This is a genomic window from Streptomyces sp. NPDC104831 (assembly GCF_055583025.1).
In genome coordinates this window covers 1-57,671 of record NZ_JBVJOT010000014.1, presented here as the reverse complement: position 1 = coordinate 57,671, position 57,671 = coordinate 1, and the positions used below count along the sequence as shown (strand labels likewise).

Sequence of the window (57,671 nt, the reverse complement as noted above, 5' to 3'; positions counted from 1 at the left end):
GTGCCGGAGGTGAACAGCTCCGCGCCGCAGGCCCGGCAGGAGTACACCCCCTCGGTCTTGGTGTCCGTGTACTCACCCGTGAAGGCCGGTTCGGTGCCGGACCGGCGCAGCACGGCGTACTCGGCCGGGGTCAGCTCCGCGCGCCACTGCTCGTCCGGCTTCTCGACGTCGTACGCCATCAGTTCTCAGCTCCTTCGCCTACCGCGCGAGGCGGTCCAGGATCAGCGGGCCCAGGTCGGTCACGTCGCCCGCGCCCATGGTGAGAACGAGATCACCGGGCTTCGCCATTCCCGCGATCACCGCCGGGATCTCCGTCCTGTCGTGGACGGCGGTCACATCGGCACCGGCCGCGCGCGCCGCCTCGATGATCAGCTCGCTGGTCACGCCCGGGACCGGGTCCTCGCGGGCCGGGTAGATGTCGAGCACCACCGAGGCGTCGGCGAGGGCCAGCGCCTGCCCCATCTCCTTGCCCAGCTCCTGGGTGCGGGAGAACAGGTGCGGCTGGAAGACGACGAGGATGCGGGCGTCCCCGGCGGCGCCGCGCATGGCCTCCAGGTCGGCGGTCATCTCGGTCGGGTGGTGGGCGTAGGAGTCGATCACCTGGACGCCGGCCGCCTCGCCCTTGAGCTGGAGGCGCCGCTTGACGCCGGTGTAGGCGGCGAGGGCGGGCGCCAGCTCGGCGGCCGGGACGCCGAGGGCGGCGCCGGCGGTGAGCGCGGCGACCGCGTTGAGCGCGTAGTGCCGGCCGGGCACGGAGACGGCGAAGGTCAGCTCCTGTCCGTCCAGCACCACCGTGACCCGGCTCCTGAGCCCCTGCGGGACGATGGACAGCACCCGCACGTCGGCGTCCTCGGCCTCGCCGTAGGTCACCACCCGCACCGCGCCCGCGCGCACCCGCCGGGTCAGCTCCCGGGCGCCCTCCTGGTCGGCGGAGACGACCAGGGTGCCGCCCTCGGTGATCCGGTCCACGAAGGTCTCGAAGGACTCGTGGATCTCGTCCATGGAGGCGTAGTTGGCGTGGTGGTCCAGCTCGACGTTGAGGATGATGGCGACCTCGGGCGCGTACTTGTGGAAGCTGCGGTCCGATTCGTCCGCCTCGGCGACGAAGATGTCGCCCTCGCCGTGCAGCGCGTTGGAGCCGGGCGCGTCCAGGTCGCCGCCGATGGCGTACGACGGCTTCAGGCCCAGCTCGGTCAGGGAGACCGCCAGCATGGAGGTGGTGGTGGTCTTGCCGTGGGTGCCGGCCACGGCGATCGGCCGCAGCCCCGTCATCAGCGCGGCCAGCGCGTCGGAGCGGTGCACCACCGGGATGCCCAGCTCGGCGGCGCGGACCAGCTCCGGGTTGTCCTCGCGGATCGCCGACGACACCACGACACAGCTCGCGTCGTCGGCGAGGTGCCCGGCCGCGTGCCCGATGTGCACGGTGGCACCGAGCGCCCGCAGCGCCTCGGCGGTCGCCGACTCCCTGGCGTCGCTGCCGGCCACCGCGGCCCCGCGCTGGGCGAGGATCTTGGCGATACCCGACATCCCGGCGCCGCCGATGCCGATGAAGTGCGGTCGGTCCATGGCGGTAGGAAGGCCGGGTGCCATGCGTTTCTCCCCAGAGACGGTACGAGCTGGAAGCACGCCTAGCCTATGCGCTGAAGCACCGCCGCCCCCGCAAGGGGCGCGGGGCGGCCCGCCCGGGGGCGCGCCGGCACCCCGGCCGGGCGCTCGGCCGCCGTCCCGGCGAAGCGCCTACGCCTTGCTGTGCGAGAACAGCTTCAGCACCGGCACCCCCACCTTGTGCCGCGCCCGCGAGGCCCAGTCCCGGTGGAAGAACTCCTCGACGTAGTGCGGATCGGTCAGCACGATCACCTCGTCGGCGCCCACCTCGGCCACCAGCGCCTTCAGCGCGTCCAGCGGGTGGTCCTCCACCAGCCGCCCCTGCGCCGCGCTCCCCGTGGAGCGCAGCGCCTGGAGCGACACGTCGAGCGCCTGCTGCCCCACGCCGCGCGCCTCGTGCCCTTCGGGGGTCTCCCCTTCCCGCACCGCCTCGTCGAGTTCGCCGAGCGCGATGTCGTCGATGGCCCGCAGCAACCGGTCCGCCTGCTCGCCGCGCGGCTGGAGCAGGACGTGGAAGGAGACGGGCTCGTCTCCGTGCAAGGTGGTGACGAACTCCACGTCGGCGGACGTCAGGGCCTTCTCGATCATCAGAACGCTTGTGAACACCAGGCGCCTCTTCTCCTTAGAGGGCCCGGCAGGGCCCCTGCGGAAACCATCCTTCCCCGTGATCGCACGGGTACTGCCGGATTAAGTCTGCCCTCCGGAAGCGAACCGGAACGGCTGATTCCGTTGATTTCAAGGCCGACGGTAGCGCCCGAAGAGGAAACCGTCCTCCTCCAGCAGGGACGCGAGGGCGAACCGGTGCGGGACGGCGACCGACGGTCCCCCGGCGATGCGCTGCGCACCCCCCGCCGTCAGCGTCGGCGAGACGGTCAGGCACAACTCGTCCAGCACCTGTGCGGCGATCAGCTGCCCGAGCAGCCGGGGGCCGCCCTCGGTGAGCAGCCGGGTGTGCCCGAGGCCGGCCAGGGTCTCGGGGGGGGGGGGGGGGGGGGGGGGGGGGGGGGGGGGGGGGGGGGGGCGGGGGGGGGGGGGGGCGGGGGGGGGGGGGGGGGAGATGGGGGGGGGGATGGTGGGAGGGAGGGGTGGTCCGTCGGGCCCGGCTGTTCGGGGGGGGGGGGGGCCGCCCCCCCCCCCCCCCCCGTCGCCGGCGACCAGCACCCGGGCCCCGGCCTTCTCCGCGGCGGCGACCCGGTCGGGGGCGGCGGCGGCCCCGGTGAGGATCAGCGTCGGGACCAGGGGCGAGGTGAACAGGGGCAGGGTGAGGTCCAGGTCCAGGCTCGCGGTGACGATCGCGATCGCCGGGACCGGCCCCTGCCCGGCGGCCGCGCGGGTCCCGGCGAACTCGGCGCGCACCCGGGCGGGGCGGTACCCCTCCTGCCGTACCGTTTCCGCACCGACCAGCACGACGTCCGCGAGCGCCCGCAGCGTGCCGAAGATCCGCATGTCGGCGGCGCTGGAGATGGGCTTGGAGTGGCCGTCGTGCTGGGCGGCGCCGTCGAGGGAGGAGACCATGTTGGCCCGCAGCCACGGCCGCGGGGCGCCCGGCGCGGGCTCCGGGTAGGCGTAGGCGGCGGCCAGTTCGGCGAGGCTCCACTCCCGGTCCGCGGCCGCGGCGGGGCCGGCCGGCCCCCCGGCGGCGGCGCCGGCCGCGCCGTCCGGCGCTCCTGTGGGGTCCTGGGCTGCTGTTTCTTCGGTCACAGGGAAGAGGCGTCGCATTCGTGCAGTGTGACACGGCGCTTAGCATGGATAACCGTGTCCTCCTCCAGCGCCACCCCCGGTTCCGGCCCCCTGACCGACGCGGGCCCCCTGTCCCTGTGCGCCCGCGAGCCGCACGTGCCCGCGGACCGGCTGGTCGCCGAGATGGTGCCGCCGCCGCGCTTCGACTCGGTCCGCTTCGCCACGTACATCCCGGACCCGAACCAGCCGAGCCAGACGGAGGCCGTCAAGGCCCTGGAGGGCTTCGCCGCCTCCCTGGGCGGGCCGCCCGCGTCCGGCGGCGGCCTGCGCGGCTTCTTCGGTTTCGGCCGGGCGAAGGCCCCCAAGGCGCCGGCCGGCCCGAGGGGGGTGTACCTGGACGGCGGCTACGGCGTCGGCAAGACCCATCTGCTGGCCTCGCTGTGGCACGCCGCCCCGGCCGACCCGTCCCGCAAGGCGTTCGGCACCTTCGTGGAGCTGACCAACCTGGTCGGCGCGCTCGGCTTCCAGCAGACGGTGCGCACGCTGTCCGGGCACAGCCTGCTGTGCATCGACGAGTTCGAGCTGGACGACCCCGGTGACACGGTGCTGGTGTCGACGCTGCTCGGCAAGCTGGTCGAGGCGGGCGTGGCGCTCGCCGCCACCTCCAACACGCTGCCCGGCAAGCTGGGCGAGGGACGCTTCGCCGCCGCCGACTTCCTGCGCGAGATCCAGGGCCTGTCGGCCCACTTCCGCGCGCTGCGCATCGACGGCGAGGACTACCGCCACCGCGGTCTGCCCGAGGCCCCGGCGCCCTTCTCCGACGAGGAGGTCATGAAGACGGCCTTCGCGACCGAGGGTGCCTCGCTGGACGACTTCCCGAGCCTGCTGGAGCACCTGGCCACGGTGCACCCGAGCCGGTACGGCGCGCTGACCGACGGGGTGCGGGCGGTGTGCCTGACCGGGGTGCGGCCCGTGCCGGACCAGTCGACGGCGCTGCGGCTGGTGGTCCTCGCCGACCGGCTCTACGACCGCGAGGTCCCGGTGCTGGCCTCGGGGCTGCCGTTCGACCGGCTGTTCGGCGAGGAGATGCTGAACGGCGGCTACCGCAAGAAGTACTTCCGCGCGATATCCCGGCTCACCGCGCTGGCCCGGGACGCGAAGGGACTGGTCGGCGCCTAGCCGACGCCCCCCAATAACGGATCAACCACTGCGGGTCAAGGGCCACTTCAGGCCACGTGACCCGCAGTTTTTACGCTCTCTCAGCCCGTTAACGTCCAGTTAACCCAGCAAAGGACTTTGCGAGGCTAAGGTGTTTCTTGACCATCCATTGACCAAGGCTTGGTCTGGACTAGAAACATGAACACGGGGAGAGGGGGGCTCATGTTCCGCGGTACAGCCGTGCGGAGCCTGCTCGCCGTCCTCGGCGTGGTGCTGCTCGCGCTCCAGCTCCGCACAGGCACAGGAGTCTTCGCACCCGCGCACACGATCGGCACGGCGCTGACCGAGGCGCAGACCGGAATCACCTCCTCCATGCCGCCGGCGCGCGCCGGGGCGGACACGATCCGCGCCCCCGGCTCCCCGGAACTGCCCGTGGGCATCCCGCACGCCCGTGACCGGCACCGCGGTCCGGCGGCCGGATGCCCCGGCGAGAGCGCCCCCGTGTCCGGCCGGGCGCCCGCCGCGGGCCCGCCGGAACCCTCCGGCGGGCCGCACCAGCCCGCCCCCGGAGCCCTCAGAGCCCGCACCCCGGCAGCGCTCCAGGTCTTCCGCTGCTGAGGCCGGGCCGCTCTCCCCCGCCCCCCACAACCGTCGTTCAAGTCCGACGCGCCGGGCAGGCGCGCCAGGAGGAACCCACACCCATGCAGCCCCTCATCGACAACGCCCGCACCTTCGGACAGCGCCCTGAGGAGTTCGCCAAACTCGCCGAAGGCCAGTCCCCGCAGGTGCTGTTCATCACCTGCTCCGACTCCCGGGTCGTCCCGGCCCTGATCACGGGCGCCCGCCCCGGCGAGCTGTTCGAACTGCGCACCGCCGGCAACATCGTCCCGCCTTACGCCTCCGAACGCCCGACCGGCGAGGCGGCCACCATCGAGTACGCCGTGGAAGTGCTCGGCGTCCGCGACATCGTCGTCTGCGGCCACTCGCACTGCGGCGCCGTCGGCGCCCTGGTGCGCGGCGACGACCTCACCTCCGTACCGGCCGTGCGCGACTGGCTGGCCTCCGCCACCCCGCGCCCGTCCGGCAAGGCCGAGGACCCGGAGGTCGCCGAGGGCGTGCAGAGCCACGTCCTGACCCAGCTGCTGCGGCTGCGCTCGTACCCCTGCATCGAGCGGCGGCTGGCCGAGGGCGGACTGAACCTGCACGCCTGGTACTACGAGGTGCACACCGGCGCCGTACGGACGCACCGCCGGCCGACCGACAGCTTCGAGGCCCTGTGAGTCCGCCGATGACCGACAACCGCACCCTCATATCCCGTTTCCCCCATCTGAAGGAGGACTTCGCCGCCTCGCTCGTCGTCTTCCTGGTCGCCGTTCCGCTGTGCGTGGGGGTCTCCGTCGCCTCCGGTGCACCGGCCGAACTCGGCCTCGTGACCGGCATCGTGGGCGGCCTCGTCACCGGATTTATGCGCGGCAGCAGCCTCCAGGTGTCGGGCCCGGCGGCCGGCATGACCGTGCTCGTCTACGAGGCGGTCAAGGAGTTCGGCCTGCCGGTGCTCGGCGTGATCGTGCTCGCCTGCGGCGTCCTCCAGGTCGCCATGGGGCTGCTGCGGCTGGGCCGCTACTTCCGCGCCATCTCCGTCTCCGTCGTCGAGGGGATGCTGGCCGGCATCGGCCTGGTGATCATCGCCGGGCAGCTGTACCCGGCGATGGCCGCGAAGGCCCCCGACTCCGGCCTGGACAAGATCGGCGAACTGCCCGGCACGCTCGTGGACGCCTTCGGCGACACCGGCGCCCTGTCCTCGCTGGCGGTGGCCGCGGGCACCATCGCGGTGCTGCTGCTGTGGAAGCACGCCCCGGAGAAGGCGCGCACGGTGCCCGGCCCGCTCGCCGCGGTCGGGCTCGCCACCCTGGCCGTGTTCGCGCTGGACCTGCCCGTGGCCACGGTCGAGGTGCAGGGCCTGCTCGGGTCCGTCCAGCCGCCGCCGCTGAGCGCCTTCGGCGAACTGGCCGGCGTAGGACTGCTCGGCACGGTCGTCGCGTTCACCCTGATCGCGTCCGCCGAGTCCCTGTTCAGCGCGGCGGCCGTGGACCGGCTGCACTCCGGGCCGCGCACCGAGTACAACAAGGAACTCATCGCCCAGGGCACCGGCAACATGGTGTGCGGGGCGCTCGGCGCGCTGCCGATGACCGCGGTGATCGTGCGCAGCGCGGCCAACGTGCAGGCGGGCGCCCGCACGAAGGCGTCCCGGGTGCTGCACGGCGTGTGGCTGCTGCTGTTCGCGGCGCTGCTGCCCGGTGTGCTCGGCTACATCCCGATCCCGGCCCTCGCGGGCATCCTGATCCACGCGGGCGCCAAGCTGATCCCGGTCCGCTCGCTGGGCACGCTGTGGCGCGAGCACCGGGGCGAGGCGGTGGTCCTCGCCGCCACCGCCGTCTCGATCGTCGCGGTCAGCATGTTCGAGGGCGTGCTCATCGGTCTGGCGCTGGCGGTGGTGAAGACCGCCTGGGAGGCCTCGCACGTCAGGCTGGAGGTCGTGGACGAGAGCGCGGACCGGGTGGAGGCGCGTCTGACGGGCAACGCGACCTTCCTGAAGCTGCCGAAGATCCTCGACAGCCTGGAGTCGCTGCCCCAGGACCGTCCGGTCCGGCTCGACGTGTCCGGGCTGCACCACCTGGACCATGCCTGCCGCATGGCCCTGGACAACTGGGCGGCGCGGCACAGCACGGCCGGGACCGATCCGGTGAAGCTGGTCACGGCGGCGTGAGGGCGGGCCCGTGGGGCCGGGACGCCGGTACCTCTCGGCATCCGGGCCCCACGGGCCTATCGTGGCAACAACAGACAAAACCGACCTCTGGGCGAGGAGGTCACCATGGTCGAGGACCTTCTGGTGGCCGTTGTGGCGGCGGGCTCCGCCGGTGCCGTCTATCTGGCGTCGGCGGCCCGGGTGGTCAAGCAGTACGAACGCGGGGTGCTGTTCCGGCTCGGCCGGGTCACCGGGGACGTACGCCCGCCGGGCCTGAACCTGATCATTCCCTTCGTCGACCGGCTGCAGAAGGTCAACATGCAGATCGTGACGCTGCCGGTCCCGGCGCAGGAGGGCATCACCCGCGACAACGTCACCGTCCGGGTGGACGCGGTGGTCTACTTCCGGGTGGTCGACGCGGCAAGCGCCCTGGTGAAGGTCGAGGACTACAAGTTCGCGGTGTCGCAGATGGCGCAGACCTCCCTGCGGTCGATCATCGGCAAGAGCGACCTGGACGATCTGCTGTCCAACCGCGAGAAGCTCAACCAGGGGCTGGAGCTGATGATCGACAGCCCGGCGGTGGGCTGGGGCATCCAGGTCGACCGGGTGGAGATCAAGGACGTGTCCCTGCCGGACACGATGAAGCGGTCGATGGCCCGCCAGGCCGAGGCGGACCGGGAACGCAGGGCCCGGATCATCAACGCCGACGCCGAGCTCCAGGCGTCCAGGAAGCTCGCCGAGGCCGCCCAGCAGATGTCCGACACGCCGACCGCGCTCCAGCTGCGGCTGCTGCAGACGGTGATGGCGGTGGCGGCCGAGAAGAACTCCACGCTGGTGCTGCCGATCCCGGTGGAGCTGCTGCACTTCCTGGAGCGCGGCAACCGGCCGGACCCGCCGGACCAGGACCGGGCCCCCGCGCCCAGGGCGGGACACACCGACGGCGACCCCGGGCGGCGGACCGGCGGCGGCCCGCCGGGGGCGGCACGCGCACCGGCGAGGGCGGCCCACGGCCCACCGGGGGCGCAAGGCAGCCCGCCGGCAGCGGCCCGCGGGCCACCGGCGACGAACCCCACCGCGCGGCCGGCGCACCGCCCCGGCTCCCCGTGACCGGCACCGCCGGCGGCCCGCGGCCCCGGTGAGGGGCCCGGCGGGAGCCGGACCACCGCCTGTCCGGAGAGGACGGTGGCGCCGGGAGCGGCCGGCGCGGCAGACGTGAGCCGGCCCGCCCGGGGTACCCGGCGGGCATGCACGAGCAGCGAAGGCTCACCGATTCGTACTGGCTGCACACCGCTCCGGGGCCGGACCACCCCGCCCTGGACGCGGATGCCGAGGTGGACGTGGCCGTGGTCGGCGCGGGCATCGCCGGGCTGAGCACCGCCCACGCGCTGGCCCGGGCCGGGCGGCGGGTGGCGGTGCTGGAGGCCGGCCGGGCGGCGGCCGGGGTCACCGGATACACCACCGCCAAGCTGACGGCGCAGCACACCCTGATCTACGACCGGCTGCGGCGCACCCGGGGCGCGGACGGGGCCCGGCTGTACGCCCGTTCGCAGTCGGAGGCGATCGAGCACGCGGCGGAGCTGGTGGCGGAGCTGGACATCGACTGCGAGTGGGAGACCCGGGACGCCTACACCTACGTCCGGGACGGATCGCGGGTGGCCGAGGTGCGGGCGGAGGCGGACGCCGCCCGGGAGGCGGGGCTGCCCGCCTCGTTCACCACGCGGACCGGGCTGCCGTTCCCGGTGGCGGGCGCGGTCCGGGTGACGGGGCAGGCGCAGTTCCATCCGGTCAAGTACCTGCGGGCGCTCACCGCCGACCTGCTGCGGCTCGGCGGCCGGGTGTACGAGCACACGCGGGTGACCGGGCTGACGGAGGGCGAGCCGTGCCGGCTGACGACCGCGGCGGGTCCCGTGGTGACCGCCCGGGACGTGGTGATCGCCACCCACTACCCGGTGTTCGACCGGGCCCTGCTGTTCACCCGCCTGTCCCCGCGCCGGGAGCTGGTCGTGGCCGGCCCGCTGGGCGACGGCCCGGATCCGGACGGCATGTACATCACCCCGGAGGAGAACACCCGCTCGGTGCGCACCGCCCCCTACGGCCCGGACGGGCGGCGGCTGCTCGTGGTGACCGGGGAGCACTTCACCCCGGGCACCGGTGATCCGCGGGCCGGGTTCGACCGGCTCGCCGCCTGGGCGCGGACCCACTTCCCGGGGGTGAGCCTGGACCACGCCTGGGCCACCCAGGACAACGAGTCCACCGACACCGTCCCGCTGGTCGGCCCGCTCCACCCGGCGGCCCGGCACGCCTATGTCGCCACCGGCTTCGGCGGCTGGGGCCTGAGCAACGGGATCATGGCCGGGCTGCTGCTGAAGGCGCTGATCACCGGCCGGGACTGCGTCTGGCGGGAGCTGTACGACCCGCGCCGGCTGAAGTCGGTGGTCCGTGAGGCGCCGTCGCTGCTGAAGACGCAGGCGGAGGTGGCCCGGCACTTCGTCGGCGACCGGCTGAAACCGCCGGGCTCGGTGGCGGACCTGGCACCGGGCGACGGCGCGCTGGTCCGCCACGACGGCGAGCGGCTCGCCGTGCACCGCGACGAGGAGGGCGCCCTGCACGCGGTGTCCGCCCGCTGCACCCATCTCGGCTGCCTGGTCTCCTTCAACCGGGCCGAGCGCGCCTGGGAGTGCCCGTGCCACGGCTCGCGGTTCGCGGTGGACGGCTCGGTGCTCCAGGGACCGGCGGTCAAGCCGCTGGAGCGGCGGGAACTGGACTGACCGCGGGGAAGCGGCCCCCGGACGGGTGAGGGCACCACCCTCCTGGACGTCAATTAAGCATATAAACCGACATTCAGACTTAAATGTCTACGGTGACCCCACTCGTACGTCGTCTCGCCGCCCTCTGTCTCCTGGGCGCCTCGCTCACCGCCTGCGGCACCGCCGGCGGGGGCCGCCCCGCCTCCTCCGTCTCCCCCGCCCCCGGCTCCCCCTCGCCCGCCGGTCCCCCGGTCCTCGCGCCGGGCCCCGGCGGGTTGACCCCGGTCTTCGAGCACGGCCCGCGCACCCGGGGCCGGACGGTCGCGCTCACCTTCGACGCCGACATGACCGCCGACCAGGGGCCCCGTGCGGCCTCCGGCGAGCGCTTCGACAACCCGGGCCTGATCCGGGCGCTGCGCGAACTGAAGGTGCCCGCCACAGTGTTCATGACCGGCCGCTGGGCCGAGCAGTACCCGGCCCAGGCCCGCGATCTGGGCCGCGACCCGCGGTTCGAGGTGGCCAACCACTCCTTCAGCCACTACGCCTTCACCGCCGACTGCTACGGCCTGCCCACGGTCGACGCCGGCCGGATGCGGGCGGACGTCGAGCAGGCGTACACCTCCCTGCGCGCGGCCGGCGTGTCCCATCCGATGCCGTACTTCCGCTTCCCCGGCGGCTGCTACGACCAGCGGGCGCTGCGCGCGCTCAGCGGGCTCGGGGTGACGGCGGTGCAGTGGGACGTGATCAGCGGCGACGCGTTCGCCACGGACGCCGACGCGGTGATCCGGCAGGTGCTCGACGGCGTGAAGCCGGGCTCGGTGGTCGTCCTGCACTGCACCCGCAGCGCCGCCCCGACCACCGAACGGGTCGTGCGCGCGGTCGTACCGGAGCTGCGCGAGCGCGGCTACCGGTTCGTGAAGGTCTCCGAGCTGATCGCCGAGGCGGGCCCCGGCCGTTGACCGTCCTACGCTGAAGACATGGACGACGAGGACTACTGCACGATCGCGGACGCGGCCCGGCCCCCGAAGGCCGGCGGCCCCCCGTACGCGGACTGTGTGCTGTGCCGGGAGCCGACCGAGTACCCGGAGTCGCACAAGGGCATCACGCTGTGCCCGGTGTGCGAGTGGCAGGAGGCCCAGCGCAGCGCCTGTTCAGGGTGACCGGCGGCCGGTGAGCCAGGCCGCGGCGGCACAGGCGGCCGCCGCGAGCAGGGCCGCGCCCGCCAGCGGCAGCAGCGCCAGCGGTGCCCGGCCGGTCGTCGAGCCGGTGACCAGGCCGCTGACGGCGGCCCGCGCCGGGGAGCCGGACGCCACCGCCGCGAGCAGCGTGCCGAGCAGCATGGCGGGCACCGCGCGCCCGGTGGAGCGCATAACCGGCGGACCGGTGAGCGCGCCGACGGCCGTGCCGAGCAGGGCGCAGGCGAGCGCGGCCGGCAGCCCGGCGGCCAGCGCCCGCGCCGGCGGGACGCGCACCCGGTGCCCGGTGCTCGCGGGATCGCTGATCAGGGTCACCACCACGGTGGCGGCCACACCCAGCAGCACGGCCGCGAGCAGCGCGGTCAGCAGGCAGGAGAGGTGCGCGCGGGCGGGGCCGCGCGCGGCGGCGACGCAGGCGCGGGCCGCGGGCGGCTCGCCGGTGACGCAGATCCGCGCCAGCCAGGCGGCCACCGGCAGCAGGGCGGCGGCGCCGTACCCGAGCGAGTCGAGGACCGGCTGGCCGCCGCGCACCCCGACGGCCAGGAAGGCGGCGTAGAGGATCACCGGGGGCAGCCAGCGCCGGGAGCGCAGCAGCAGGTCGGCCTGGTAGCGCAGGAGGGCGGTCATGGGCGGCCTTCGGGGTCGGGCGGGGTGCCGGCGGGGTCGACGCGCACCACGTGCCAGGGCGGGCGGGCCGTGAGCAGGGCGCGCAGCACGGCGTCGGAGTGGGAGGCGGGGACGGTCAGGCGGTGGCTGCCGCGGGCCCGCTCCTCGACGGCGACGGCGGCCCGTACCGCCTCCGGGGGCAGCCGTCCGCCCGGCGGCCCTTGGACGACGAGGGCGGTGACCGGCCCGTCCGCCACCGGACCACCGCTTTTGGCACGGCCGCGCAGGGCGCCGCCGGACACGGTGTACGTCGCGTCGGGCACCCCGGCGAGCCGGCCGGGGTCGTGGTCCACGAACACCACCGCTCCCCCGGCGGCCGTCCGTTCGGCCACCGCCCGGTCCAGCTCGGCCCGGGCCGCCGCGTCCAGCCCGGTCCACGCCTCGTCCAGCACCAGCAGCTCCGGATCGCCGAGCAGGGCCTGGGCGACGGCCACCTTCTGGCTGCCGCCCTTGGACAGCCGCGCCATCGGCGTACCGGCGTACGGGCCCGCGCCGAACCGCTCCAGCCAGGCGTGCGCGGCGCGGGCGGCGGCCCGGCGGCCGAGGCCGTGGAGGGCGCCGAGGTGGGTCAGGTAGCCGGCGGCGGTGAAGGGCAGCTCGGACGGGAACCGTTCGGGCACGTACGCCGTGCGCGGCCGGCCGGTGACGCGGCCCTCGGTGGGCGCGTCGAGCCGGGCGAGCAGCCGCAGCAGGGTGGACTTCCCGCTGCCGTTGGCCCCCTCGATCCGGACGAGGGTGCCGGGGGCGACGGCGAGGTCGACCCCGCGCAGCACCCAGGGCCCGCGCACGCCGTAGCGGCGGCCCACGGCGGTCAGGCACAGCTCACGGTCACGGCGCATGGAGGCCATTCTGACGCGGCGGCCCGGGCCGCGGTCCCGCTTCTCCGGCCGGGTCCCGGGCCGTCACGGGACCGCGCGTCGAGGGGCGCGCCGGCGGGTTCGTAGGCTGGGCTCCCGTGAGCCACGATTCCGCCCCCGCCACCCGCCCGTTCCGCGCCGAGCCCGGCCCCGGTGACGAGGCACCGCAGTACGTGCTGCCCCTCGTCGTGCGCATCGAGCGAAGCGCCCCGCCCGCCCGGACCGACGCGTTGGAGACGGCCGCGCGGGCCGTGCTCGTCCTGCTCGCCGACGAGCGCGCGCACGGCGACGGGGAGTGGGCGAAGGCGGTGCGGAACTGGGAGGACGCGCGCATCCGGAAGGTCGTCCGGCGGGCCCGGGGCGCCGAGTGGCGGCGCGCCGAGGCACTGCCCGGGACCACGCTGACCGGCCGGTCGGCGCAGGTGCGGGTTTTCCCGCCCGTCCCGCTGGACGGCTGGCCCAAGGACCTGGCCAAGCTCCAGGTGTCGGGCACCGAGCTGGACGACCCCGAGCCGCCCGGCGCCGCCGATCCGGCGCAGCCGGTGCTCTGGCTCAACCCGGAGCTGGAGATGTCGGCCGGCAAGGCGATGGCGCAGGCCGGGCACGGCGCCCAGCTGGCCTGGTGGGCGCTGTCCGGCGCGGAGCGCGCCGCGTGGCGGGACGCGGGCTTCCCGCTGGCCGTCCGCACGGCCGGCGCCGCCGAATGGGCCCGGCTGACCGCCGCCGGACTGCCCCTGGTCCGCGACGCCGGCTTCACGGAGATCGCCCCCGGCAGCTGCACGGTGGTGGCCGACCACCCGGCACTGCGCCGGCCCGGCGCCTGACCACCGGTCCCGTCCCGCCCGGGCCGGGTTGCCGGAACCTCAAATGTTGCTCTGAACGCGTCGGGGGCGGGATTCGCCGCCGCGCGGCGGGGCCATATCCCCCTCGCTCGGCGCACGGGCGCGGGCCGGGAGGGGGAGCACCATGCGGCTGGGGACCGGGATCGGATGGCGGCCGGAGATCGCGGACGCCGTGGAGGCGATGGCGGGCATCGACTGGGTGGAGGTCGTGGCGGAGAACGTGTGCCCCGGCCATCTCCCCCACTCGCTGCTGCGGCTTCGCGAGCGCGGTGTGACGGTGGTGCCGCACGGTGTCTCCCTCGGCCTCGGCGGCGCGGACCGCCCCGACGCGGGCCGGCTGACGGCGCTCGCCGAGCGGGCGCAGGCCCTCGGTTCCCCGCTGGTCACCGAGCACATCGCCTTCGTCCGGGCGGGCGGCGCGCTCACCGCGTCGCCCCGGCTGGAGGCCGGTCATCTGCTGCCGGTCCCGCGTACCCGGGACGCGCTGGACGTGCTGTGCGAGAACGTGCGCATCGCGCAGGAGGCGCTGCCGGTGCCGCTGGCCCTGGAGAACATCGCCGCGCTGTTCTCCTGGCCGGGCGAGGAGCTGACGGAGGGGCAGTTCCTGTCCGAGCTGGTCGAGCGGACCGGGGTCCGGCTGCTGATCGACGTGGCCAACCTGCACACCAACCACGTCAACCGGGGCGAGGACCCGGCGGAGGCGCTGGCCGCGCTGCCGGTGGAGGCGATCGCCTACGTCCATGTCGCGGGCGGCTTCGAGCGCGACGGCGTCTGGCACGACAGCCACGCGCACCCCGTGCCCCGCCCGGTGCTCGGCATCCTGACCGGCCTCGCCGCCCGGGTCGCACCGCCGGGAGTGCTGCTGGAGCGGGACGACAACTTCCCCGGACCGGCCGAGCTGGAGCGGGAGCTGGCCTCCGTCCGGGCGGCGGTGGCGGCCGGACGCCGCGCGGCGGGGACCGCGGCGGTGCGGGGTGCCGCCGGCACCGGTCCGGAGGGCGCCGGGGCCACGGGGGACGACGGTGCGAAGGGCGGCGGAACCGAGGGCGCCGGGGCCGGGGGCGTCCGCGTCCTGGCGCGGGCGGCGGCCGGTGTGCGCGAGCGGCTCGGGGTGACACAGACCGCCGTGCTGTCGTCCCTGGTGGCGGGGACTCCGGTGCCGGAGGGGTTCGACCGGGTGCGGATGGGGGTGCAGGCGCGGGCGCTCGCGGCCAAGCGGGCGGACGTGGTGGCGAAGGTGGCGCCCGAACTCCCGGTGATCCTCGGGACGGACTACCGGGAGGCGTTCCTGGAGTACGCCCGCCGCCGTCCGATGCGGGCCGGCTACCGCCAGGACGCGCTGGACTTCGCCGGCCACCTGCTGAAACTGGGACGCCCGGAGGACGCGCGCAGCCGCCGCGCCCTGCGGGAGTGGTGGCTGGACCGCGCGGGCCCGGCCCCCAGGAAGCGGGGGTTGCTGGCACGGGCGCTGCGGCGACGGGTCTGAGACGAGTACGGCGAGCACCCGGACGTGGCGCGTGGCCACGTCCGTCCCGCCGCCCGGCCGCCACGCACCACGCCCGCGGCGACGGTCGTCGCGCCGCCGGTCCCGCTCCGGCCGGACGCCGGCCGGGAACAAACGGAACGTCACGTACCGGCAACAGCGCGTCCGCATGGTGAACAGAGCATGGTGTCCAACGGGACCCCTGGCATACAAACGGCTCATGTTCTGGGTCCTCCTCCTCTTCCTGGCCTGGGCTTTCGCCGGTACGGCCTGCGCCCGCCTCTGCCTGGCGGCCGTACGCGCGGACGCACCGGGCACGACGGACGCACCCGGCGCGCCGCCGGCCGGCGAGCGCGATCTGACGCTGTACGAGGCCGCGTTCCTCTCCGGCGGCCCCGCCCGGGTGGCCGATGTGACCCTCGTCTCCCTGGCCCGCCAGCGCCGGCTGCTGCTCGCGCACACCGGCTGGGCCACGGTCGTGGACCCGCGGGGCCGCGACGAGATCGAACGGTCCGTCATAGGCGCCATAGGGCCCGAGGGCCAGTCGCGGATCGCGGCGGCGCGGGCACGGGCCGCCGGCGCGGAGGCCGTGCGCCGCCTGGCCGACGGCCTGGTGCGCGCGGGACTCGCGGTGCCCGAGGGCGCGGGGACGACGGTGGGCTCCGCCGTCCGCCGGGTGCGGGCCGCCGCACTCGCCGTGGCCGCGCTCGGCACGACGGCCCTGCTGCTGCCCGGCGACACCGGCACACCGCGCCCGCTGGTGGGCGCCTGGTTCGCGCTGCCCCTCGTGCTGACCCTCAGCTGCCTGGCCATCGCCCGCTTCGAGGCGCACCCCTATTCGCCCTGGGCCTCGCCTGCCGGACAGCGGCTGCTGCGCACGCTGACCGGGAAGCCGGCCGGGGACGAGCGGTCGTTCCTCACCTCCGTCGCCGTCCGGGGCATCCGCGCGATCGGCGAACCGGAGCTGCGCGCCGCCTTCACCCACCGCGACCAGCCCTGGCGCGAGTGACCGGCGCGCACCGGGACGCCGGGAGCGAACAGGGCTCCGGGGGCGCACAGGGAGCATTGGCGCCGACACCGGCCGGGCGGTGCTTGCGCCGCGCCCGCGGCCGTACCAAATATCCCTTGTGTGCGCGCCGGGCCGTGGCAGCCTGCCACCGCCGCCGCGCACCGGAGGGATACGCGATGAGAGCTGCCGCCCTGTACTCGGCCGCCGGGTCCTTGCTCCTGACCACCCTGGCCGCGGCCCCGGCGGGCGGCACGCCCGGCACCCCGCACGCCCCGGCCGCCCCCGGCGCCGCCGAACTGCGCGGCACCGCGGTGGCCGTGGCCCGCGCCCGGGACGCCGGCATCGACTTCGGTCCGTGCCCCGCGGCCGAGGTGCCGGGAACGCCGGCCGGGGTGCGGTGCGGCACGGTGAGCGTCCCGCTGGACTACGCCCACCCGGACGGCAGGCAGATCAGGCTGACCGTCAGCCGGGCCCGGGCCACCCAGAAGGACCCGCACAACAGCAAGCGGCGGATCCCCCGGCAGGGCGCCCTGGTCTTCAACCCGGGCGGCCCCGGCGCCTCCGGCATGTACTTCCCGCTGATCGGCACGGTGCCGCGGTGGCAGCGGATCGCCGCCGTCTACGACCTGATCGGCTACGCCCCGCGCGGGGTGGGCCGGTCGGCGCCGCTGTCCTGCGAGGACCCCGGGCACTTCTTCAAGGCGCCCAGCGCGGCGCCGACGCACCCGTCGGAGGCGTACAAGCGGGAGCGCATCGCACGGGCGAAGGCGTACGCGCGCGGCTGCGCCCGGCGGTCCGGGAGCCGGCTCGGGTTCTACACCTCGCTGAACAACGCCCGGGACCTGGACGTGCTGCGGGCCGCGCTGGGCGAGGACCGGCTGACGTTCCTGGGCGCCTCGTACGGCACCTACTTCGGCGCGCTGTACGCGGCGATGTTCCCCTCGCACGTGCGGCGCATGGTGCTGGACGCGGCGGTGGACCCGGACCCGCGGAAGATCTGGTACCGCGGCAACCTGGAGCAGTCGGCGGCGTTCGAGGACCGCTGGGCGGACTTCCGCCGGTGGATCGCCCGGCACGACGACGTCTACCGGCTCGGCACCACGTCCGCGCGGGTGCGGCGCGGCTACGACATCGCGCGCGAGCGGCTGGCCGCGAAGCCGGCGGGCGGCAAGGTGGGCCCCGGCCAGCTGCAGAACGTGTTCCTGACCGCCGCGTACTACGAGGAGTACTGGCCGAGCCGGGCCGCGGCCCTCTCGGCGTACCTGCGCGGCGACGCCAAGCCGCTGATCCGGCTGGCCGTGCCGGACCCGGCAACGGCCGCCGAGGCGGAGAACTCCGCGGCGGTGTACACGGCCGTCGAGTGCAACGACGCCCCCTGGCCGACGGACTGGAAGGTGTGGGACCGCGACAACACCCGGCTGGCCCGGGTGGCACCCTTCGAGACCTGGGACAACGCCTTCACGAACCTGCCGTGCGCCTACTGGCCGGCGCCCCGGCAGCGGCCGCTGGACGTGCGGACCGGGCCGGGCGAGCTGCCGCCGGTGCTGATCCTGGCGGCCGAGCGGGACGCCGCGGCGCCGTACCGGGGGGCGCTGGAGACGAACCGGCGGCTGGCCGGGTCGGTGCTGGTGACGGAGCGGGACGCGGGGACGCACGGGATCGCGGGCGGGCCGAACGCGTGCGTCAACGGCTACCTGGACGCGTATCTGCTCCGGGGCCGCGTCCCGGCGCGGAACGCGTCGTGCGCGCCGCGCCGGCCTCCGGCGGCCGGGCCCGCCGAAGGCGCCTGACGGGGCGCCTTACGCCAGGCCCGCCACCAGTTCCCCGATGTCCTTGCGGCGGCCCGTGTAGAACGGGACCTCCTCGCGGACGTGCATGCGGGCCTCGGAGGCGCGCAGGTGGCGCATGAGGTCGACGATGCGGTACAGCTCGTCGGCCTCGAAGGCGAGGATCCACTCGTAGTCGCCGAGGGAGAACGAGGCGACCGTGTTGGCGCGCACGTCCGGGTAGCCGCGGGCCATCTTGCCGTGGTCGGCGAGCATGCGGCGGCGGTCCTCGTCGGGCAGCAGGTACCAGTCGTAGGAGCGCACGAACGGGTAGACGCTGACGTAGTCGCGGGGCGTCTCGTCGGCGAGGAACGCCGGGATGTGCGAGCGGTTGAACTCGGCCGGGCGGTGCAGCGCCATGTTCGACCAGACCGGCTCCAGCGCGCGGCCCAGCCTCGTGCGGCGGAAGAGGTTGTACGCCTCCTGGAGCTGGTCGCTGGTCTCGGCGTGCCACCAGATCATGAGGTCGGCGTCGGCGCGCAGACCCGAGACGTCGTAGGTGCCGCGGACCGTGACGTCCTTGGCGGCGAGCTGGTCGAACAGCTCCTGGACCTCGTCGGCGTAACCGGCGCGGTCCTCCGGCAGGACGTCCTTCAGCCTGAAGACCGACCAGAGGGTGTAGCGGATGACCTCGTTGAGGTCCTTGGCCAGCTTGCCCTTGTTCGGGATCCTGCCGGACTCGGTGATGGGGGCGTCGTCACTCATGGTCCCTATTCTCCCGCTCCGCCGTGCAGGCTCTGCACCGGGTTGGCCGTCAGTTCCCGCACACCGCCGCGGTCGCCGCCCAGCTCGTCCACCGCGGCGTACGCGCTCGCGATGCACGCCGGGATGCCGACGCCGTCGTAGGGGGCGCCGCACACCGCGAGCCCCGGGAGCTTGGCGACGTGCTCGCGGACGCGGGCCACGCGCGCGTGGTGCCCGACGGGGTACTGGGGCAGGCCGTCGGTCCAGCGGGTGACCGTGGTGGCGACCGGTGCGGCGGCCAGGCCGACGGCCTCCCGCAGGTCGTGCCGGGAGACCTCCACCAGGCCGGCGTCGTCCCGGCCGAGGATCTCCGTCTCGCCGTGGCGGCCCACGGAGGTGCGCAGCACCACCAGGTCCGGGTCCTCCTCGGCGATCCAGCCCCACTTGTGGGAGGCGAAGGTGGACGCCTTGATGGTGCGGCCGTCGACGGGCGGCACGAGGAAGCCGCTGCCCTCGGGCAGGCGCGCGTCGGCGCGCCGGTAGGCGAGGGTGACCAGGGCCATGGAGGCGTACTCGACGGCGGCCAGCTCGGCGGCGGCGCCCGGGGACTCGGCGCGCAGCAGCCGGGCGGCCGCCGGGGCGGGTACGGCGACGACGACCGCGTCGGCGCGCAGCACGCGCTCGCCGGCGGTGACCCGCCAGCCGTCCGGCTCCCGGCGCAGTGCGCGGGCGGGGGTGCCGGTGAGGATCTCGCCGCCGCGGGCGCGCACCGACTCGGCGACCGCGAGCGGCAGCCGCCCGATGCCGCCGGCGATGCCCATGAAGACGGGTCCGGTCCGCTGGTGCGCGGCGGCCCGCGCCTGGATCTCGCGGACGCCCTCGGTCAGGGAGGTGTGGGCGCGGGCGGCCTGGAAGAGCTGCGGGACGGCCGAGCGCATCGAGATGCGGTAGGCGTCGCCCGCGTACACCCCGCCGAGCAGGGGCTCCACGAGCCGGTCGACGACCTCGCGGCCGAGCCGGGCCGCCACGTACTCGCCCACGGCCACGTCGTCGCCGGTTTCGGTGCGGGGGAGGTCGGCGTCGCGTTCGATGCGGGCCAGGCCCTCGTCGGAGAGGACGCCGGAGAGGGCGGCGGCGGTGCCGGGCACGCCCATCACGTGGCCCTTGGGCATGGGCCGCAGGGCGCCCCGGGTCCAGAGCGCGGCGGTCGCGGTGGCCGGCGGCTGGAGCGCCTCGCCGAGGCCCGCCTCGCGCGCGAGGGCCACCGCCTCGGGGCGGCGGGCCAGCATGGACTCGGCGCCGAGGTCGACCCGGACGCCGGCGATCTCGCCGGGCAGCAGCTTGCCGCCGACCCGGTCGCCCGCCTCCAGCACGGTCACGCGCACGCCGCGCCCCAGCAGGCGGTGCGCGGCGGCCAGCCCGGCGATGCCGGCCCCGATGACGACGACGTGCCCCAGGCCCCTACCCGTTGTGCTCATGTCCCCACTCTCTCAGACCCCGCCGGCACCGCGGCCGGGGCCCGGTGTCCGGCCCGCGTCCGGGCCGTGACCGCATCGCGACCGGCGCCGGCGAACGTTCCCGCGCCTTGCGCCGTCGTAGGACCGTCACAGCCCACGACACCGAGGGGTACCGTCCATGCGCACTCCACGCACCGCACGTCGTCTCCGGGCCCTGGCCGGGGTCCTGCTGGCCGCCTCGCTCGCGCTCGCCGGGTGCGGCGGCGGGGACGACGCCGGCGGCGGCTCCGCGAAGGCCGCCTCCGGCAGCGGGGCCGAGCGGGCGGGCGCCCCCGGCGGCGCGGCGGTCCCGGCCGGGGGCAAGGGCGGGGCCGGGAGCCGGACGCCCCGGCTCGCCCCCGACGCGGTCGTCCGCACGGCGTCCCTGACCGTCGAGGTCGAGGACGTGCCCAAGGCCCTGGCGGCGGCCCGGTCCGCCGCCGAGGACGCGGGCGGTTACGTCGGCGACGAGACGACGAGCCGGGACGCGGACGGCCACGAGCGCACCAGGGTGGTGCTGCGGGTGCCCGCCGAGCGCTACGACGCGGTCCTCACCGGTCTGGAGGGCGCGGGCCGGCTGGTGGACCGCACGGCCAAGGCGGTGGACGTCACCGACCAGGTCGTGGACGTGGACAGCCGGATCCGGTCGCAGCGGGCCAGTGTCGACCGGATCCGCGCGCTGATGGACAAGGCGGGCAGGCTGAGCGACGTCGTGGCGCTGGAGGGCGAGCTGAGCAGCCGTCAGGCCGACCTGGAGGCGCTGCTGGCCCGGCAGGCGTCGCTGAAGGACCGCACCGCGCTGGCCACCCTCACCCTGTCGCTGACCAGGGCCCCGGTGCGGGAGGCGTCCGGTGACGGCGCGCCGGGCTTCGCGGACGCGCTCGCGGGCGGCTGGCGGGTGTGCGTCACCGTGCTGCGCTGGACCGCCCTCGCGCTCGGTGCCGCCCTGCCGTGCGCGGCCCTCGTCGCGCTGCTCGCGCTGCTGTGGCTGCGCGTCGTACGGCCCCGGCTGCCGCGCCGCGCGGAGCGGGTGCCCGTGCCGGCCGCGCTCGGCCCGCTGCCGTCGGCCCGTCCGGCGCCGGAGTCCGGCGAGCGGCCCGCGGGGGGCGGCCGGGACTGAACGGGGGGCGGCCCGTAGCGTGTTCCCATGAGCATCGGCGGCAGGGAACGGCTGGTCGTGATCGGGGGCGACGCCGCGGGCATGTCGGCGGCGTCGCAGGCGCGGCGGCTGCGGGGGCCCGGGGAACTGGAGATCGTGGCGTTCGAGCGCGGCCACTTCACCTCCTACTCGGCGTGCGGCATCCCGTACTGGGTGGGCGGCCGGGTCCCGGAGCGGGACCGGCTGATCGCGCGGACGGCGGAGGAGCACCGCGCGCGGGACATCGATCTGCGGATGCGCACGGAGGTCACGGAGATCGACGTGGCCCGGCAGCGGGTGCGCGCGCGGGACGTCGACTCCGGCGCCGAGTCCTGGACCTCGTACGACAAGCTGGTCGTCGCCACCGGTGCGCGGCCGGTCCGCCCGGACCTGCCCGGTGCGGACGCACCCGGGGTGCACGGGGTGCAGACGCTCGACGACGGCCAGGCCCTGCTGGACACGCTGGAGCGCACGCGCGGCCGCCGGGCCGTGGTCGTGGGCGCCGGCTACATCGGTGTCGAGATGGCCGAGGCGCTGATCGACCGGGGCTTCGAGGTGACGGTCGTCAACCGGGGCCGGGAGCCGATGTCGACGCTGGACCCGGACATGGGGCGGCTGGTGCACCGGGCCATGGAGGGCCTCGGCATCACCATGGTCAACGACGCCGAGGTGACCGGGGTGCTCACCGGCGAGGGGGGCCGGGTGCGGGCGGTGGCCACGCGGGACGCCGAGTTCCCGGCGGACGTGGTCGTCCTGGGCATCGGCGTCCGCCCGGAGACGTCCCTCGCCCGGGCGGCCGGACTGCCGCTCGGCACCCACGGCGGGCTGCTCACCGACCTGGCGATGCGGGTGCGCGGACGGGAGGACGTCTGGGCGGGCGGCGACTGCGTGGAGGTGCTGAACCTGGTCTCCGGGCAGGAGCAGTACGTGCCGCTCGGCACCCACGCCAACAAGCACGGCCAGGTCATCGGCACCAACGCGGGCGGCGGCTACGCCACCTTCCCCGGTGTCGTCGGCACGGCGGTGAGCAAGGTGTGCGACCTGGAGATCGCGCGCACGGGCCTGCGGGAGAAGGACGCCCGCCGGGTGGGGCTGCGGTTCGAGACGGTCACCATCGAGTCGACCAGCCGCGCCGGCTACTACCCGGGGGCCGCGCCCATGACGGTCAAGATGCTCGCCGAGTCCCGCACGGGACGGCTGCTGGGCGTGCAGATCGTCGGCCGGGAGGGGGCGGCGAAGCGGGTGGACATCGCGGCGGTGGCGCTCACCGCGCGGATGACGGTGGAGCAGATGACGGCCCTGGACCTGGGCTACGCCCCGCCGTTCTCACCGGTGTGGGACCCGGTGCTGGTGGCCGCGCGCAAGGCCGCGTCGCGGGTGCGGTCGACCTGACCCGCGGCGGGCGCGCTGATACGCGGGCGCGATCGCGGGCACTCCTGGTGTGTGGTCATCCCCGTCCATGACGTGAACCCCGTGCGCCGCACCCCCTGGGTGACGTACGCGCTCATCGCCGCCAACGTGCTGGTGTTCCTCGTCACGCCCGGCATGGCCGGGTCCGTGACCGGCGGCACCAGGCTGGCGCAGCTGTGCGATCTGCAGGCGTTCATGGACCACTACGCGGCGGTCCCCCGGGAGCTGATCCACGACCGGCTGCCCCGGCTGGTGCCGACCGGGGAGGTCGGCGTGGGGCCGCACGGTCCGGGCTGTGTCGTGGCGCCGCCGGGCTACGACAAGTCGCCGCCGCTGTCGGTGTTCACGGCGATGTTCCTGCACGGCGGCTGGCCGCACCTGCTGGGGAACATGCTGTTCCTGCTGATCTTCGGCAACAACGTCGAGGACCGGATGGGCCACATCCGCTTCTTCCTCTTCTACGTGGTGTGCGGCTACGCGGCCGGGTACGGCTTCGCGCTGCTCAACGACACCTCCGCAGACCCGCTGATCGGCGCGTCCGGCGCGATCGCGGGGGTGCTCGGCGCCTATCTGGTGCTGTATCCGAGGGCCAGGGTGTGGGTGCTGGTGCCGTTCCTGGTGTTCCTGCCGCTGCGGCTGCCCGCCTGGCTGGTGCTCGGGTTCTGGTTCGCCCTCCAGGCGGTGTACTCCTCCGGGCACGGGGTGTCCGGCGCGGGAACGGTGGCGTACGCGGCGCATGTGGCCGGCTTCGTGGCGGGCATGCTGCTCGCCTGGCCGCTCAAGCCCGGTACCCCGCCCCCGCCGGAGCCGCCCGGCCTGCTGTTCGGCAGGCGCGCGCGGCCCCGTTCCGCCTGGTGAGTCAGCGCGCGGTCGCGGTGTGGACGTACTCCACGAGCCGGGTCAGCGCGTCCGGGTCGGTGTTCGGCATGACGCCGTGGCCGAGGTTGAAGACGTGCCCCTCCAGACCGGCGGCGGCGTCCAGCACCTCGCGGGCCTTGGCCTCGACGGTGTCCTTGTCGGTGAACAGCACGGTCGGGTCCAGGTTGCCCTGGAGCGCCTTGCCGGGGCCGACGCGGCGGGCGGCCTCGTCCAGCGGGACGCGCCAGTCGACGCCGACGACGTCCGCGCCGGCCTCGCCCAGGAGCTTCAGCAGCTCGCCGGTGCCGACGCCGAAGTGGATGCGCGGCACGCCGTAGCCGGCGACCGCGTCGAAGACCTTCGCGGAGGCCGGCATGACCGAGTGCCGGTAGTCCGCGGGGGCCAGCGCGCCGGCCCAGGAGTCGAAGAGCTGGACGGCACTGGCGCCGGCCTCGATCTGCACCTTCAGGAAGGCGGCCGTGATGTCGGCGAGCCGGTCCAGCAGGTCGGCCCACAGCTCGGGGTCGCCGTACATCATGGCCTTGGCGTTCTCGTACGTGCGCGAGGGACCGCCCTCGACCAGGTAGCTCGCGAGGGTGAAGGGCGCGCCGGCGAAGCCGATCAGCGGGGTGCCGCCCAGCTCGCGGACGAGCAGGCCGATGGCCTCGGTGACGTACGACACGTCCTCGGGGGTGAGGTCGCGCAGCCGGGCCAGGTCGGCGCGGGTGCGGACGGGCTGTTCCACGACCGGGCCGACGCCGGGCTTGATGTCCAGGTCGATGCCGATGGCCTTCAGCGGGACGACGATGTCGCTGAAGTAGATCGCCGCGTCCACGTCGTGCCGGCGCACCGGCTGGAGCGTGATCTCGGTGACCAGTTCGGGCCGCATGCAGGACTCCAGCATGGGCACGCCCTCGCGCACCTTGCGGTACTCGGGCAGGGAGCGGCCGGCCTGGCGCATGAACCACACGGGCGTGTGCGGCACGGGTTCGCGCCGGCACGCCTTCAGGAACGCGCTGTCGTACGTGGCTGCGGGCCCCTGGCCCGTGGAGGTGTCGTTCGCGGTCACGGGGCAAGTCTCGCATGACACCGGTGACCGGCGGCGCGGGGTGTCTTGCCCTGCGCGGAGCCCCGCTTCCCCTTACTCTTCCCCGCATGGCTGCGGCTCAGGGACGACTGTCGGACGGCGCTGACGGAATGGACGACGCGGAGGACACCGCTCAGACGCGGGGGGGCGGCGGGCTGCCGCCGGCGTTCCGGGCCGCGGTCGACGCGCTGCGCGCGGCGCGGCCGCGGCCGCAGGTCGAGGTGGAGCCGACGCCGGCCCCGCAGCGGCTCGCCCCGTACGCGTACGCGCTGGAGGCGGTGGTGGTCGACGGCGAGCAGGAGCTGGCCGACGGGCGGCTGGTGCTGCTGCACGACCCGGACGGGCACGAGGCGTGGCGGGGCACGTTCCGGCTGGTGACGCTGGTGCGGGCGGAGCTGGAGCCGGAGATGGCGGCCGATCCGCTGCTGCCGGAGGTGTGCTGGTCGTGGCTGACCGGGGCGCTCCAGGCGCGCGGGCTGGCCTACGGCGAGCCGAGCGGCACGATCACGCGGGCGGGCTCGCACTACTTCGGCGGGCTGGCGGAACGGCCCGCCGCCTCGCAGATCGAGATCCGCGCGTCGTGGACGCCCCGCGAGGGCCTGGGCGGGGTGCCGGACACGGCCGCCCACCTGGTCTCCTGGTGCGATCTGCTGGCGCAGGTGGGGGGTCTGCCGCCGGCCGGTCCCGGGGACGCGTCGGTGGTGACCCTGCCGCAGCGCAGGGGCCCGCAGTCCCGGTAGAGGGGGCGTCGGCACGGGGGGTCCGTGGTCCCGGTGAGGGGTCGTCACGAAACGCCGTGTTGACCATCTCTTTGTCGATACGGCCACTTTCCGTACTCGAATCGCACTCGCTCGAACCGACTCGATCTTCGGGTGATCGATCGCGTGTCCGAATTGCGCAGATTGTTACTCACTAGATCGTGATCACTCCCTAAAGGCGGACGAGTTTGCTGCCGAAGACGACTGTGACCTTGAAAGCACGGTTCGTCCCGGCTTCATCCCCACAAGCCGGCCCCGTCCCCCACCCAGGAGGCCTGGTGTCCGTTCTCCTTGAGCAACCCGCAAGCCTGGTCGCCTACCGCCCGAACAAGCCGACCGCCATGGTGGTCGTGGCCGACCCGCGCGTCCGCTCCACCGTCACCCGCCACCTGTGGGCGCTCGGCGTGCGCGACGTCATCGAAGCCTCGTCCATCGCGGAGGCTCGTCCCCGCATCGGCAACCCCCGCGACATCTGCGTCGCCGACGTCCACCTCCCCGACGGCTCCGGCCTCACCCTGCTGTCCGAGACCCGGGCCGCGGGCTGGCCCAACGGACTGGCCCTCTCCGCCGCCGACGACATCGGCGCGGTCCGCAACGCGCTGGCCGGCGGCGTCAAGGGCTACGTCGTCACCGGCACCCGCACCAACATCGGGCTCCCCGCCCGCCCCGGCGCCGCTCCCCTCGGCGCCGCCCGCATGCACCGCCGCCCCCCGGGTGCCCCGAGCCACCCGGGCGGCTACCGGGAGCTGTCCGGACGCGAGGTCGAGGTGCTGCGGCTGGTCGCGGAGGGCCAGTCGAACAAGGCGATCGGCGTCTCCATGGGCCTGTCCGCCCTCACCGTCAAGAGCCACCTCGCCCGCATCGCCCGCAAGCTGGGCACCGGGGACAGGGCCGGCATGGTGGCCGTCGCCCTGCGCACCGGCATCATCCACTGAGCCCACCCGATGCCCCCTTCGGCGCAGTCCCGCCTCCCCTCCGGCGCACCGGGCCCGCCCCGGCACTGACCGGTTTACGCCCCTGCCACGCCCGTCGACGGAACGTTCCGTCGACGGGCGCCGTGCGCACACGGATACCCTTGACAGGTGACCGACGCCCAAGACACCGCAGCAGACAGCTCCCTGCGCACCACCGGAGGCACTCCTCCGGACGACGCCGGATCTTCTGTGACGGGGGCGCCGACTCCCTTGCTCGAACCCCGCGAGGGCATACCGCCCGTGATCGCCGACGAGGACGCCCTCGCCCACGTCACCGCCGCCTTCGCCGCCGGCACCGGCCCGGTCGCCGTGGACGCCGAACGCGCCTCCGGCTACCGCTACGGCCAGCGCGCCTACCTGGTGCAGCTGCGCCGCGAGGGCGCCGGGACCGCGCTCATCGACCCCGTGGCCTGCCCCGACCTGTCCGGGCTCGGCGCGGCCCTGTCCGACGCCGAGTGGGTGCTGCACGCGGCCACCCAGGACCTGCCCTGCCTGCGCGAGATAGGCATGGTGCCGGCCCGCCTGTTCGACACCGAGCTGGCCGGACGGCTGGCCGGCTTCCCCCGGGTCGGCCTCGGCGCCATGGTCGAGGGCGTCCTCGGCTACGTCCTGGAGAAGGGCCACTCCGCCGTCGACTGGTCGACCCGCCCGCTGCCCGAGCCGTGGCTGCGCTACGCCGCGCTCGACGTCGAGCTGCTCGTCGACCTGCGGGACGCCCTGGAAAAGGAGCTGGACCGGCAGGGCAAGCTGGAGTGGGCGCTTCAGGAGTTCCACGCGATCGCGACGGCGCCCCCGCCCGAGCCCCGCAAGGACCCCTGGCGCCGTACGTCCGGGATGCACAAGGTGCGCCGCCGCCGGCAGCTCGGCGTGGTCCGGGAGCTGTGGGAGACGCGGGACCGGATCGCCCGGCGCCGGGACGTCTCGCCGGGCAAGGTGCTCAGCGACGCGGCCATCGTGGAGGCCGCGCTCGCCCTGCCGGGCAACGTGCACGCCCTCGCCGCGCTGAACGGCTTCGGGCACCGGATGGGACGGCGGCAGCTGGAGCAGTGGCAGGCCGCGGTGGACCGGGCCAAGGCGCTGCCGGAGGCCGCGCTGCCGCAGCCCGGGCAGTCCGTGGCGGGGCCGCCGCCGCCCCGGGCGTGGGCCGACAAGGACCCGGCCGCGGCGGCCCGGCTGTCCGCCGCGCGGGCCGGGGTGTCCTCCCTCGCCGAGCGCCTCGCCATGCCGCAGGAGAACGTGATCTCTCCGGACACGGTGCGCCGGATCTGCTGGGAGCCGCCGAAGGTCGTGGACACCGGATCCGTGGCGGCCGCGCTCGCGGGCTACGGTGCGCGTCCCTGGCAGATCGAGCTGGTGACGCCGGTACTGGTGGACGCGCTGGCGGCCAAGGAGGTCTAGCCGCCGCCGCATCCTCCCCACCGGGTCGCCGACGACCTCCCGGTGGGCGCCGCAGGGCCTCCGGAAGCGGAAAAGGGACGTCGAGATCACGCCAAGATCCTGGGATGGCACGCGACCGGACGGACGGGCGCCACGGGGTCGGCCGGTCCGGCACTCCGGGAGCACTTTCCTCGACGGCGCCGGGCCCGGAGCCGTTCTGCAGGGTGTTCGTCCCGGGCGTGGAGCCGGTCCGCTCCGGGCGCGGTGGCAGGGGCGGCACACCGGCGGGGCCGTCGTGGCCGGCCTGGGCGCGGACGGCCCCCGGGCGCCGGTGGTGCGGCGGCTCGGGCCGCCCGCGGTCGCCGTCGGCCACCCGTCGCCGGCCGGCGGGCTCACCTCGGTGCGGACGGACGACACCGGGGCCGTCGGCGAGGCGGTGCGCCATCGCGCGGCGCTCGGCACCGCGGGATCGCCCGGGGCGGCGGCCCTCGGACACACGAGCATCCGCGCGGCGGCGTTCGACGAGGCCGGGCGGGCGGCGGAGCCGGCCGGGGTCCGGCGGGTGGCGACCGGCTCCTGTGGCAAGGCGCGGCCGACGGCGATCGCGTACGACGACGACATCATGGCGGTCGCGGGGCCGGCGGTGTCGGCCGGGACGGGGCTGCGGGTGCCGGCCGGCGCCCACGCCGGTGCCGGTGCCGGTGCCGGTGTCGAAGGGTTCGACGGCTCCCCCGAAGGTGTGACGTTCACCGCTCCCCCGTACAGGGCTGTGCAGCTACGTTACTCATAAGTAGCATGGGGCTGAGCGCGCGCTCAGCGCAACGCAGCAGTGCCACCCCGCATCTGGAGGAGAGCCATCGTGCCTCGTACCGTCAGGGACGTCGTCTTCGTCGACGGCGTCCGCACCCCGTTCGGCAAGGCGGGCCCGAAGGGCATCTACCACGAGACCCGCGCCGACGACCTCGTCGTGAAGGCGATCCGGGAGCTGCTGCGCCGCAACCCCGGGCTGGACCCGAAGAAGATCGACGAGGTCGCCATCGCCGCGACCACGCAGATCGGCGACCAGGGCCTGACCCTCGGCCGCACGGCCGGCATCCTCGCGGGCCTGCCGCAGTCCGTGCCGGGCTACTCCATCGACCGCATGTGCGCCGGCGCGCTGACCGCCGTGACGACCACCGCCGGTTCGATCGCGTTCGGCGCCTACGACGCCGTCATCGCCGGCGGTGTCGAGCACATGGGCCGCCACCCGATGGGCGAGGGCGTGGACCCGAACCCGCGCTTCGTCTCCGAGAAGCTGGTCGACGAGTCCGCCCTCTTCATGGGCATGACCGCCGAGAACCTGCACGACCGGTACCCGTCGATCACCAAGCTGCGCGCCGACGAGTACGCGGTGCGCTCCCAGGAGAAGGCCGCCAAGGCGTACGCCGACGGCAAGATCCAGGCCGACCTGGTGCCGATCTCGGTGCGCCGCACCAGCCCCGAGGGCGGCGAGACCGGCTGGGGTCTGGTCACCGCCGACGAGCCGATGCGCCCGGGCACCACGCTGGAGAACCTGGCCGGCCTGAAGACGCCGTTCCGCGTCCACGGCCGGGTCACCGCGGGCAACGCGGCCGGCCTGAACGACGGCGCCACCGCGTCGGTCATCGCGAGCGAGGACTTCGCCCGCGAGCACGGCCTGCCGGTCAAGATGCGCCTGGTGTCGTACGCCTTCGCGGGCGTCGAGCCGGAGGTCATGGGCTACGGCCCGATCCCGGCCACGGAGAAGGCCCTCGCCAAGGCGGGCCTGTCCATCTCCGACATCGGCCTGTTCGAGATCAACGAGGCCTTCGCCGTCCAGGTCCTGGCCTTCCTGGAGCACTACGGCATCGCCGACGACGACGCGCGCGTCAACCAGTACGGCGGCGCCATCGCCTTCGGTCACCCGCTGGCCTCCTCCGGCGTCCGGCTGATGACGCAGCTGGCCCGCCAGTTCGAGGACCAGCCGCACGTCCGCTACGGCCTGACCACCATGTGCGTCGGCTTCGGCATGGGCGCGACGGTCATCTGGGAGAACCCGCACTTCGAGGGGGACAAGTGAGCACCACCGCCGAGCTTCTGAAGCAGGCCTCGGACCTGTTCCCCGACGAGGTCGTCACCAGCGCCCACGTACGCCACTTCGACCTGCCGCTGGGCGCGGGCCGGTTCGCGCTGATCACGCTGGACAACGGCCTGGACCACACCAAGCCGACCACCTTCGGCCCGGCCTCGCTGGCGAACCTGAACACCGCCATCGACCAGGTCGAGAAGGAGGCGGCCGAGGGCGCGATCGTCGGTGCCGGCATCACCGGCAAGCCGTTCATCTTCGCCGTCGGCGCCGACCTCAAGGGCGTCGAGCTGCTGAAGGAGCACGAGCACGCGCTCGCCATCGGCAAGGGCGGCCACGAGGTCTTCAAGCGGCTGTCGAAGCTGGCCGTCCCGACCTTCGCGTACTACAACGGCGCGGCCATGGGCGGCGGCGTCGAGGTCGGTCTGCACTGCTCCTACCGGACCGTCTCCAAGGCGATCCCGGCGTTCTCGCTGCCCGAGGTCTTCCTCGGCCTGGTCCCCGGCTGGGGCGGCTGCACCCTGCTGCCGAACCTGATCGGCGCCGAGAAGGCCGTCTCGGTCATCATCGAGAACTCGCTGAACCAGAACAGGCAGCTCAAGGGCCAGCAGGTCTTCGACCTCGGGATCGCCGACGCCCTCTTCGAAGGCGCCGACTTCCTGGAGCAGTCGCTGATCTGGACGGCGCGGGTCCTCAAGGGCGACGTCACCGTCGAGCGTCCGGTGATCGACCGCGGTGAGGCCTGGGACCAGGCCGTCGCCAAGGGCCGGTTCATCGCCGACGGCAAGGTGCACGGCGCGGCCCCGGCCGCCTACCGCGCCCTGGACATCATCGCCGCCGCCAAGAACGAGGACCTCCAGCAGGGCTTCGACGCCGAGGACCAGGCCCTCGCCGACCTGATCATGGGCGGCGAACTGCGCGCCGGCATCTACGCCTTCAACCTCGTCCAGAAGCGCGGCAAGCGTCCCGCCGGCGCCCCGGACAAGAACCTGGCCCGCCCGGTCACCAAGGTCGGTGTCGTCGGCGCCGGTCTGATGGCCTCGCAGCTCGCCCTGCTGTTCCTGCGCCGCCTGGAGGTGCCGGTCGTGCTGACCGACATCGACCAGGAGCGCGTCGACAAGGGCGTGGGCTACGTCCACGCCGAGATCGACAAGCTGCTCGCCAAGGGCCGCATCAACCAGGACAAGGCCAACCGCCTCAAGGCGCTGGTCACCGGTGTCCTGGACAAGGCCGAGGGCTTCTTTGACGCGGACTTCGTCATCGAGGCCGTGTTCGAGGAGATCGGCGTCAAGCAGCAGGTGTTCGCGGAGGTGGAGGCGGTCGCCCCGGCGCACGCGATCCTCGCCACCAACACCTCCTCGCTGTCCGTGACCGAGATGGCGTCGAAGCTGAAGCACCCCGAGCGGGTCGTCGGCTTCCACTTCTTCAACCCGGTCGCGGTGCTGCCGCTGCTGGAGATCGTCCGCGGCGAGCAGACCGACGACGCGTCCCTCGCGACCGCGTTCGCCGTCGCCAAGAAGCTGAAGAAGACCGCGGTGCTGGTCAAGGACGCCCCGGCGTTCGTCGTGAACCGCATCCTGACCCGCTTCATGGGCGAGATCCAGAACGTCATCGACGAGGGCACCCCGGTCGAGGTCGCCGAGAAGGCCGTCGAGCCCCTCGGTCTGCCGATGTCCCCGCTGGTGCTGCTGGAGCTGGTCGGCCCGGCGATCGGCCTGCACGTCTCCGAGACGCTGCACGGCGCGTTCCCGGACCGCTTCACGGTCTCCCCGAACCTCAAGGCGGTCGTGGAGGCGGGCAAGCGCGGCTTCTACGTCTACGACAGCGGCAAGCCGGAGCTGGACCCGGAGGTCGCCGCGCTGCTGAAGCAGGGCGACGTCGTCCTGACCGAGGAGCAGGTGCGGGCGCGGGTGCTGGACGCGGTGGCCGGGGAGATCGGGCTCATGCTCGACGAGGGCGTCGTCGCCGAGGCCCAGGACATCGACCTGTGCCTGATCACGGGCGCCGGCTGGCCCTTCCACCTGGGCGGCATCACGCCGTACCTGGACCGCGAGGGTGTCTCCGAGCGCGTGAACGGCAAGAGGTTCCTGGCACCGGGCGTGGCGAGCGTCCCGGCGTAACGCAGCAGGTCACGGGAAAGGGCCCCCGCCACGGCGGGGGCCCTTTCTCCTTCCCGGTGCTCAGATCCGCCGCCAGGCCTCCAGCGCCAGCCCCGGTTCGTCCTTGCGCCGGGTCAGCAGCAGCTCCCCCGTCGACGGGGACAGCGTCGCCGCCACCACGCGGCCCGTCTCGTCCAGGGCGAGGGACACCAGCGCGTCCAGCGGCAGTTCGGGGCCCGACTCGGTCCACCAGGCCCCCGCCGACTCCTGCTCGGTCGGGTACGCGGCGAAGGCGACCCGGCGGCTCGCCGTCCGCTGGGCGAGCAGCGTGCAGTCGAACCCGTCCAGGTCGCAGCGGACCGCCGAGACCGGTCCCGGGCCCGCCACGGGCAGCAGCGGGACCGGCTTGCCCCCGGGCCGCCAGGCGCACAGGGCGTCGTCGGCTCCGGTGTAGAAGACGGTCGTACTGTCCGGGGAGGTGACCAGGGCGCGCAGGGTGCCCGGACGTACCGGGGTCCGCAGGGACTCCTCCAGCACGGGCACGGCGCCGGGCGACTCCTGACGCCAGAACAGCAGGCCCTCGGGGACGGCCGCGTACAGCTCCACCGTGCCGGACGCCCCGGTCACCGCGGCCAGTTGGTCCTGCACCTCGCTGCCCTTCAGGTCCCGCCAGGGACCCCAGCCGCCCTTCTCCTTCTGGCCGAGCATGCTGACCCCGCCGCCCCGGTTCCGGACGAAGACGTGGGCGCGGCCCTGTGCGTCGACCGTGACCGCGGGGGTGCCGGTGCGGTCGCCGGTGCGGTTCGGGTGGCCGATCGGGTGCCAGTCCAGGGCGGCCAGGTGCGGGCGGAAGTGCGTGGAGTGGACCAGCCCCGACTCGCCCCTGACGGTGGGCCGCCAGGACACCAGGTGGGCGTAGCCGTCGGCGCCCTGGCCGATCGCCAGGACGGAGTGCAGTTTCTGGTCGCCGCCCATCTTGCGGGGGGCGGACCAGGGGCCGCCGGGGCCGCGCTCCGCCCGGCACAGGACGGCGTCGCCCGACAGCTGGTACGCGCTGAGGCGGCCGTCTCGGCCGCGGAGGAACCAGTCGCCGTTCACCGGTTCACTTTAAGCCGCCCGGGACCGGCCGGGGGCACGCCCCCCGGGCTCGGCCCGTGCGACCCTTGCGGTATGACCGGACCCCTCGACGCCCCGCCCTCCCCCGCCCCGCCGCTCGTCCTCGTGGACGCCGCGAACGTCGTCGGGTCGCGGCCCGACGGCTGGTGGAAGGACCGCAGGGGAGCGGCCGAGCGGCTGCGGGACCGGCTGGCGGGCGAGGGCCTGCCCGGGCGTCCGGGGCCGGTCGAGATCGTGCTGGTGGTCGAGGGCGCGGCCCGGGGCGTGGCGTCGGTGCCGGGCGTGCGGGTGGAGTCGGCGCCGGGCAGCGGTGACGACCGCATCGTGGAGCTGACCGCCGGCAGCCCCGGCCGCCCCCGCCTGGTGGTGACCGCCGACCGCGAACTGCGCCGCCGGGTGACGGAACTGGGCGCGGAGGTGACGGGCCCCCGCACGGTCCTCGGCTGAACCGCGCCCGCGACGGCCCCGGCCGGCCGCCGGGTCCGCGCCACGGGAGCCGCGGCCGCCCCGCCACGCGGAACACCGCGAGGCGTGCCCGCTACGGTCCCGCGCCCGGCCGTGCCGCCGCGCGGGCGTACAGGATCGCGCCGTCCACCCGGGCGACCTCCGTGTACGCCGTCGCCAGGAGGCGGCGCAGGGTGGGGAGGCGGGCGGGGGCGTACGGCTCGCCGCGCGAGTCGTCGGCGATCAGGGCGGGGGCGTGCGCGGTCAGTTCGCGGCGGAAGACGGGCCAGGTGCCGGGGACGGCGTACGCCTCGCCGACCCGGGAACCGTCCCGGCCGCCGCTGTAGTTGGTGAGCAGGCCCGCGGTCAGGTAGCGGGTGGCGGGGGCGCGGCCGGCCAGCCAGTACGTCTCGGGGTGCATCCCCCACACCAGGACCCGGTCGCCGGGTGCCGTGCGGTGTGCGAGGGCCGCCGCCAGCCGCTGGGCGTGCGCGAGTTCGGGGCGCGGGGCGAGCAGGCCCCAGCCGACGAAGACGGCGCAGGCGCAGCCGGAGGTGACGACGGCGGCCAGGCGCCGCTCCCCCGGCAGGACGTGCAGCGCGGCCGTGGCCAGCAGCGTGAGCGGCGGGAGGAGTTGCAGGTAGTAGTGGCCGAAGAAGTGGCAGCCGGCGGCCACGGCGACGGCCGAGGAGCCCAGCCACGGCCACAGCCAGTGCCACGGCGGCTCGCCCGCTCGGGCCCGGGCGCCCCGCACGGCCCGGGCGATGGGCGGGAGCAGTCCCGCCGAGGCCGCCGCGAGGATCGCCGTGTTGGTCAGGGCGCGGCCCAGCACGTGGAGTGCGGAGCCGGTGACGGAGGCGTAGGCGGCGGAGCCGGTCACCGTCCAGAACAGGAAGCCGGCCGGATCCGTCAGCAGGGCCGCGCCGAGCACGGGCGCGAGGAACCCGGCGGCGAGCCGGGGCAGGCCCGCCCGGACGGCACCGCGCCGGCACAGCAGCCAGAGCACCGGCAGCAGCACCGCGCCGCCGGTCTGCTTGGTCAGGAACGCGGCGGCGACGGCGGCCCCGGCCGCGCCCCAGCGTCCCCGGTCCGCGCACCACAGGGCGGCGGCCGTCCAGGGCAGTATGAACACCTCGAAGGTGGCGGCCTGCGCGTCCTCCGGGTTGAGCCCGATCGACACCAGCAGGTACAGCACCCCGGCGGTGCGGCCGGCCCGGTCGCCCCAGTGGCGGCGGGCCAGGGAGGCGAGCAGCACGGCGGTGAGCAGCTGGGCGAGGACGGCGAGGATCCGCAAGGGGGTCAGGGAGCCGGAACCGCACAGCGCGAACGCGGCCTCGTACAGCCAGGGCAGCAGCGGCGGCTTGCGGTCCACCACCGTGTCGTAGAGCCGCCCGCCCCGGGCGAGCAGCCCGGCCTCGACGGCGAGGTAGCCCTCGTCGGGGTTCCACAGCGGCCGGACGAAGGAGGGGATCCGGGTGACGCAGGCCAGGACCGCCAGCAGGGGAAGCAGTCGCGTCCAGTACGCCGTCCGGGTGATCGCGGTCCGTGCGGGGGCGAGCGGGGCGGCGAACATGGTCAGCACGCTATCGGGCCCCGGGGCGCTCTTCCGCGAGGGACGTGCGGGGTGTCTGCGGGTGTCAGGGGGCCGGTCCGGCGGGCGGGCGCGGGGCCTCGTCCGCGGCGGCCCGCTCCCGCGTGGCGAGCCGGCTGTGCGAGCGGCCGTAGAGGAAGTAGACGACGAAACCGATCAGCATCCAGATCGCGAACCGCAGCCAGGTCTCCGCGGGCAGGTTCAGCATCAGCCACAGCGAGGCGAGCACCGACAGCACCGGGACCAGCGGGACCAGCGGGGTGCGGAAGGCCCGGGGCAGGTCGGGGCGGGTGCGGCGCAGGATGATCACGCTGAGCGCGACCACGGCGAAGGCGAAGAGGGTGCCGATGTTCACCAGTTCGGCCAGTTCGCTGAGGCTGGTGAAGCCCGCCACGACCGCGATGACGGCGCCGAGCAGGATGGTCGACCGGTAGGGGGTGCGGAACCTCGGGTGGGTCTGGGAGAAGAACCGGGGCAGCAGCCCGTCGCGGCTCATCGCGAAGAACACCCGGGACTGGCCGAGCAGCAGGATCATGCACACGGTGGTCAGGCCGACCGCGGCACCGAAGCTGATCAGGCCCGCGTACCAGGGGTGCCCGGTGGCCTTGAAGGCGTCGGCGAGGGGCGCCTCCACGGACAGCGAGCTGTACTTCTGCATGCCGGTGACGACGATCGACACGGCCACGTACAGGGCGGTGCAGATGATCAGGGAGCCGAGGATGCCGCGCGGGACGTCGCGCTGCGGGTGGCGGGTCTCCTCGGCGGCGGTGGCGACGACGTCGAAGCCGATGAAGGCGAAGAAGACCACGGAGGCGGCGGTGAAGATGCCCATGACGCCGAAGTGGGAGGGGGCCCAGCCGAACATCAGCTGGATCAGGGGGGCCTTGAGGCTGCCGCCGGCCTCGGCGGGCTGCTCCTTGGGGATGAACGGGTCGTAGTTGGCGCCCTTGACGAAGAAGGCGCCCGCGATGATCACGACGAGGACCACGGCGACCTTGACCCCGACGACCACCGAGGTGACCCGCGCGGAGACCTTCATGCCGACGACGAGGATGGCGGTGAGCAGCAGGACGAGCGCCGCGGCGAGGATGTCGAAGCCGAAGCCGGTGGCGCCGTCCCGGCCGCCGAGCGCCCCGGGCAGGTGCCAGCCCCAGTTGTCGAGCAGCGAGTGGATGTAGCCGGACCAGCCGACCGCGACCACCGCCGTGCCCAGCGCCAGCTCCAGGACCAGGTCCCAGCCGATGGTCCAGGCCGGGAGTTCGCCGAGCGAGGCGTAGGAGAAGGTGTAGGCGGAGCCGGCCACCGGCACCGTGGAGGCGAACTCGGCGTAGCAGAGGGCGGCGAGCGCGCAGGCGGCGCCGGCCACCACGAAGGACAGCGAGACGGCGGGGCCGGCGGTGTTCTTCGCGGCCGTGCCGGTGAGGACGAAGATGCCGGTGCCGATGATGACGCCGACGCCGAAGACGGTCAGGTCCAGGGCGGACAGTGACTTCTTGAGCGCGTGCTCGGGTTCCTCGGTGTCCTGGATGGACTGCTCGACGTTCTTCGTCCGGAACAGCGTGCTGCTCACGAACCCACCTCCCACGCTTGCCGGGCCCCGACATGATCGAGAGGGCCGGTGGTGCGGTTTGCCCCGGCACAGGCAGGTTCACCCAAACGGGCCGGTTCCGCCACCGGGGGAGGCGGCGGAACCGGCCCGTCGGGCACGTCGGCCCAGGGAGGAAAGGTCCTAGTCGCGCGCGGGCTCCACGGTGTCGGCCGTGCGGTCGGCGGGGAGGCCGTCGAGCTTGGCGACCAGCCCGGTGACCTGGCGGGCGATGTCGGGCGCGGTGAGCCCGATCTCGGCCATGACCTCGGCGCGGGAGGCGTGGTCGAGGAAGCGCGGCGGGATGCCGAAGTCGCGCAGCGGCACGTCCACGCCCGCGTCCCTGAGGGCCTGGGCGATCGCGGAGCCGACGCCGCCGGCACGGCTGTTGTCCTCGACGGTGACGACGACCCGGTGCCGCTCGGCCAGCGGGGCCATGGCCTCGTCGACGGGCTTGACCCAGCGCGGGTCGACCACGGTGGTGGAGATGCCCTGCTTGTCGAGCAGGTGGGCGATCTCCAGGCACATCGGGGCGAGGGCGCCCACGGAGACCAGCAGCACGTCGGGGCTGTCGGTGCCGGGCTCGCGCAGCACGTCCATGCCGCCGACCCGGCCCACCGCGGGCACGGCGGGGCCGACGGCGCCCTTGGAGAAGCGCACCACGGTCGGCGCGTCCTCGACGGCGACGGCCTCGCGCAGCTGGGCGCGCACCTGGTCGGCGTCGCGCGGCGCGGCCAGCCTGAGCCCGGGCACCACCTGGAGGATCGACATGTCCCACATGCCGTTGTGCGAGGCGCCGTCGGTGCCGGTGATCCCGGCCCGGTCCAGCACGAAGGTCACCCCGCACTTGTGCAGGGCCACGTCCATGAGGACCTGGTCGAAGGCGCGGTTGAGGAAGGTGGCGTACACCGCGAAGACCGGGTGCAGCCCGCCGTAGGCGAGGCCCGCCGCGGAGACGGCGCCGTGCTGCTCGGCGATCCCGACGTCGTAGACCCGCTCGGGGAAGCGCTTGGCGAACTTGTCCAGGCCGACCGGCTGGAGCATGGCGGCGGTGATCGCGACGATGTCCTCGCGCTCCTCGCCGAGCCTGACCATCTCCTCGCCGAAGACCGAGGTCCAGTCGGCGCCGGAGGTGGCGATCGGCAGCCCGGTGTCCGGGTGGATCCTGCCGACGGCGTGGAACCGGTCGGCCTCGTCCTGGAGGGCCGGCTGGTAGCCGCGGCCCTTCTCGGTCAGGCAGTGCACGATCACCGGGCCGCCGAACCGCTTGGCCCGGGTGAGCGCCGACTCCAGGGCCTCGATGTCGTGGCCGTCGATGGGGCCGACGTACTTCAGGCCCAGGTCCTCGAACATGCCCTGCGGGGTGATGAAGTCCTTCAGCCCCTTCTTGGCGCCGTGCAGGGTCTCGTACAGGGGCTTGCCGACGACCGGGGTGCGGTCGAGGATGTCCTTGGTGCGGGCGAGGAAACGTTCGTAGCCGTCGGTGGTGCGCAGGGTCGCCAGGTGGTTGGCGAGGCCGCCGATGGTCGGGGCGTAGGAGCGTTCGTTGTCGTTGACGACGATGACGAGCGGGCGGTCCTTGGCCTCGGCGATGTTGTTCAGCGCCTCCCAGGCCATGCCGCCGGTCAGCGCCCCGTCACCGATGACGGCGACGACGCGGCTGTCCCGCTCGCGCAGCTCGTTGGCCTTGGCGATGCCGTCGGCCCAGCCGAGCACGGTGGAGGCGTGGCTGTTCTCGATGACGTCGTGCTCGGACTCGGACTGCGCCGGGTAGCCCGACAGGCCGCCCTTCATCTTCAGCCGGGAGAAGTCCTGCCGGCCGGTGAGCAGCTTGTGCACGTAGGACTGGTGGCCCGTGTCCCACAGCACCTTGTCCTCGGGCGAGTGGAAGACCCGGTGCAGGGCGATGGTCAGCTCCACCACACCGAGGTTCGGGCCGAGGTGGCCGCCGGTCTTGGAGACAGCGTCGACGAGGAAGGTGCGGATCTCCTCTGCCAGCTGGTCCAGCTCCTCCAGGCTGAGCCGGTCCAGATCGCGCGGTCCCCTGATGCGGGTCAGCAGCGGCACCCGTGCCTCCTTGAACTAGAGCTGATCGAGCTGTTGCCGGGCTCGCCCGAGTCTAATGCCGGGCCGGACGGGGACCCCGAAGGGGCGCGGAGAACCGCGTGACCAGCCACGACGGGCCGGTACGCGGTCACTCCGCGCCCCTGGGGCGAGCGGGTGCTAGGCGCGGCCCGCGGTCTTCTGCGTCTTGCGCGTGAGGGAGTCGATCACGACGGTGGTCAGCAGAACGGCGGCGGTGATCATGTACTTCACCGGCTCCGCGATGGACTGGAGCTGCAGGCCGTACTGGATGGACACGATCACCAGCACGCCCAGCAGCGCGTTCCAGGTCCGGCCGCGCCCGCCGAAGAGGGAGGTGCCGCCGATGACGGCCGCGGCGATCGCGTTCATCAGCAGGTCGCCGGTGCCGGCGCTCTGGTTGGCCGAGGCGATCTTGGAGGCCAGGAAGAGGCCGCCGACGGCCGCGAACCCGCCGGAGACGGCGAACACGGAGATGCGGACCGCCGTGACGTTGATGCCCGCGCGCCGGGACGCCTCGACGCTGCCGCCGAGCGCGAAGACCTTGCGCCCGTAGGTGGTGCGCCGCAGCAGGAAGTCCGTCGCGACGAGGAACACCAGGAAGACCACCGTGGCCAGCGGCAGGCCCTTGTACTGGTTGTACATGTAGGCGGCGGCGAAGGCGACCACGGCCAGCAGCACCGTGCGCAGCACCGTGTCGCTCAGCGGCCGGGACGGGATGCCCGCGGCCTCCCGGCGCCGGTTGCCGAGGAAGGAGGTGAGGAAGAACACCGCGACCACGATCACGGCGAGCCCGTAGGCGGCGGCGATGTCCGAGAAGTAGTACGTGGTCAGCTTGGCGACCAGCCCGTCGCCGTCCAGGTTGATCGTGCCGTCCTCGCCCAGCACCTTCAGCATGAAGCCGAGCCAGAACAGCAGGCCGGCCAGCGTGACGGCGAAGGCGGGGGCGCCGAGCACCGCGAAGAAGAAGCCGTGCAGCGCGCCGATGGCGACACCGGCGGCGATGGCGAGCAGGACGGCCGCCCACTCGGGCCAGCCCTGGTTGACCGCGAGGACGGCCATCAGGGCGCTGGCCGCGCCGCTGACCGAGCCGACCGAGAGGTCGATCTCGCCGAGCAGCAGCACGAAGACGATGCCGACGGAGATCATGCCCGTGCCGACCATCGTGATCGTCACGTCGTTGATGTTCTGCGCGGACAGGAAGTTGGAGTTCAGCACCTGGAAGATCACGCAGATGATCGCCAGGCCCACGACGACGGGCAGCGAGCCCAGCTCGCCGGCCTTCATCTTGCGCTTGAACTCGTGCCAGTAGCCGAGCAGGCCCTCTTCCTGCACCAGCAGGCGCGGGTCGACGGCGGTGACCGCGGCGGCGGCGGCCTCGGGGTTCTCGACGGCGGTGGCGTCCTGTGCGGGCGCCTTGCCGAGGTCGGTGGCGGAGGTCTTGTCGATGCTGCTCACTGGGAAGCCTCCCCGTTCGCGCTGGACGTGCGCGCGGCACGGCGGGTCACGGCGTTGTCGGTGGCGCCGGTGATGGCGGAGATGATCTCCTCCTGCGAGGTCGTCCTGACCTCGAAGACGCCGTTGTTGCGGCCGAGGCGCAGGACGGCGACCTTGTCGGCCACCGCCTTCACGTCCGCCATGTTGTGGCTGATGAGGATGACGGCGTGGCCGCGCTCGCGCAGCCGCTCGACCAGGTCGAGCACCTGGGCGGTCTGCTCGACGCCGAGGGCGGCGGTGGGCTCGTCGAGGATGACCAGCTTGGGGTCGCCGAGCATGGAGCGGGCGATGGCCACGGTCTGGCGCTGACCGCCGGAGAGCGAGGCGATCGGGATGCGGACGCTCGGGATGCGGATCGACAGCGTGGTGAGCAGCTCGCGGGCGCGGCGCTCCATCTCGACCTCGTCCAGCACGCCCCACTTCCGCAGCTCACGGCCGAGGAAGAGGTTGCCGACGACGTCGATGTTGTCGCACAGCGCGAGGTCCTGGTAGACCGTCGCGATGCCCAGCGCCTGGGCGTCGTGCGGCTTGCTGATCGACACGGGCTTGCCATCCCATTCGATGGCACCCTCGTCGATGGGGTGGACGCCGGCGATCGTCTTGACCAGCGTGGACTTTCCGGCGCCGTTGTCGCCGACCAGGGCGACCACCTCACCGGCGTGGATCTCGAGCTCTACGTCGGTGAGCGCCTGAACGGCACCGAACCGCTTGGAGACCCCGCGCAACGCCAGCACGGGCGTAGCGGACACGTGAACCATCTCCTTCGCCGCCTGACCCGGCGGGAGGTTGTGCAGAAGTTTGGGGGGAAGTTCCGTCCGGCGCCCCGGGCCGAGCTTGCGGGGCTGTGTGAATGCGCCGGGGGCGCCGGAGGAGACCGGGTGCGGCCGGCCGTCGTCCGCGCCGGGGCGTTCAGGGGTCGAACGCCCGCGGGCCGGGAAGGGGCCGGAGCCGCTTACTTGTTCAGGCCGAGCTTGTCGCAGGCGGCCTTGTACTTGCCGGAGCAGATCTCGTCGACGGTGTAGATGCCGTCCTTGACGACGGTGTCCTTGATGTTGTCCTTCGTCAGGGACACGACCGGGACCAGCACGGACGGGACGTCCTTGGCGCTGGCGCTGGAGACCTTGTCCTTGGCGATGGAGTCCAGGCTCTCGCCCTTGGCGAGCGCGACGGCCATCTGCGCGGCGGTCTCCGCCTCCTGCGGGTACGACTTGTACACGCTCATGTACTGGTCGCCGGTGACGATGCGCTGCACACCGGCCAGCTCGGCGTCCTGGCCGGTGACCGGGATGTCCAGGCCCGCGCCCTTGAGGGCGGTGATGATGGCGCCGGCCATGCTGTCGTTGGCGGAGTAGACGCCCACGATGTTCTTCTTGCCGACGGCGGAGAGGGCCGCCTCCATCTCGGAGTTGGCGTTGTCCGGCGCCCACTCCTTGGTGTCGTACTCCTTGGCGATGGTGACCTTGCCGTCGAGGACGGAGTGCGCGCCGTCCTTGAACTGCTTGGCGTTGGGGTCGGTCACCGAGCCGTTGATCATGACGATCTTGGAGGACTTGGTGGCCTTGTCGCCCAGCGCCTTCAGCAGGGCCTCGCCCTGGGTCTTGCCGACCTCGACGTTGTCGAAGGAGGTGTAGGCGCTGATCGGGCCCTCGGCGAGGCGGTCGTAGGCGACGACCTTGATGCCCTGGTCCACGGCCTTCTTGACGGAGTTCTGGATGGCCTTGGCGTCCACCGCGTCGATGATCAGGACGTCCACCTTGTTGGTGATCATGGTGTCGACCTGCTGGGCCTGCAGGTTGGCGTCCTGGCGGGCGTTGTTGTACTCGACCTTGCCCTTGCCGCCGGTCAGCTCGCTGACCTTCTTCTCGATCATCGGCCGGTCGAACTTCTCGTACCGCGCGGTCTTGTTCTCCGGAAGGAGCAGGCCGACCGTGATGTCGTCGCCCTTCTTGGCGGACGGGGCGGAGGAAGAGTCGTCGTTGCCCTTCGACTCCTTGGCGCTGCCACAGGCGGCCAGCGACACGGCCATCGCACCCGCGGCAACGGCAACGGCGGCACGACGCATACGTGCGTTCACTTGAGAAACCTCCCTGACGAGGCCGCGTCGTTGCGGCCGAGGTGGCTGGAAGTCAACTCGGCCACACGTGCGACGTCAAGAAGTAAATCCTTAACGAGATGGCAACGGTGCCATCCGTTCTCTAAGTGAAGGCAGGCGCCGCGGTGGACAGGGAGCCCTCCAAAAGGGTGGAATCCCCCATCTCGCTGAGCGCGAGCGCGAGCGCCCCGAGCACCTCCGCCCGGCCGCCAAGTGCCCCGGGCAGCACGGACAGTTGACGGGCGGCACTGGGGATGGCGTAGCGGCCGACGGACTCCCTGATCGGCCCGAGCACCAGCTCCCCGGCCTCGGCCAGATCGCCGCCGAGGACCACCCGGCTCGGGTTCAGCAGATTGCAGAGATTGGCCACGCCGCTGCCGATGTGGCGGCCGACGTCGGCGACCACGCGGCGGCAGCCCGGGTCCCCGTCCCTGGCCAGCCGGACGATGCCCTCCATGGTCAGGTCGGGTCCGTGACTGGGCTGGAGCAGCGGCAGCACATAGCGCGCCGCAGCGAAGGTCTCCAGGCAGCCCCGGTTGCCGCAGCGGCAGACCGGACCGGACTCGTCGAGCGTGATGTGCCCGATCTCGCCGGCCGTGCCGCCCGGTCCGCGGTAGATCTTGCCGTCGATCACCAGACCGGCGCCGACACCGCTGGCCACCTTGATGTAGGCCAGGTCGCGCACGCCCTTGCCGCTGCCCCAGACCAGCTCGCCGAGCGCGCCGAGGTTGGCGTCGTTGTCCACGTGCACGGGTACGCCGAGCCGCTCGCGCAGTTCCTCGGCGGGCTTGGTGCCGCCCCAGCCGGGCAGGATGGCGGTGGACCCGAGGGTCCCGGACTCGACATCGATCGGGCCCGGCACGCCGAGGCCGACGCCGGCCACCTTGGTCCGGTCCACACCGGTCGCCGCGATCAGCCGGTTGACCAGCTGTTCGGCGCGGTCGAAGCCCTGGTCGGCGGAGGCGTCGACGTCCAGCGGCTCGGCCTCCTCGGCCAGCACCTGGTGGGCGAGGTTGCCGACCGCGACGCGCAGATGGGTGTGCCCGAAGTCGACCCCGATCACGATGCCGGCGTCCCCGCTCAGGCTGACGCTGCGGGCCCGCCGCCCGCCCGCCGAGGTGGGCGTGACCTCGACGGTTCCGCCGTCCTTCAGCTCCCGCACGATATTGGAGACGGTCGCTGCGGACAGCCCGGTCGTCCGCGCGATCTCCGCCTGAGTGAGGGACCCGGCCAGCCGTACGGCCCGGACCACCCGCTCCAGGTTGGCTCGGTGCAGCGACGACTGCGACCCTGGAGTCTCCACGACGACCTCCTGAGCGCGGGGCCGCTTCGGCGAGGCCCCGTGTATGTCCAACTAGTGAACTCTAAGCTGAGCCGTTCGGGGCGACTCACGTCAAGAGGTTGAACCGTTTCCGGGTCACCCGCGCACGGCGGCGCACACCGCCCCGGACGCCGGGACGGTGTGCGCGCACGCAATCACGGGGCGTGTCCCCGCCGGGTGGCCGCGGCTACTTCAGCGCCCCCGCGGTGAGCCCCTGCACCACCTGCCGCTGGAAGACGACGTACGCCGCGAGCACCGGCAGCATCGCCATGACCAGGCCCGCGAACAGCCCGGACCAGTCGCCCTTGTAGCCCTGGCTGACCGCGAGCTGGACCAGGCCCTGGGTGAGGACCTTCTTGTCCGGGTCGGTGTTCAGCACCGTGGGCAGCATGTACTGGTTCCACTGGCCGAGGAAGTTGAAGATGCCCACGCTGATCAGCCCGGGTTTGGCCATGGGCAGCATGATCTGGAAGAACGTACGCGTGTGCGAAGCGCCGTCCACGAAGGCCGCCTCCGCCACCGAGGTGGGCAGGGTGCGGAAGAACGCCGTGAGGAAGAACACCGTGAACGGCAGCGAGTAGGCGATGTAGACCAGGATCAGGCCGTGGATCGTGTTGAGCAGGCCCATGTTGTTCACCACGTAGAACAGCGGGACCAGCGCGAGCATGACCGGGAAGCTCATGCCGCCGACGAACAGGTAGTAGAGGAAGCGGTTGCCCGGGAAGTCGAACCGGGCCAGCACATAGGCGGCCATCGAACCGAGCACCAGGGTGCCGACGAGCGAGCCGCCGACCACCAGGACGGTGTTCAGGAAGTAGTCGCTCATGTGGGCGTCGGTCCAGGCGCGGGACCAGTTGTCGAAGTGCAGCCGGTCCGGCAGGGACCAGGGCGAGCCGAAGATGGAGCCGTCGTCCTTGAAGGACGTCATCACCGCCCACACCAGCGGCAGCACCACCATGATCGCCCAGATCACGAGGACGCCGTGGGAGAAGACGTTGAGGACGGTCCCCTCCTTGCGCTGCCCGGCGGGCCGGCTCCCGGCCGGGTGCGGGTCCGTCTTGCGGACGATGGCGCCGGACTCGGCCGGCGGCGGGGCGGGGGTCGCGGTCGTCTTCATCGGTTCAGAACTCCAGCCGCTCGCGACGGCCCAGCCGCATCACGATCGCCGCGAACGCGAGCGTGACGACCAGCAGGGCGACGCCGATGGTGGTGGCGTACGCGGCCTGACCGTCCCGGAACGCCTTCTGGTACACGTAGAGGACCATCACGGTGGTCGAGTAGTCCGGCCCGCCCGGTCCCGTCGTCATGATCTGCACGACCGCGAACGACTCCGCGCCGAGCGCGAGGATGCCCATGTAGACCCAGCCGGAGCGCACGGTGTCCCACAGCAGCGGCAGGGTGACGCGGAAGAAGGTGGTGGCGCGGCTCGCGCCGTCCAGCAGCGCCGCCTCGTACAGCTCGGCCGGGATCGAGGCCATGCCCGCGGAGAACAGGACCACGAAGAAGCCGACCGTGGACCACACGAGCACCGCCATCACGCACCACAGGGCGAGGTTCGGGTCGCCCAGCCACAGCGGCTGCACGCCGTCGAGGCCGATGCCGCGCAGCAGCGAGTTGATCGCGCCGCTGTCCGGGTTGTACGCGAAGGCGAACAGCAGCGAGACGATCGCGATCGAGAGCACCTGCGGAAAGAAATAGACGATTTTGTAGAAGGCCGAGCCCCGCACGCCGGAAATGACGGGGCCGCCCCTCCTCCGCCGTCCGCCCACATTGATCATGAAGGCGAAGAACAGGGCCAGGCCGAGTGTCAGCACCGGCAGCACCAGAGCGAACAGGAGACTGTGCCACAACGACTTCCAGAAGATGTCGTCGTCCAGCATCCTCTCGTAGTTGTCGAACCCGACCATCTTGAGATCGGGGCTGAGGCCCGTCCAGTCCGTGAACGAGTAGTAGACGGACTGGATGAACGGCCATACCACGAAAAGCGCGTACAGTCCCAGGGGCAGTGCCAGAAACCCCACGATGAACCGGTACTTGCCGTGCTGCATCGCCACTCCGGTGCTGTCAGGGTGCGGGATTACTGGTGCTTGTAGTGCTTGATGGAGGTGTCCTTGGCCGCCTCGTCGGCGAATGCCTGGATCTTCTTGACGGCCTCGGCCGGGGTCAGCCGGCCGGCCATCATCTCGCCGAGTCCGGACACCCCGATCTTCTCCTTCTGCAACTGCACGTACCAGTCCTGGAGCCGGGGGTTCACCACGTTGTCCCCGGCCTTCTCCAGGGCCGCGACACCGGACTTCAGGCCCGGGGTGAGGGTGATGCCGGAGGTGCCGCCGTTGAACGCGGTCAGCGACTTCACCTTGGACGTGAAGTTCTTCGAGGACGCCTCGGAGAGCATGATGCGCAGCTGCTCCATGCCGCCCTCGGCGTTCTTCGCCTTGGCCGGGACGATGAAGGGCTCGCCGCCGGAGGCCCAGATGGTGCCGAACGGCAGCTTGTCGGCGCCGTCGAGGCCGGAGGGCGCGGAGACGGCGAGGCCGAAGTCGGACGGGATGACGTTGGCCGACTCGTTCTCCACCCAGGAGCCGTTCGGGAGGAACAGCGCCTTGCCCTCGGCCCACGCGGTCTGCGACTGGATGTGGTCCAGGCCCGGGGTGCCGCGGAGGACGTAACCCTTCTTGTACAGCTCGTAGTAGGCCTCGAAACACGCCTTGACCGCCGGGTGCTTCCAGGCGTTCGGCTCCAGGTTGTCGATGGCGTCGAGCACCTCGCGCCCGCCGACCTTGGCGATCATCGGGTACAGCGAGAAGGGGATGTAGTACGGGTACTTGCCCGCGTAGGTCCAGCCCGCGATGCCCTTCTTCTTGGCCTTCGCGCACAGCGCGAGCATGTCGTCCCAGGTCTCCGGGTAGGCCGCGTCCAGGGAGTCCAGGGCCTTCTGGGAGTACCAGACGCCGTAGACCGTGTAGGCGTAGTACAGGATCCAGACCGGGTCGCCGTCGAACTGGCCCATCTCCACGATGCCGGGGCGCAGCGTGTCGCGGACCTTCTTCTTCGGGTCGTCGTACGACGGCGCGTCCAGCAGCGCGGTGAGGTCGGCGAGCTGGTTCTTGCCGACGAGGACGCCCATGTCCATCTGCTCGGCGCCGGAGTTGTCGATGAGGTCCGGCGGCGTGCCCTGGTTGAAGCGGGGCTGGAGGGTGGACTGGATCTTCTGGGTGGCCGCGAACTTCACCTTGGCCTTGGGGAAGTCGTGCTCGTAGATCTTGACCGCGTCCTCGGCGTACGCCTTGCCGAAGCCGCCGTCGAAGAGGATGAATTCCATGCCCTCGGTGTCGTTGACGCCGAGCGGGTTCTCGGCGGTCTTCTTGCCCTGTTTGGCCTTGCTCTGTCCGTCGCCGCCGCTGCTCGCGCAGGCGGACAGCAGGCCCATTCCGGGCGCGGCGACCAGACTCAGCGCCGCCGAACGCTTGATCAGATCACGACGGCCGACGCCTTCGGCACCGTGGTGCGCAGTGGATCCCATGCTCAAGTCCTCGCCTTCTCCAGGACTCAGGCGGTGAACCGGATCCTCCCCGGCACCGCAGGTCGGGTCGTGCAGGGTCGTGCGGGAAACGCCGACAGGTATAGTCCACTTACCGGCGGCGGACAAGATCGAGTGCACGGTTCCCCTCGGGTCTTTTCCGAGTTGAGACCTGCCGGAAATATGAGCCCGCGCCGGGTGCCGCGCCGGAAAAACTCGCGACATCACTCCCGGAATGCCGCAGCCAACGCCCTTGACACCACCGGTAACTTGACCACCTACTGGTCTCGCGCCCCGTTGCTGACAACGTTGTCCTAAGGGGACGCAGGAGGGGAAATCCGTAGATGCAGCGGAGAACTCGGTACAGATGGGGTCCGGCGGCCGCCCTCACGGCCGCCTTCGTCATGGCCGTCGGCGCGCAGGGCGCGGCGGTCGCCCTGCCGGCCGGGGCCCCGGCGCCCGGCCGGGAGTTCGCCTCCTCGTTCGAGGCGGGCGAGCCGGCGCCGGACTGGCTGAACACCGTGGACACCGGCCCGGACGGGGCCGAGCGGGCGTCGGGCGTCGACGGCGGTTACGGCACCGGCATCCCGGGCAATGTGACCGACCACGTCACCGAGGTCCGGGCCGGCGGCGAGAACGCGGGCGCCGGCGAGGTCAAGGAGAACCTCGTCGACGGCGAGCCCGGCACCAAGTGGCTCACGTTCGAGCCGGCCGGCTGGGCGGAGTTCGACCTGGACAAGCCGGTCGCGATCGCGACGTACGCCCTCACCTCCGCCAACGACCACGCCGAGCGCGACCCCAGGGACTGGACCCTGAAGGGCTCCGCCGACGGCGCGCACTGGACGACGGTCGACACCCGCTCGGGCGAGACCTTCTCCGAGCGGTTCCGGACCCAGTCGTACGACCTGGCCGAACCGGCCCTCTACCGGCACTTCCGGCTGGAGGTCACGCGGAACAACGGCGCCCCGGACGTCCTGCAGCTCGCCGATGTGCAGTTCTCCACCGGAGGCGGCGGCGGTCCGGTGCCCGAGGACATGCTGACCCTGGTGGACCAGGGCCCGAGCGGCTCCCCGACCGCCAGGGCGCGGGCCGGGTTCACCGGCAGACGCGCCCTGCGCTACGCCGGCCGGCACACGGCGGACGGCCGCGCCTACTCGTCCAACAAGGTCTTCGACGTGAACGTGCGGGTCGGCCGCGACACCGAACTGGCGTACCGGATCTTCCCGTCGATGGCCGACGGCGACCGCGACTACGACGCGACCAACGTCTCGGTCGACCTGGCCTTCACCGACGGCACCTACCTCAGCGACCTGGGCGCCCTGGACGCGCACGGCTTCCCGCTCTCCCCGCGCGGGCAGGGCGCGTCGAAGTCGCTGTACGTCAACCAGTGGAACGCCGTGGCCGCGCGGATCGGCCGGGTCGCGGCCGGCAGGACCGTCGACCGGATCCTGGTGGCGTACGACTCCCCCGGCGGCCCGGCGAGGTTCCGCGGCTGGCTGGACGACGTGACCCTGCGGCCGGTGGCGCCCGAGCAGCCGAAGGCGCACCTGTCGGACTACGCGCTGACCACCCGCGGCACCCACTCCAGCGGCAGCTTCTCGCGCGGCAACACCTTCCCGGCGACCGCCGTGCCGCACGGCTTCAACTTCTGGACGCCGGTGACCAACGCGTCCTCGCTGAGCTGGCTGTACGAGTACGCGCGCGCGAACAACGCGGACAACCTGCCGACCGTCCAGGCGTTCAGCGCGAGTCACGAGCCGAGCCCGTGGATGGGCGACCGGCAGACCTTCCAGGTGATGCCGTCGGCCGCGGCCGGCACCCCGGACACCGGCCGCGAGGCGCGCGGACTGGCCTTCCGGCACGAGAACGAGACCGCGCGGCCCTACTACTACGGGGTCCGGTTCGAGAACGGCCTCAAGGCGGAGCTGGCCCCGACCGACCACGCGGCCGTGCTGCGCTTCACCTACCCCGGCGACGACGCGAGCGTGCTGTTCGACAACGTCACCGAGCAGGCCGGGCTGACGCTCGACAGGGAGCACGGGACCGTCACGGGCTACTCGGACGTGAAGTCGGGCCTGTCCGCGGGCGCCACCCGGCTGTTCGTGTACGGCGAGTTCGACAAGCCGGTGACGGACGGCGGGGCGGAGGGCGTGCGGGGCTACCTGCGCTTCGCCGCGGGCGCCGGCCGCACCGTCACCCTGCGCCTGGCGACCTCGCTGATCGGCGTCGGCCAGGCGCGGGAGAACCTGCGCCGGGAGATCCCGGACGGCACGTCCTTCGGCACCGTCAAGGCGCGCGCCCGGCACGCCTGGGACGAACTGCTCGGCAAGGTCGAGGTGGAGGGCGCGAGCGCGGACCAGCTCACCACGCTCTACTCCGGTCTGTACCGGCTGTACCTGTACCCCAACTCCGGCTTCGAGAGGGTCGGCGGCAAGGACCGCTACGCCTCCCCCTTCTCCCCCATGCCGGGCCCGGACACCCCCACGCACACCGGCGCGAGGATCGTGGACGGCAGGGTGTACGTCAACAACGGCTTCTGGGACACCTACCGCACCACCTGGCCGGCCTACTCCTTCCTGACACCCACCCGGGCCGGGGAGCTGGTGGACGGTTTCGTGCAGCAGTACAAGGACGGCGGCTGGACCTCCCGCTGGTCCTCCCCCGGCTACGCCGACCTGATGACCGGCACCTCCTCGGACGTGGCGTTCGCCGACGCCTACGTGAAGGGCGTGGAGTTCGACGCGGAGGCGGCGTACGAAGCGGCCGTGAAGAACGCGACCGTCGTCCCGCCCGCGCCGGGCGTGGGCCGCAAGGGCATGGCCACCTCCCCCTTCCTCGGCTACACCCCGACCGACACGCACGAGGGCCTGTCCTGGGCGATGGAGGGCTACGTCAACGACTACGGCATCGCGAAGATGGGCGAGGCGCTGTACGCGAAGACGGGTGAGAAGCGCTACCGGGAGGAGTCGGAGTACTTCCTGAACCGCGCCCGCGACTACGTGAGGCTGTTCGACACCGGGGCGGGCTTCTTCCAGGGCCGGGACGCCGGGGGCGGCTGGCGGGTGGACTCCGCGCGGTACGACCCGCGGGTGTGGGGCCACGACTACACCGAGACCAACGGCTGGGGCTACGCCTTCACCGTCCCGCAGGACAGCCGGGGCCTGGCCAACCTGTACGGCGGCCGGCAGGGCCTCGCCGACAAGCTGGACGCGTACTTCGCGACCCCGGAGACGGCCTCCCCGGAGCACGTGGGCTCCTACGGCGGGGTCATCCACGAGATGACCGAGGCGAGGGACGTCCGGATGGGCATGTACGGCCACTCCAACCAGGTCGCGCACCACGTGCTGTACATGTACGACGCGGCCGGCCGGCCGTGGAAGACGCAGGCGTACGTGCGCGAGGCGCTGTCGCGGCTGTACACCGGCAGCGAGATCGGGCAGGGCTACCACGGCGACGAGGACAACGGCGAGCAGTCGGCCTGGTACCTGTTCTCCGCGCTCGGCTTCTACCCGCTGGTGATGGGCGGCGGCGAGTACGCCATCGGCTCCCCGCTGTTCAAGAAGGCGACCGTGCACCTGGAGAACGGCCGGGACCTGGTGGTGCGGGCGCCGCGGAACAGCGCGAAGAACGTCTACGTACAGGGCGTGCGGTTCAACGGCCGCCCCTGGGCGTCGACTTCGCTGCCGCACTCGCTGCTGGCCGGGGGCGGGGTGCTGGACTTCTCCATGGGCCCCGAGCCGTCGGCCTGGGGCACGGGCGAGGACGCGGCACCGGTCTCGATCACCCGGGACGAGAAGGTACCCGAGCCCCGCGCGGACGTCCTGCGGGGCCCGGGCCCGCTCTTCGACGACACCTCGGCGACGAGCGCGACGGTGACCTCCGCCGGCCTGCCGGTGCGGGGCGCCGTGAAACCCGTCCAGTACACGCTGACCTCGGGCGCCGGCCACGGCACGGCACCGTCCGGCTGGACCCTCCAGGGCTCCGCCGACGGCACGTCCTGGCGGACCCTGGACCGGCGCACCGGCGAGGCGTTCGCCTGGGACCGCCAGACCCGCGCCTTCACCATCGCCGCACCGGGCACGTACACCCGCTACCGCCTGGTCCTGGACGGCGAGTCCACCCTGGCGGAGGTGGAACTCCTGGCCTGACCCGCCCGGCGGCCGCGCCGGCCGGCCCGCCGGGGAGTCCCGTGGCTCCGCGGCGGGCCGCTCCGGCGGGGAGGGAGCGGCGCGGGGACCGATCGACGCGGTGATCGTTCCCCGCCCATACTGCGTCCATGAGACTGCTGGTCACCGGCGGAGCCGGGTTCATCGGCTCGCACTTCGTGCGCACCCTGCTCGACGGCGGCTACCCGGGCCACGAGACGTCCCGGGTGACCGTCCTCGACAAGCTCACCTACGCCGGCCACCGGGACAACCTGCCCGCGGCGCACCCCCGGCTGGAGTTCGTGCGCGGCGACATCTGCGACGCGGAGCTGCTGGAGCGGGTGCTGCCCGGGCACGACGCGGTGGTGCACTTCGCCGCGGAGTCGCACGTGGACCGGTCCCTCCGGTCGGCGCACGCGTTCGTCCGCACCAACGTCCTCGGCACCCAGACCCTGCTGGACGCCTGCCTCACGGCCGGCACCGGGCGGTTCGTCCACGTGTCCACCGACGAGGTCTACGGCTCGATACCCGAGGGCTCCTGGACGGAGGACCACCCGCCGCTGCCCAACTCCCCCTACGCCGCCTCCAAGGCGTCCTCGGACCTGCTCGTCCGCGCCTGCCACCGCACGCACGGCCTGCACGTGTCGATCACCCGCTGCTCGAACAACTACGGCCCGCGCCAGCACCCCGAGAAACTGATCCCGCTGTTCGTCACCCACCTGCTGGAGGGCCGGCCCGTGCCGCTCTACGGCGACGGGCGCAACGTACGCGAGTGGCTGCACGTGGACGACCACTGCCGGGCCGTCGCGCTGGTGCTCGACCGGGGCGGCCCCGGCGAGATCTACAACGTCGGCGGCGGCGAGGCGCGCACCAACCGGGAGGTCACCGAACGGCTGCTCGCGCTGTGCGGCGCGGACCGGTCGCGGGTGCGGCACGTGCCCGACCGCAAGGGGCACGACCTGCGCTACGCCCTGGACGACGGCAAGATCCGCGAGGAGCTGGGCTACGCCCCGCGGATCCCGTTCGAGCGGGGGCTCGCCGAGGTCGTCGCCTGGTACCGCGACAACCCCGCCTGGTGGAAGGCCGTCCGCCCGGCCCCGCACCCCTCGCAGGACGGCGCCCGCTGAGCCGTACGGCCGCGTCCGCCGCCGCCGCTCGCGCCGCACCGGCGTGCGCGGTGACGGCGGACTCCAGGACGGCTTGGTAGAAAGGCACCGCGAAACGACCGTTCGCCTCGCGGACCGCCGCCCCACCGCACCGCTCGTCACCGCGCCGCCCACGACAGGAGCCACCCATGGTGCAGGCCGTACCGCCGCCAGGGCTCACCCGTCCGGACTCCCCCACGCCCGGCCCGTCCGCCCCGCCCGGCCCCCGGGAGCTGACGCTCGACGGCGGCGGAGTACGGCTGTCGGGGCTGCTGGCCGAACCCGGGGCCGGACAGGCGCCCCGGGCCGTGGTGGTCGCCCTGCACGGCAGCGGCATGCGGGCCGGCTACTTCGACAACCGGGCGCGGCCGGGCCTGTCGCTGCTGGAGCTGGGCAGCCGGCTCGGCTACACCGTGCTGGCGCTCGACCGCCCGGGCTACGGCGCGTCGGCCGCCGCGCTCCCGGCGGGGCAGGACCTCGCCGGGCAGACCGCCACGCTCGGCGCGGCCCTGGCCGACTTCGCCGGGCGGTGGCCGTCCGGCGCCGGGTTCCTGCTGCTCGCCCACTCCGGCGGCGGGCGGCCGGCGCTGTCCCTCGCGGCGGCCGGCGCCCTGCCGGGCCCGCTGATCGGGCTGGACCTGTCCGGCCTGGGCAGCGCCTTCGCCGTGGCGCCCGACCAGTTGCCCGGCGCCGGCGCGCCCGGGGCCTGGCGGCGGCACTGGGGGCCGCTGCGGCTGTACCCGCCGGAGGCCTTCCGGCAGGGGCAGCGGCTGGTGGCCCCGGTGCCCGCCACGGAGGCCGGCGAGACGCTGGCGTGGCCCCGGGCGTATCCGGAGCTGGCGGCCCGGGTGCGGGTGCCGGTCCGGTTCACGTTCGCCGAGCAGGAGCAGTGGTGGCGCACCGACGAGGAGGCGGTGCGCGCCCTGCTGGCACCGCTCGCCGCACCGCGCGCGGTGGTGGACCGGCTGCCCGACGCCGGGCACAACATCAGCCTCGGCTGGGCCGCCCGCACCTATCACCTGCGGGTCCTGGCCTTCCTGGAGGAGTGTCTGCTGGCCCGGGAGGCGGCGCCGCCCACCCGTCCGCCCGCCGGCTGAACCGCCGGCCGGCGGGGCGGTGGCTCAGCCGGTGTAGGGGCGGGCGGCCCGGCCCTCACGCAGCGTCAGGCCCCACCAGGCGAGCTGGTCCAGCAGCACGGAGGCGGCCTTGCCGGCGCCGACGGCGTCCTGGAGGCGGCCCCGCTCGTCGAACTTCTCCCCGGCCATGGCGAAGCTGACGGTGTCGCGCAGGGTGACGGCGTGCAGTTCGGCGAAGACCTGCCGCAGCTGCTCCACGGCCCGCTGGCCGCCGGCCATGCCGCCGTAGGAGACGAAACCGACGGGCTTGGCCCGCCACCCGGCGTAGACGTAGTCGAGGGCGAGCTTCAGCGAGGCCGGGTAGCCGTGGTTGTACTCGGGCGTGATGACGACGTACCCGTCGAGTCCGCCGATGCGCTGGGCCAGGGTGCGGGTGCCCTCCCGTGGCTCGGCGGGGTCCAGGGTGAGCTTCAGCTCCTCCACGAGCGCCGGTTCGGAGAGGTCGACGACGTGGACGTCCATGTCCTCGCGCCGGCCGATCTCGGTGAGGAACCACTGGGCGACCGTGTCGGCGAACCGCCCGGTGCGCACGCTGCCGATGACGACGCCGATCTTCAGCGGGGCCGTGGACATGGGGCAACTCCTCGTATGGGTCGGGGAAAAGGTCGGGGTGAGGGGATGAACATGCGGAGCCGGCGGCCTGTGGCCCGCCGTCGGCAACGGGACGAACGTAGGAGCTCAAGTCCACTTGAGGTCAAGGCCGGTCACATGGGCTCCCGCCGCTTTCCCCCGCGGCCACCCGTCGGCCGCACGGGTCCCGGGGGTGGCCAGGCGCACCCGCGCTACCACAGAGGGCCGCGTACGCTCCCACCGGCGCACACCGGGTTCACCCGGTCGGGCTAGCGAAGCGGGTTGACGGGGTCCGTGGCGGCGGCGGTACAGTCGACATCACGGCCCTATGACAACGATGTCGCGCGGCGCGGCGGTCACGCCGGCCACGCGCTTCCCGACCCCCCTCCCCGGGCAGGTGCCCCACCCCCCCTCGCCTGCCCGGCTCGCGGACCCGGTGCACTCTGCCACCGGGTCCGCCCAGAGCGGTCCGGGCCCGGGCGGCACGCGAAGGGCCGCGCCCCCGGGTGCCGGGAGCGCGGCCCTGTGCCGCCGTGCCGAACCGCTTACTTGCGGATCAGGTTGCGCAGCACGTACTGCATGATGCCGCCGTTGCGGTAGTAGTCGGCCTCACCGGGGGTGTCGATGCGGACGACCGCGTCGAACTCGACACCGGTGTCGGTGGTGACCTTCACGGTGCGCGGGGTGCGGCCCTCGTTCAGCTCGGTGACGCCGGAGAAGGAGAAGGTCTCCTCGCCGGTCAGCCCGAGGGACTCGGCGGACGCGCCCTCCGGGAACTGCAGCGGCAGGACGCCCATGCCGATGAGGTTCGAGCGGTGGATGCGCTCGTAGGACTCGGCGATGACGGCCTTCACGCCGAGCAGCGCGGTGCCCTTGGCCGCCCAGTCGCGGGACGAGCCGGAACCGTACTCCTTGCCGGCCAGGACGACCAGCGGGATGCCGGCGGCCTGGTAGTTCTGCGAGGCGTCGTAGATGAAGGAGACCGGGCCGCCGTCCTGCGTGAAGTCGCGGGTGTAGCCGCCCTCGGTGCCGGGCGCGATCTGGTTGCGCAGGCGGATGTTGGCGAACGTGCCGCGGATCATGACCTCGTGGTTGCCCCGGCGGGAGCCGTAGGAGTTGAAGTCGCGCCGCTCGACGCCGTGCTCGGTGAGGTACTTGCCGGCGGGGGTGTCGGCCTTGATGGCACCGGCCGGGGAGATGTGGTCGGTGGTGACCGAGTCGCCCAGCTTGGCCAGGACGCGGGCGCCGGTGATGTCCTCGACCGGGGCCGGGTCCATGGTCATGCCCTCGAAGTACGGGGGCTTGCGGACGTAGGTGGACTCCGCGTCCCACTCGAAGGTGTCGCCGGTCGGGATCGGCAGCGACTGCCACTGGGCGTCGCCGGCGAAGACGTCGCTGTAGGACTTGGAGAACATGTCCTCGCCGATGGCGCCCGCGACGACGTCGTTCACCTCGGCCTCGGAGGGCCAGATGTCCTTCAGGTGGACCGGGTTGCCGTCCTGGTCGGTGCCGAGCGCCTCGCGGGTGATGTCCAGCTTCATGGAGCCGGCGATGGCGTAGGCGACGACCAGCGGCGGGGACGCCAGGTAGTTCATCTTGACGTCGGGGTTGATGCGGCCCTCGAAGTTCCGGTTGCCGGAGAGGACCGAGGTGACGGCGAGGTCGTGGTCGTTGACGGCCTTGGAGACCTCGTCCGGCAGCGGGCCGGAGTTGCCGATGCAGGTGGTGCAGCCGTAGCCGACCAGGTTGAAGCCGAGCTTGTCCAGGTACGGCGTGAGGCCGGCCTTGTCGAAGTAGTCGGTGACGACCTTGGAGCCCGGGGCCAGGGTGGACTTCACCCACGGCTTGCGGGTCAGGCCCTTCTCGACCGCCTTCTTGGCCACCAGGGCGGCGGCGACCATGACGTACGGGTTGGAGGTGTTGGTGCAGGAGGTGATGGCCGCGACCGTCACCGCGCCGTGGTCCAGCTCGTAGCCGGTGCCGTCGGGGGCGGTCACCCGGACCGGGTTGGACGGGACGGCACCGGTGCCCTGGCCGTGCTGCGGGGCGCCCGCGCCGTTGTCCTGGTGACCGTAGGCCGGGGCGTCGGAGGCCGGGAAGGACTCGGCACTGGCCTCGTCCACCGGGGAGGCGGCGGCGTCCGCGGTCTGCGCGACCGGCGCCTCGACGTAGTTGAGGACGTCCTTGGCGAACTGCTGGGCGGCCTCGGCGAGGACGATGCGGTCCTGCGGGCGCTTCGGGCCGGCGATGGAGGGGACGACCGTGGAGAGGTCCAGCTCCAGCTTCTCGGAGAAGTCGGGCTCGGCGGCCGGGTCCAGCCAGAGGCCCTGCTCCTTGGCGTACGCCTCGACCAGCGCGACCTGCTGCTCGGAACGGCCGGTCAGGCGCAGGTAGCTCAGGGTCTCGTCGTCGATCGGGAAGATGGCGGCGGTGGAGCCGAACTCCGGCGACATGTTGCCGATGGTGGCGCGGTTGGCCAGGGAGGTGGCGGCCACGCCCTCGCCGTAGAACTCGACGAACTTGCCGACCACACCGTGCTTGCGGAGCATCTCGGTGATGGTGAGCACGAGGTCGGTGGCGGTGGTGCCGGGGCTCAGCTCGCCGGTGAGCTTGAAGCCGACGACGCGCGGGATGAGCATGGAGACCGGCTGGCCGAGCATGGCGGCCTCGGCCTCGATGCCGCCGACGCCCCAGCCGAGGACGCCGAGGCCGTTGACCATGGTGGTGTGCGAGTCGGTGCCGACCAGGGTGTCGGGGTACGCCTTGCCGTCGCGGACCATGACGACACGGGCCAGGTGCTCGATGTTCACCTGGTGGACGATGCCGGTGCCCGGCGGGACGACCTTGAACTCGTCGAAGGCGGTCTGGCCCCAGCGCAGGAACTGGTAGCGCTCCTTGTTGCGGCCGTACTCCAGCTCGACGTTCTGCTTGAAGGCGTCGGTGGTGCCGAACTTGTCGGCGATGACGGAGTGGTCGATGACCAGCTCGGCCGGCGCCAGCGGGTTGATCTTCGCCGGGTCGCCGCCCAGCTCCTTCACGGCCTCGCGCATCGTGGCGAGGTCCACGACGCAGGGGACACCGGTGAAGTCCTGCATGATCACGCGGGCCGGCGTGAACTGGATCTCCTGGCTGGGCTGGGCCTGGGAGTCCCAGCCGCCGAGGGCGCGGATGTGGTCGGCGGTGATGTTCGCGCCGTCCTCCGTGCGGAGCAGGTTCTCCAGCAGGACCTTGAGGCTGTACGGCAGCCGGGCCGAGCCCTCCACCTTGTCCAGCCGGAAGATCTCGTACGACTCGCCGCCCACCTGCAGCGTGCTGCGGGCGTCGAAGCTGTTCGCCGACACGACAGTCTCCTTCATTGATGTGCGCGTACCACCGTCAATCGTGCCGCCGCACCGGCTTGGCCGAACCAGTGAGGTCAGGCTAAGTTAGGCATGCCTTACCAATGCGGCGACCGCGGTGCGCCTCGGCAGATATCTCGATGTCGAGATAACACTAGTACATGGGCGCCGCCTGGTCATGTCCGCACGCCTCGGTGAACCCGGTCACGCGGCTCCGGCATCCGCCCCGGGGGGGGGGGGGGGGGGGGGGGGGGGGGGGGGGGGGGGGGGGGGGGGGAGGGGGAGGATCGGAGCCAGAAGCAAGCACGAG

Annotated in this window: 47 protein-coding genes (1 of these 47 running past the window's edge); 25 read left to right on the top strand and 22 right to left on the bottom strand. The window is 73.3% G+C overall.

What is annotated here, in order from left to right:
• From msrB to ACZ63H_RS12515, 4 genes are all read right to left on the bottom strand, one after another.
• Nucleotides 1–179, bottom strand: the 5' end (the start) of a protein-coding gene (gene msrB / locus ACZ63H_RS12530) for a peptide-methionine (R)-S-oxide reductase MsrB (RefSeq protein ID WP_469864129.1). The gene continues 229 nt to the left of window position 1, outside the view; the window shows 179 of its 408 coding nt (coding positions 1–179); its start codon is at nt 177–179; its stop codon lies off the left edge, out of view.
• 19 nt (nt 180–198) lie between these two features.
• On the bottom strand, nt 199–1,590 hold the full coding sequence (gene murC / locus ACZ63H_RS12525) for a UDP-N-acetylmuramate--L-alanine ligase (RefSeq protein ID WP_469864127.1): 1,392 nt from the start codon (nt 1,588–1,590) through the stop codon (nt 199–201).
• Nucleotides 1,591–1,737: 147 nt separating this feature from the next.
• Nucleotides 1,738–2,211: an indole-3-glycerol phosphate synthase gene (locus ACZ63H_RS12520; RefSeq protein WP_469864126.1), complete on the bottom strand. Its 474-nt coding sequence runs from the start codon at nt 2,209–2,211 to the stop codon at nt 1,738–1,740.
• 129 nt (nt 2,212–2,340) lie between these two features.
• Nucleotides 2,341–3,324, bottom strand: coding sequence for a pyrimidine reductase family protein (locus ACZ63H_RS12515; RefSeq protein ID WP_469864124.1), 984 nt, complete (start codon nt 3,322–3,324; stop codon nt 2,341–2,343).
• Nucleotides 3,325–3,360: 36 nt separating this feature from the next.
• On the opposite strand from ACZ63H_RS12515, the gene zapE reads away from it, so the two are divergent.
• The 8 genes from zapE to ACZ63H_RS12475 all read left to right on the top strand — a co-directional run bounded on the left by zapE (nt 3,361) and on the right by ACZ63H_RS12475 (nt 11,096).
• Nucleotides 3,361–4,464 carry a cell division protein ZapE gene (gene zapE, locus ACZ63H_RS12510; protein WP_469864122.1) on the top strand — a complete coding sequence of 368 codons (1,104 nt, stop codon included), beginning with the start codon at nt 3,361–3,363 and terminating at the stop codon, nt 4,462–4,464.
• Between the two features lie 201 nt (nt 4,465–4,665).
• The gene (locus ACZ63H_RS12505; protein WP_469864120.1) at nt 4,666–5,061 is read left to right on the top strand and encodes a hypothetical protein; all 396 of its coding nucleotides are present in this window, start codon (nt 4,666–4,668) and stop codon (nt 5,059–5,061) included.
• A gap of 83 nt (nt 5,062–5,144) precedes the next feature.
• Nucleotides 5,145–5,723 carry a carbonic anhydrase gene (locus tag ACZ63H_RS12500; RefSeq protein WP_469864118.1) on the top strand — a complete coding sequence of 193 codons (579 nt, stop codon included), beginning with the start codon at nt 5,145–5,147 and terminating at the stop codon, nt 5,721–5,723.
• A gap of 8 nt (nt 5,724–5,731) precedes the next feature.
• Nucleotides 5,732–7,210, top strand: coding sequence for a SulP family inorganic anion transporter (locus tag ACZ63H_RS12495; RefSeq protein WP_469864116.1), 1,479 nt, complete (start codon nt 5,732–5,734; stop codon nt 7,208–7,210).
• A gap of 105 nt (nt 7,211–7,315) precedes the next feature.
• Nucleotides 7,316–8,296, top strand: a complete 981-nt coding sequence (locus ACZ63H_RS12490; RefSeq protein ID WP_469864114.1) for a slipin family protein — start codon at nt 7,316–7,318, stop codon at nt 8,294–8,296.
• 137 nt (nt 8,297–8,433) lie between these two features.
• On the top strand, nt 8,434–9,957 hold the full coding sequence (locus tag ACZ63H_RS12485; RefSeq protein ID WP_469864113.1) for an FAD-dependent oxidoreductase: 1,524 nt from the start codon (nt 8,434–8,436) through the stop codon (nt 9,955–9,957).
• 92 nt (nt 9,958–10,049) lie between these two features.
• Entirely contained in the window at nt 10,050–10,895 is an 846-nt protein-coding gene (locus ACZ63H_RS12480; protein WP_469864111.1) for a polysaccharide deacetylase family protein, read from the top strand.
• A gap of 18 nt (nt 10,896–10,913) precedes the next feature.
• Nucleotides 10,914–11,096 (top strand): hypothetical protein, encoded by a 183-nt coding sequence (locus ACZ63H_RS12475; protein ID WP_469864110.1) that lies wholly within the window; start codon nt 10,914–10,916, stop codon nt 11,094–11,096.
• Here the strand turns inward: ACZ63H_RS12475 and ACZ63H_RS12470 are convergent.
• Together ACZ63H_RS12470 and ACZ63H_RS12465 are read right to left on the bottom strand one after the other, a co-directional pair.
• The gene (locus tag ACZ63H_RS12470; RefSeq protein WP_469864108.1) at nt 11,088–11,759 is read right to left on the bottom strand and encodes an ABC transporter; all 672 of its coding nucleotides are present in this window, start codon (nt 11,757–11,759) and stop codon (nt 11,088–11,090) included. The genes ACZ63H_RS12475 and ACZ63H_RS12470 overlap by 9 nt on opposite strands.
• Nucleotides 11,756–12,637 (bottom strand): ABC transporter ATP-binding protein, encoded by an 882-nt coding sequence (locus ACZ63H_RS12465; protein WP_469864106.1) that lies wholly within the window; start codon nt 12,635–12,637, stop codon nt 11,756–11,758. Before ACZ63H_RS12465 ends, ACZ63H_RS12470 begins: the two co-directional genes overlap by 4 nt.
• A gap of 116 nt (nt 12,638–12,753) precedes the next feature.
• Here ACZ63H_RS12465 and ACZ63H_RS12460 point away from each other — a divergent pair, with 116 nt between their 5' ends.
• The 4 genes from ACZ63H_RS12460 to ACZ63H_RS12445 all read left to right on the top strand — a co-directional run bounded on the left by ACZ63H_RS12460 (nt 12,754) and on the right by ACZ63H_RS12445 (nt 17,779).
• Nucleotides 12,754–13,479 (top strand): aminoacyl-tRNA hydrolase, encoded by a 726-nt coding sequence (locus tag ACZ63H_RS12460; RefSeq protein ID WP_469864105.1) that lies wholly within the window; start codon nt 12,754–12,756, stop codon nt 13,477–13,479.
• A 142-nt stretch (nt 13,480–13,621) separates the two neighbouring features.
• Nucleotides 13,622–14,983 carry an MbnB/TglH/ChrH family RiPP precursor modification enzyme gene (locus ACZ63H_RS12455; RefSeq protein WP_469864103.1) on the top strand — a complete coding sequence of 454 codons (1,362 nt, stop codon included), beginning with the start codon at nt 13,622–13,624 and terminating at the stop codon, nt 14,981–14,983.
• 217 nt (nt 14,984–15,200) lie between these two features.
• Nucleotides 15,201–15,989, top strand: coding sequence for a TIGR04222 domain-containing membrane protein (locus ACZ63H_RS12450; RefSeq protein ID WP_469864101.1), 789 nt, complete (start codon nt 15,201–15,203; stop codon nt 15,987–15,989).
• 176 nt (nt 15,990–16,165) lie between these two features.
• Nucleotides 16,166–17,779 carry an alpha/beta hydrolase gene (locus ACZ63H_RS12445; protein WP_469864100.1) on the top strand — a complete coding sequence of 538 codons (1,614 nt, stop codon included), beginning with the start codon at nt 16,166–16,168 and terminating at the stop codon, nt 17,777–17,779.
• A gap of 9 nt (nt 17,780–17,788) precedes the next feature.
• On the opposite strand, the gene hemQ is transcribed toward ACZ63H_RS12445, so the two are convergent.
• Both hemQ and hemG read right to left on the bottom strand, forming a co-directional pair.
• Nucleotides 17,789–18,520, bottom strand: coding sequence for a hydrogen peroxide-dependent heme synthase (hemQ, locus tag ACZ63H_RS12440; RefSeq protein ID WP_469864098.1), 732 nt, complete (start codon nt 18,518–18,520; stop codon nt 17,789–17,791).
• A 5-nt stretch (nt 18,521–18,525) separates the two neighbouring features.
• A complete protein-coding gene (hemG, locus tag ACZ63H_RS12435) occupies nt 18,526–19,977 on the bottom strand; it encodes a protoporphyrinogen oxidase (RefSeq protein ID WP_469864096.1) in 1,452 nt (483 codons plus the stop codon).
• Nucleotides 19,978–20,134: 157 nt separating this feature from the next.
• Here hemG and ACZ63H_RS12430 point away from each other — a divergent pair, with 157 nt between their 5' ends.
• The 3 genes from ACZ63H_RS12430 to ACZ63H_RS12420 are packed head-to-tail and all read left to right on the top strand — an operon-like array spanning nt 20,135 to nt 23,401.
• The gene (locus ACZ63H_RS12430; protein WP_469864094.1) at nt 20,135–21,115 is read left to right on the top strand and encodes a DUF4349 domain-containing protein; all 981 of its coding nucleotides are present in this window, start codon (nt 20,135–20,137) and stop codon (nt 21,113–21,115) included.
• A gap of 27 nt (nt 21,116–21,142) precedes the next feature.
• The gene (locus ACZ63H_RS12425; protein ID WP_469864092.1) at nt 21,143–22,525 is read left to right on the top strand and encodes an FAD-dependent oxidoreductase; all 1,383 of its coding nucleotides are present in this window, start codon (nt 21,143–21,145) and stop codon (nt 22,523–22,525) included.
• Between the two features lie 51 nt (nt 22,526–22,576).
• Entirely contained in the window at nt 22,577–23,401 is an 825-nt protein-coding gene (locus ACZ63H_RS12420; RefSeq protein WP_469864090.1) for a rhomboid family intramembrane serine protease, read from the top strand.
• A 1-nt stretch (nt 23,402) separates the two neighbouring features.
• Here ACZ63H_RS12420 and hemE read toward each other — a convergent pair whose 3' ends face one another.
• Nucleotides 23,403–24,470, bottom strand: a complete 1,068-nt coding sequence (gene hemE / locus ACZ63H_RS12415; protein WP_469864088.1) for a uroporphyrinogen decarboxylase — start codon at nt 24,468–24,470, stop codon at nt 23,403–23,405.
• A gap of 86 nt (nt 24,471–24,556) precedes the next feature.
• Between hemE and ACZ63H_RS12410 the strand changes: the two genes are divergently transcribed.
• The 6 genes from ACZ63H_RS12410 to ACZ63H_RS12385 all read left to right on the top strand — a co-directional run bounded on the left by ACZ63H_RS12410 (nt 24,557) and on the right by ACZ63H_RS12385 (nt 31,800).
• Nucleotides 24,557–25,228: a DUF3000 domain-containing protein gene (locus ACZ63H_RS12410; protein WP_469864086.1), complete on the top strand. Its 672-nt coding sequence runs from the start codon at nt 24,557–24,559 to the stop codon at nt 25,226–25,228.
• Between the two features lie 296 nt (nt 25,229–25,524).
• On the top strand, nt 25,525–26,181 hold the full coding sequence (locus tag ACZ63H_RS12405) for a response regulator transcription factor (RefSeq protein WP_069778144.1): 657 nt from the start codon (nt 25,525–25,527) through the stop codon (nt 26,179–26,181).
• Nucleotides 26,182–26,328: 147 nt separating this feature from the next.
• The gene (locus tag ACZ63H_RS12400) at nt 26,329–27,618 is read left to right on the top strand and encodes a ribonuclease D (protein ID WP_469864084.1); all 1,290 of its coding nucleotides are present in this window, start codon (nt 26,329–26,331) and stop codon (nt 27,616–27,618) included.
• Nucleotides 27,619–27,892: 274 nt separating this feature from the next.
• A complete protein-coding gene (locus tag ACZ63H_RS12395) occupies nt 27,893–28,387 on the top strand; it encodes a type 1 periplasmic-binding domain-containing protein (RefSeq protein WP_469864082.1) in 495 nt (164 codons plus the stop codon).
• 69 nt (nt 28,388–28,456) lie between these two features.
• The gene (locus ACZ63H_RS12390; RefSeq protein ID WP_469864080.1) at nt 28,457–29,674 is read left to right on the top strand and encodes a thiolase family protein; all 1,218 of its coding nucleotides are present in this window, start codon (nt 28,457–28,459) and stop codon (nt 29,672–29,674) included.
• On the top strand, nt 29,671–31,800 hold the full coding sequence (locus ACZ63H_RS12385; RefSeq protein ID WP_469864078.1) for a 3-hydroxyacyl-CoA dehydrogenase NAD-binding domain-containing protein: 2,130 nt from the start codon (nt 29,671–29,673) through the stop codon (nt 31,798–31,800). Before ACZ63H_RS12390 ends, ACZ63H_RS12385 begins: the two co-directional genes overlap by 4 nt.
• Before the next feature lie 60 nt (nt 31,801–31,860).
• On the opposite strand, the gene ACZ63H_RS12380 is transcribed toward ACZ63H_RS12385, so the two are convergent.
• A complete protein-coding gene (locus ACZ63H_RS12380; protein WP_469864076.1) occupies nt 31,861–32,877 on the bottom strand; it encodes a PLL family lectin in 1,017 nt (338 codons plus the stop codon).
• 72 nt (nt 32,878–32,949) lie between these two features.
• Here ACZ63H_RS12380 and ACZ63H_RS12375 point away from each other — a divergent pair, with 72 nt between their 5' ends.
• Complete coding sequence (locus tag ACZ63H_RS12375) at nt 32,950–33,342, top strand: PIN domain-containing protein (RefSeq protein WP_469864074.1); 393 nt, start codon at nt 32,950–32,952, stop codon at nt 33,340–33,342.
• Between the two features lie 91 nt (nt 33,343–33,433).
• Here ACZ63H_RS12375 and ACZ63H_RS12370 read toward each other — a convergent pair whose 3' ends face one another.
• The 10 genes from ACZ63H_RS12370 to ngcE form a co-directional block, all read right to left on the bottom strand.
• A complete protein-coding gene (locus tag ACZ63H_RS12370; RefSeq protein ID WP_469864072.1) occupies nt 33,434–34,912 on the bottom strand; it encodes an ArnT family glycosyltransferase in 1,479 nt (492 codons plus the stop codon).
• A 64-nt stretch (nt 34,913–34,976) separates the two neighbouring features.
• Entirely contained in the window at nt 34,977–36,500 is a 1,524-nt protein-coding gene (locus ACZ63H_RS12365; protein ID WP_469864070.1) for an amino acid permease, read from the bottom strand.
• Nucleotides 36,501–36,659: 159 nt separating this feature from the next.
• Entirely contained in the window at nt 36,660–38,582 is a 1,923-nt protein-coding gene (gene dxs / locus ACZ63H_RS12360) for a 1-deoxy-D-xylulose-5-phosphate synthase (protein WP_469864068.1), read from the bottom strand.
• Nucleotides 38,583–38,738: 156 nt separating this feature from the next.
• Nucleotides 38,739–40,055 carry a sugar ABC transporter permease gene (locus tag ACZ63H_RS12355; protein WP_469864066.1) on the bottom strand — a complete coding sequence of 439 codons (1,317 nt, stop codon included), beginning with the start codon at nt 40,053–40,055 and terminating at the stop codon, nt 38,739–38,741.
• A complete protein-coding gene (locus ACZ63H_RS12350; RefSeq protein ID WP_467938127.1) occupies nt 40,052–40,852 on the bottom strand; it encodes an ATP-binding cassette domain-containing protein in 801 nt (266 codons plus the stop codon). Before ACZ63H_RS12350 ends, ACZ63H_RS12355 begins: the two co-directional genes overlap by 4 nt.
• Before the next feature lie 194 nt (nt 40,853–41,046).
• On the bottom strand, nt 41,047–42,156 hold the full coding sequence (locus tag ACZ63H_RS12345) for a substrate-binding domain-containing protein (protein ID WP_469864238.1): 1,110 nt from the start codon (nt 42,154–42,156) through the stop codon (nt 41,047–41,049).
• Between the two features lie 133 nt (nt 42,157–42,289).
• A complete protein-coding gene (locus ACZ63H_RS12340) occupies nt 42,290–43,489 on the bottom strand; it encodes an ROK family transcriptional regulator (RefSeq protein ID WP_469864064.1) in 1,200 nt (399 codons plus the stop codon).
• Nucleotides 43,490–43,694: 205 nt separating this feature from the next.
• Entirely contained in the window at nt 43,695–44,624 is a 930-nt protein-coding gene (locus tag ACZ63H_RS12335) for a carbohydrate ABC transporter permease (RefSeq protein ID WP_469864062.1), read from the bottom strand.
• A 4-nt stretch (nt 44,625–44,628) separates the two neighbouring features.
• The gene (locus ACZ63H_RS12330) at nt 44,629–45,555 is read right to left on the bottom strand and encodes a carbohydrate ABC transporter permease (protein ID WP_469864061.1); all 927 of its coding nucleotides are present in this window, start codon (nt 45,553–45,555) and stop codon (nt 44,629–44,631) included.
• A 29-nt stretch (nt 45,556–45,584) separates the two neighbouring features.
• The gene (gene ngcE, locus ACZ63H_RS12325; RefSeq protein ID WP_469864059.1) at nt 45,585–47,030 is read right to left on the bottom strand and encodes an N-acetylglucosamine/diacetylchitobiose ABC transporter substrate-binding protein; all 1,446 of its coding nucleotides are present in this window, start codon (nt 47,028–47,030) and stop codon (nt 45,585–45,587) included.
• 341 nt (nt 47,031–47,371) lie between these two features.
• Here ngcE and ACZ63H_RS12320 point away from each other — a divergent pair, with 341 nt between their 5' ends.
• The 3 genes from ACZ63H_RS12320 to ACZ63H_RS12310 all read left to right on the top strand — a co-directional run bounded on the left by ACZ63H_RS12320 (nt 47,372) and on the right by ACZ63H_RS12310 (nt 53,414).
• Complete coding sequence (locus ACZ63H_RS12320; RefSeq protein ID WP_469864058.1) at nt 47,372–51,175, top strand: GH92 family glycosyl hydrolase; 3,804 nt, start codon at nt 47,372–47,374, stop codon at nt 51,173–51,175.
• A gap of 128 nt (nt 51,176–51,303) precedes the next feature.
• The gene (gene rfbB, locus ACZ63H_RS12315; RefSeq protein WP_469864056.1) at nt 51,304–52,299 is read left to right on the top strand and encodes a dTDP-glucose 4,6-dehydratase; all 996 of its coding nucleotides are present in this window, start codon (nt 51,304–51,306) and stop codon (nt 52,297–52,299) included.
• Between the two features lie 167 nt (nt 52,300–52,466).
• A complete protein-coding gene (locus tag ACZ63H_RS12310) occupies nt 52,467–53,414 on the top strand; it encodes an alpha/beta hydrolase (protein WP_469864054.1) in 948 nt (315 codons plus the stop codon).
• 24 nt (nt 53,415–53,438) lie between these two features.
• On the opposite strand, the gene ACZ63H_RS12305 is transcribed toward ACZ63H_RS12310, so the two are convergent.
• Nucleotides 53,439–54,026 (bottom strand): NADPH-dependent FMN reductase, encoded by a 588-nt coding sequence (locus ACZ63H_RS12305; protein ID WP_469864052.1) that lies wholly within the window; start codon nt 54,024–54,026, stop codon nt 53,439–53,441.
• 542 nt (nt 54,027–54,568) lie between these two features.
• The gene (locus ACZ63H_RS12300) at nt 54,569–57,364 is read right to left on the bottom strand and encodes an aconitate hydratase (RefSeq protein ID WP_469864050.1); all 2,796 of its coding nucleotides are present in this window, start codon (nt 57,362–57,364) and stop codon (nt 54,569–54,571) included.
• Nucleotides 57,365–57,671 lie beyond the last annotated feature (307 nt).

Coding starts and splice junctions, on each gene's coding strand:
- ACZ63H_RS12450 (WP_469864101.1), top strand. CDS start 15,201: ATGTTCTGGGTCCTCCTCCTCTTCCTGGCCTGGGCTTTCGCCGGTACG.
- ACZ63H_RS12350 (WP_467938127.1), bottom strand. CDS start 40,852: ATGGTTCACGTGTCCGCTACGCCCGTGCTGGCGTTGCGCGGGGTCTCC.
- hemG (WP_469864096.1), bottom strand. CDS start 19,977: ATGAGCACAACGGGTAGGGGCCTGGGGCACGTCGTCGTCATCGGGGCC.
- ACZ63H_RS12470 (WP_469864108.1), bottom strand. CDS start 11,759: ATGACCGCCCTCCTGCGCTACCAGGCCGACCTGCTGCTGCGCTCCCGG.
- ACZ63H_RS12330 (WP_469864061.1), bottom strand. CDS start 45,555: ATGCAGCACGGCAAGTACCGGTTCATCGTGGGGTTTCTGGCACTGCCC.
- ACZ63H_RS12320 (WP_469864058.1), top strand. CDS start 47,372: ATGCAGCGGAGAACTCGGTACAGATGGGGTCCGGCGGCCGCCCTCACG.
- ACZ63H_RS12310 (WP_469864054.1), top strand. CDS start 52,467: ATGGTGCAGGCCGTACCGCCGCCAGGGCTCACCCGTCCGGACTCCCCC.
- ACZ63H_RS12445 (WP_469864100.1), top strand. CDS start 16,166: ATGAGAGCTGCCGCCCTGTACTCGGCCGCCGGGTCCTTGCTCCTGACC.
- ACZ63H_RS12335 (WP_469864062.1), bottom strand. CDS start 44,624: ATGAAGACGACCGCGACCCCCGCCCCGCCGCCGGCCGAGTCCGGCGCC.
- ACZ63H_RS12425 (WP_469864092.1), top strand. CDS start 21,143: ATGAGCATCGGCGGCAGGGAACGGCTGGTCGTGATCGGGGGCGACGCC.
- murC (WP_469864127.1), bottom strand. CDS start 1,590: ATGGCACCCGGCCTTCCTACCGCCATGGACCGACCGCACTTCATCGGC.
- ACZ63H_RS12500 (WP_469864118.1), top strand. CDS start 5,145: ATGCAGCCCCTCATCGACAACGCCCGCACCTTCGGACAGCGCCCTGAG.
- ACZ63H_RS12475 (WP_469864110.1), top strand. CDS start 10,914: ATGGACGACGAGGACTACTGCACGATCGCGGACGCGGCCCGGCCCCCG.
- ACZ63H_RS12465 (WP_469864106.1), bottom strand. CDS start 12,637: ATGCGCCGTGACCGTGAGCTGTGCCTGACCGCCGTGGGCCGCCGCTAC.
- ACZ63H_RS12515 (WP_469864124.1), bottom strand. CDS start 3,324: ATGCGACGCCTCTTCCCTGTGACCGAAGAAACAGCAGCCCAGGACCCC.
- ACZ63H_RS12485 (WP_469864113.1), top strand. CDS start 8,434: ATGCACGAGCAGCGAAGGCTCACCGATTCGTACTGGCTGCACACCGCT.
- ACZ63H_RS12345 (WP_469864238.1), bottom strand. CDS start 42,156: ATGCGTCGTGCCGCCGTTGCCGTTGCCGCGGGTGCGATGGCCGTGTCG.
- ACZ63H_RS12495 (WP_469864116.1), top strand. CDS start 5,732: ATGACCGACAACCGCACCCTCATATCCCGTTTCCCCCATCTGAAGGAG.
- ngcE (WP_469864059.1), bottom strand. CDS start 47,030: ATGGGATCCACTGCGCACCACGGTGCCGAAGGCGTCGGCCGTCGTGAT.
- ACZ63H_RS12505 (WP_469864120.1), top strand. CDS start 4,666: ATGTTCCGCGGTACAGCCGTGCGGAGCCTGCTCGCCGTCCTCGGCGTG.
- hemQ (WP_469864098.1), bottom strand. CDS start 18,520: ATGAGTGACGACGCCCCCATCACCGAGTCCGGCAGGATCCCGAACAAG.
- ACZ63H_RS12305 (WP_469864052.1), bottom strand. CDS start 54,026: ATGTCCACGGCCCCGCTGAAGATCGGCGTCGTCATCGGCAGCGTGCGC.
- ACZ63H_RS12455 (WP_469864103.1), top strand. CDS start 13,622: ATGCGGCTGGGGACCGGGATCGGATGGCGGCCGGAGATCGCGGACGCC.
- ACZ63H_RS12370 (WP_469864072.1), bottom strand. CDS start 34,912: ATGTTCGCCGCCCCGCTCGCCCCCGCACGGACCGCGATCACCCGGACG.
- rfbB (WP_469864056.1), top strand. CDS start 51,304: ATGAGACTGCTGGTCACCGGCGGAGCCGGGTTCATCGGCTCGCACTTC.
- ACZ63H_RS12430 (WP_469864094.1), top strand. CDS start 20,135: ATGCGCACTCCACGCACCGCACGTCGTCTCCGGGCCCTGGCCGGGGTC.
- ACZ63H_RS12410 (WP_469864086.1), top strand. CDS start 24,557: ATGGCTGCGGCTCAGGGACGACTGTCGGACGGCGCTGACGGAATGGAC.
- ACZ63H_RS12375 (WP_469864074.1), top strand. CDS start 32,950: ATGACCGGACCCCTCGACGCCCCGCCCTCCCCCGCCCCGCCGCTCGTC.
- ACZ63H_RS12490 (WP_469864114.1), top strand. CDS start 7,316: ATGGTCGAGGACCTTCTGGTGGCCGTTGTGGCGGCGGGCTCCGCCGGT.